General features: G+C 53.8%; 46 protein-coding genes (1 of these 46 running past the window's edge). 44 read left to right on the top strand and 2 right to left on the bottom strand.

Annotation, left to right across the window (positions count from 1 at the left end; genetic code table 11):
- From FHS18_RS12735 to murA, 3 genes are all read left to right on the top strand, one after another.
- Nucleotides 1-645, top strand: partial view of a S8 family peptidase gene (locus FHS18_RS12735; RefSeq protein ID WP_183600450.1) — the 3' portion only. The gene continues 1,776 nt to the left of window position 1, outside the view; the window shows 645 of its 2,421 coding nt (coding positions 1,777-2,421); its start codon lies beyond the left edge, outside the window; the stop codon is at nt 643-645.
- A gap of 164 nt (nt 646-809) precedes the next feature.
- A complete protein-coding gene (locus FHS18_RS12730) occupies nt 810-1,061 on the top strand; it encodes a DUF1146 domain-containing protein (protein ID WP_183600449.1) in 252 nt (83 codons plus the stop codon).
- 214 nt (nt 1,062-1,275) lie between these two features.
- Complete coding sequence (murA, locus tag FHS18_RS12725; protein WP_183600448.1) at nt 1,276-2,718, top strand: UDP-N-acetylglucosamine 1-carboxyvinyltransferase; 1,443 nt, start codon at nt 1,276-1,278, stop codon at nt 2,716-2,718.
- 129 nt (nt 2,719-2,847) lie between these two features.
- On the opposite strand, the gene FHS18_RS12720 is transcribed toward murA, so the two are convergent.
- Nucleotides 2,848-3,264, bottom strand: a complete 417-nt coding sequence (locus FHS18_RS12720) for a VanZ family protein (protein ID WP_183600447.1) — start codon at nt 3,262-3,264, stop codon at nt 2,848-2,850.
- 382 nt (nt 3,265-3,646) lie between these two features.
- Here FHS18_RS12720 and spoIID point away from each other — a divergent pair, with 382 nt between their 5' ends.
- The 7 genes from spoIID to FHS18_RS12685 all read left to right on the top strand — a co-directional run bounded on the left by spoIID (nt 3,647) and on the right by FHS18_RS12685 (nt 9,775).
- The gene (gene spoIID / locus FHS18_RS12715) at nt 3,647-4,855 is read left to right on the top strand and encodes a stage II sporulation protein D (protein WP_246427626.1); all 1,209 of its coding nucleotides are present in this window, start codon (nt 3,647-3,649) and stop codon (nt 4,853-4,855) included.
- A 91-nt stretch (nt 4,856-4,946) separates the two neighbouring features.
- On the top strand, nt 4,947-5,684 hold the full coding sequence (locus FHS18_RS12710) for a M23 family metallopeptidase (RefSeq protein WP_183600445.1): 738 nt from the start codon (nt 4,947-4,949) through the stop codon (nt 5,682-5,684).
- 183 nt (nt 5,685-5,867) lie between these two features.
- Nucleotides 5,868-6,155 carry a sporulation transcriptional regulator SpoIIID gene (spoIIID, locus tag FHS18_RS12705; RefSeq protein ID WP_148929602.1) on the top strand — a complete coding sequence of 96 codons (288 nt, stop codon included), beginning with the start codon at nt 5,868-5,870 and terminating at the stop codon, nt 6,153-6,155.
- 228 nt (nt 6,156-6,383) lie between these two features.
- A complete protein-coding gene (gene mreB / locus FHS18_RS12700; RefSeq protein WP_183600444.1) occupies nt 6,384-7,379 on the top strand; it encodes a rod shape-determining protein in 996 nt (331 codons plus the stop codon).
- 263 nt (nt 7,380-7,642) lie between these two features.
- A complete protein-coding gene (locus FHS18_RS12695; protein WP_183600443.1) occupies nt 7,643-8,497 on the top strand; it encodes a flagellar hook-basal body protein in 855 nt (284 codons plus the stop codon).
- A 100-nt stretch (nt 8,498-8,597) separates the two neighbouring features.
- Nucleotides 8,598-9,419 (top strand): flagellar hook-basal body protein, encoded by an 822-nt coding sequence (locus tag FHS18_RS12690; protein ID WP_183600442.1) that lies wholly within the window; start codon nt 8,598-8,600, stop codon nt 9,417-9,419.
- 20 nt (nt 9,420-9,439) lie between these two features.
- Nucleotides 9,440-9,775 carry a DNA-directed RNA polymerase subunit beta gene (locus tag FHS18_RS12685; RefSeq protein WP_183600441.1) on the top strand — a complete coding sequence of 112 codons (336 nt, stop codon included), beginning with the start codon at nt 9,440-9,442 and terminating at the stop codon, nt 9,773-9,775.
- A 191-nt stretch (nt 9,776-9,966) separates the two neighbouring features.
- Here FHS18_RS12685 and FHS18_RS12680 read toward each other — a convergent pair whose 3' ends face one another.
- Nucleotides 9,967-12,147: an Ig-like domain-containing protein gene (locus FHS18_RS12680; RefSeq protein ID WP_183600440.1), complete on the bottom strand. Its 2,181-nt coding sequence runs from the start codon at nt 12,145-12,147 to the stop codon at nt 9,967-9,969.
- A 293-nt stretch (nt 12,148-12,440) separates the two neighbouring features.
- Between FHS18_RS12680 and FHS18_RS12675 the strand changes: the two genes are divergently transcribed.
- The 34 genes from FHS18_RS12675 to FHS18_RS12510 all read left to right on the top strand — a co-directional run.
- The gene (locus FHS18_RS12675) at nt 12,441-12,992 is read left to right on the top strand and encodes a CDP-alcohol phosphatidyltransferase family protein (RefSeq protein ID WP_183600439.1); all 552 of its coding nucleotides are present in this window, start codon (nt 12,441-12,443) and stop codon (nt 12,990-12,992) included.
- A gap of 181 nt (nt 12,993-13,173) precedes the next feature.
- Nucleotides 13,174-13,611 (top strand): 3-hydroxyacyl-ACP dehydratase FabZ, encoded by a 438-nt coding sequence (gene fabZ, locus FHS18_RS12670; RefSeq protein ID WP_183600438.1) that lies wholly within the window; start codon nt 13,174-13,176, stop codon nt 13,609-13,611.
- Nucleotides 13,612-13,691: 80 nt separating this feature from the next.
- Entirely contained in the window at nt 13,692-15,395 is a 1,704-nt protein-coding gene (locus tag FHS18_RS12665; RefSeq protein WP_183600437.1) for a phospho-sugar mutase, read from the top strand.
- Nucleotides 15,396-15,407: 12 nt separating this feature from the next.
- Complete coding sequence (locus FHS18_RS12660) at nt 15,408-17,513, top strand: DUF5693 family protein (protein ID WP_183600436.1); 2,106 nt, start codon at nt 15,408-15,410, stop codon at nt 17,511-17,513.
- Entirely contained in the window at nt 17,468-18,670 is a 1,203-nt protein-coding gene (gene csaB / locus FHS18_RS12655; protein WP_183600435.1) for a polysaccharide pyruvyl transferase CsaB, read from the top strand. Before FHS18_RS12660 ends, csaB begins: the two co-directional genes overlap by 46 nt.
- Nucleotides 18,671-18,726: 56 nt before the next feature.
- Nucleotides 18,727-19,473 carry a WecB/TagA/CpsF family glycosyltransferase gene (locus FHS18_RS12650; RefSeq protein ID WP_183600803.1) on the top strand — a complete coding sequence of 249 codons (747 nt, stop codon included), beginning with the start codon at nt 18,727-18,729 and terminating at the stop codon, nt 19,471-19,473.
- 218 nt (nt 19,474-19,691) lie between these two features.
- Nucleotides 19,692-20,825 carry a glycosyltransferase family 4 protein gene (locus tag FHS18_RS12645; RefSeq protein WP_183600434.1) on the top strand — a complete coding sequence of 378 codons (1,134 nt, stop codon included), beginning with the start codon at nt 19,692-19,694 and terminating at the stop codon, nt 20,823-20,825.
- Nucleotides 20,826-21,133: 308 nt separating this feature from the next.
- Nucleotides 21,134-25,366, top strand: coding sequence for an S-layer homology domain-containing protein (locus tag FHS18_RS35155; protein WP_183600433.1), 4,233 nt, complete (start codon nt 21,134-21,136; stop codon nt 25,364-25,366).
- A gap of 667 nt (nt 25,367-26,033) precedes the next feature.
- Nucleotides 26,034-28,994, top strand: coding sequence for an S-layer homology domain-containing protein (locus FHS18_RS12635; RefSeq protein WP_183600432.1), 2,961 nt, complete (start codon nt 26,034-26,036; stop codon nt 28,992-28,994).
- A gap of 121 nt (nt 28,995-29,115) precedes the next feature.
- Nucleotides 29,116-31,623 carry a hypothetical protein gene (locus tag FHS18_RS12630; RefSeq protein WP_183600431.1) on the top strand — a complete coding sequence of 836 codons (2,508 nt, stop codon included), beginning with the start codon at nt 29,116-29,118 and terminating at the stop codon, nt 31,621-31,623.
- A 31-nt stretch (nt 31,624-31,654) separates the two neighbouring features.
- A complete protein-coding gene (locus FHS18_RS12625) occupies nt 31,655-32,197 on the top strand; it encodes a hypothetical protein (protein ID WP_183600430.1) in 543 nt (180 codons plus the stop codon).
- 248 nt (nt 32,198-32,445) lie between these two features.
- Nucleotides 32,446-32,733 (top strand): alpha/beta-type small acid-soluble spore protein, encoded by a 288-nt coding sequence (locus FHS18_RS12620; RefSeq protein WP_183600429.1) that lies wholly within the window; start codon nt 32,446-32,448, stop codon nt 32,731-32,733.
- Between the two features lie 297 nt (nt 32,734-33,030).
- Nucleotides 33,031-34,239, top strand: a complete 1,209-nt coding sequence (metK, locus tag FHS18_RS12615) for a methionine adenosyltransferase (protein ID WP_183600428.1) — start codon at nt 33,031-33,033, stop codon at nt 34,237-34,239.
- Between the two features lie 170 nt (nt 34,240-34,409).
- The gene (locus tag FHS18_RS12610; RefSeq protein ID WP_183600427.1) at nt 34,410-38,717 is read left to right on the top strand and encodes an Ig-like domain-containing protein; all 4,308 of its coding nucleotides are present in this window, start codon (nt 34,410-34,412) and stop codon (nt 38,715-38,717) included.
- Between the two features lie 180 nt (nt 38,718-38,897).
- The gene (locus FHS18_RS12605) at nt 38,898-41,585 is read left to right on the top strand and encodes a stalk domain-containing protein (protein ID WP_183600426.1); all 2,688 of its coding nucleotides are present in this window, start codon (nt 38,898-38,900) and stop codon (nt 41,583-41,585) included.
- 72 nt (nt 41,586-41,657) lie between these two features.
- The gene (locus FHS18_RS12600) at nt 41,658-42,815 is read left to right on the top strand and encodes a sensor histidine kinase (protein WP_183600425.1); all 1,158 of its coding nucleotides are present in this window, start codon (nt 41,658-41,660) and stop codon (nt 42,813-42,815) included.
- A gap of 6 nt (nt 42,816-42,821) precedes the next feature.
- Complete coding sequence (locus FHS18_RS12595; RefSeq protein WP_183600802.1) at nt 42,822-43,550, top strand: response regulator; 729 nt, start codon at nt 42,822-42,824, stop codon at nt 43,548-43,550.
- 153 nt (nt 43,551-43,703) lie between these two features.
- Nucleotides 43,704-44,375, top strand: a complete 672-nt coding sequence (locus FHS18_RS12590) for an RNA polymerase sigma factor (RefSeq protein ID WP_246427625.1) — start codon at nt 43,704-43,706, stop codon at nt 44,373-44,375.
- Entirely contained in the window at nt 44,372-44,920 is a 549-nt protein-coding gene (locus tag FHS18_RS12585; RefSeq protein WP_183600424.1) for a zf-HC2 domain-containing protein, read from the top strand. The genes FHS18_RS12590 and FHS18_RS12585 overlap by 4 nt, the downstream gene beginning before the upstream one ends.
- Nucleotides 44,921-44,963: 43 nt before the next feature.
- A complete protein-coding gene (locus tag FHS18_RS12580; protein WP_183600423.1) occupies nt 44,964-46,193 on the top strand; it encodes a hypothetical protein in 1,230 nt (409 codons plus the stop codon).
- Nucleotides 46,190-46,906, top strand: coding sequence for a hypothetical protein (locus FHS18_RS12575; RefSeq protein ID WP_183600422.1), 717 nt, complete (start codon nt 46,190-46,192; stop codon nt 46,904-46,906). The genes FHS18_RS12580 and FHS18_RS12575 overlap by 4 nt, the downstream gene beginning before the upstream one ends.
- A gap of 153 nt (nt 46,907-47,059) precedes the next feature.
- Entirely contained in the window at nt 47,060-47,482 is a 423-nt protein-coding gene (locus FHS18_RS12570; RefSeq protein ID WP_183600421.1) for a FlxA-like family protein, read from the top strand.
- Between the two features lie 225 nt (nt 47,483-47,707).
- Nucleotides 47,708-48,280 (top strand): glycosyltransferase family 2 protein, encoded by a 573-nt coding sequence (locus FHS18_RS12565; RefSeq protein ID WP_183600420.1) that lies wholly within the window; start codon nt 47,708-47,710, stop codon nt 48,278-48,280.
- Between the two features lie 203 nt (nt 48,281-48,483).
- Nucleotides 48,484-50,769 (top strand): helicase-related protein, encoded by a 2,286-nt coding sequence (locus FHS18_RS12560; RefSeq protein WP_246427624.1) that lies wholly within the window; start codon nt 48,484-48,486, stop codon nt 50,767-50,769.
- Nucleotides 50,770-51,005: 236 nt separating this feature from the next.
- A complete protein-coding gene (locus FHS18_RS12555) occupies nt 51,006-51,602 on the top strand; it encodes a ComF family protein (protein WP_221401302.1) in 597 nt (198 codons plus the stop codon).
- Nucleotides 51,603-51,701: 99 nt separating this feature from the next.
- Nucleotides 51,702-52,094 (top strand): TIGR03826 family flagellar region protein, encoded by a 393-nt coding sequence (locus FHS18_RS12550; protein WP_183600418.1) that lies wholly within the window; start codon nt 51,702-51,704, stop codon nt 52,092-52,094.
- Between the two features lie 121 nt (nt 52,095-52,215).
- Nucleotides 52,216-52,482 carry a flagellar biosynthesis anti-sigma factor FlgM gene (gene flgM / locus FHS18_RS12545; RefSeq protein ID WP_183600417.1) on the top strand — a complete coding sequence of 89 codons (267 nt, stop codon included), beginning with the start codon at nt 52,216-52,218 and terminating at the stop codon, nt 52,480-52,482.
- A 46-nt stretch (nt 52,483-52,528) separates the two neighbouring features.
- Nucleotides 52,529-53,032 carry a flagellar protein FlgN gene (locus tag FHS18_RS12540; protein WP_183600416.1) on the top strand — a complete coding sequence of 168 codons (504 nt, stop codon included), beginning with the start codon at nt 52,529-52,531 and terminating at the stop codon, nt 53,030-53,032.
- Nucleotides 53,033-53,048: 16 nt separating this feature from the next.
- The gene (flgK, locus tag FHS18_RS12535; protein ID WP_183600415.1) at nt 53,049-54,605 is read left to right on the top strand and encodes a flagellar hook-associated protein FlgK; all 1,557 of its coding nucleotides are present in this window, start codon (nt 53,049-53,051) and stop codon (nt 54,603-54,605) included.
- 34 nt (nt 54,606-54,639) lie between these two features.
- Nucleotides 54,640-55,617, top strand: coding sequence for a flagellar hook-associated protein FlgL (gene flgL / locus FHS18_RS12530; protein ID WP_183600414.1), 978 nt, complete (start codon nt 54,640-54,642; stop codon nt 55,615-55,617).
- A 12-nt stretch (nt 55,618-55,629) separates the two neighbouring features.
- Nucleotides 55,630-56,196, top strand: a complete 567-nt coding sequence (locus FHS18_RS12525; protein ID WP_183600413.1) for a DUF6470 family protein — start codon at nt 55,630-55,632, stop codon at nt 56,194-56,196.
- Nucleotides 56,197-56,289: 93 nt separating this feature from the next.
- Entirely contained in the window at nt 56,290-56,730 is a 441-nt protein-coding gene (gene fliW, locus FHS18_RS12520; protein ID WP_183600412.1) for a flagellar assembly protein FliW, read from the top strand.
- Between the two features lie 3 nt (nt 56,731-56,733).
- Complete coding sequence (gene csrA / locus FHS18_RS12515) at nt 56,734-56,967, top strand: carbon storage regulator CsrA (protein WP_183600411.1); 234 nt, start codon at nt 56,734-56,736, stop codon at nt 56,965-56,967.
- Nucleotides 56,968-57,198: 231 nt separating this feature from the next.
- Nucleotides 57,199-57,671 (top strand): flagellin N-terminal helical domain-containing protein (locus FHS18_RS12510; RefSeq protein WP_484549398.1); only part of this gene is annotated, 473 nt, incomplete at its 3' end.

Genomic DNA, 57,671 nt, shown 5'->3' with positions numbered 1-57,671 from the left:
GTCCTTTCGCTTACGCTGTCGACGGATTCGGTCCGCATTGACCCGGCGCTCGGAATCGGCAGGCGGGGCGAGATACTGCGCGAGATCGATATCGGCGGCGAAGGAGAGGCCGAAGTCGTCCAGCAGATGGTGGTCACCCCGGGCAGCTACTATATCCGGGTCCATGATGCGATGTCCGCGCAAGCGAGTCCGACTGCCGCCCAATATGTGCTGAAGATGGAATACCGGCAAAAATATAAGGACCCGAATGAGCCGAATAATAAATCCTATGAGGCGACCGTAATTAAACCGGGTCTCTCTTATACGGGCGTAATCGGCGCAAGCGGAGATAACGACTGGTATCAGCTGCGGCTGACCGCGGAGAGCCTGGTGAATCTAACGCTAGCCCAAATCCCGCAAGGGGTTCAGATGAAGCTGGAATTGGTTGATCGGCGGCAGGAGCCCATACTTGCGCTGCAGTCCCGTTCCGGCCAGATGAGCGTCCAAGGCGAGCAGGTGCTGGAAGCGGGGATCTACTATGTCCGAATAACGGCGTCGGCTCCGTTCGACCGCCAGTATTATCTTTTTACCTTGAAGACGGAGCCTGTGGAAGTGGATACTTCGATGGAACGTTCGGATGGGTCTTTGGAAGTGTCCGAAAGCTAGTGTTATCGCAATATAGGTCTATTGTCTCACAGCTCTCGCAAGTGTTCATCAGATCGCTATATATTACAAAACCTTTGTTGTAGCGCATGGCCCATAGTTCTGTTTATAATGAAATGATGAGCGGCGCGAGAGCCGCATGAAGCTATGAAGAAAGGCAGCTGCATATGGATTGGGAACAGTACGCCGCACACGCCGGCATGCAAGGTCTCATGTATATCATTGTGGATCTGGTATGCATTACGATTGCCTGGTTCGTCGTACAGGAGATCCGGCTGGATGCCTTTATGAAGCGGCCTAGGGCGGTTTACACGAAGGTGCTTCAGATTATGGTCGCTGTCATTCTCGGCCACCAATTCGCTCGGTTTATTCTGGATTATTGGCAATGGTCGAACCTGCTACAGGGACTTGTCGAATAACAACCTCGAAACATGCTAACAATGGGTAATATATGACGGACCGAAAGCGAAAACACCTTGCGAATCTTATTAACTGCCGTAATTCGACAGTCAGAAATTTACGCTTGTCGACTCGTGTAGAGCGGTGATAAGATGGAGAATGTGATGCCGGAGACCGGTGCCATATATTTCACGATTAGGTAAAGAAAAACTGCGCGCGGAGGGAAACCTAAAGATGAGCAAAATAATCGTCCGCGGCGGCCAGAGACTCGTCGGCAACGTTAAAGTCAGCGGAGCAAAAAACGCTGTATTACCGATACTCGCGGCCACGTTACTTGCACAAGAGGGAGAAAGCGTCATCGCTGACGTTCCTTTTCTAGACGATGTGAACACCATTCAACAAGTGCTTGGCGCGCTCGGCGCAAGCCTATCATACGAGAACGAAACGATGCGCATCTCCGCGCAGCAGTTGTCGTCATATGAAGCCCCTTACAATTTGGTTCGCAAAATGCGTGCCTCCTTCCTCGTGATGGGTCCGCTCCTAGCTCGTATGGGTTGCGCACGAATTTCGCTCCCAGGCGGATGCGCGATCGGGACTCGTCCGATCGATCAGCATCTGAAGGGCTTCGAAGCGATGGGCGCGGAGATCATGCTCGGCCACGGCTTCATTGAAGCTCGTACGAGCGGCAGATTGAAGGGCGCGAAGATTTATCTGGACGTCGCCAGTGTAGGCGCAACCGAGAACATTATGATGGCTGCCGTGCTGGCTCAAGGCACGACGACGATCGAGAACGCGGCGAAGGAGCCGGAGATCGTCGACCTCGCGAACTATCTGAATGCGATGGGCGCAGTCGTTCGCGGCGCAGGAACAGGCGTTATTCGGATCGAAGGCGTCGATAAGCTGGTTGGCGTTCACCATACGGTAATTCCGGACCGCGTTGAGGCGGGTACTTACATGATTGCAGCTGCCATTACCGGCGGCGATGTCCATGTCGAAGGCGCGATCGCCGATCACTTGGCGCCGGTCATCTCCAAGATGGAGGAGATGGGCGTCGAGATTACGGAGACGGAGACCGGCCTGCGCGTACGCGCAACCAAGCCGCTCAAAGGCGTCGACGTGAAGACGCTGCCTTATCCGGGCTTCCCGACCGACATGCAGTCTCAGATGATGGCGCTGCTTATGGCGTCGGAAGGCACGAGCGTCGTAACCGAGACGGTATTCGAGAACCGCTTCATGCATGTTGAGGAATTCAGCAAGATGAGCGGCCAGATCAAGGTAGAAGGCCGTACGGCGATTATTAGCGGCGGCGTGCCGCTCGTAGGCGCCAAAGTATGTGCAACAGACCTTCGCGCAGGCGCTGCGCTGATCTGCGCGGCATTGATTGCCGATGGAGATACGGAAGTAACCGGCATCCATCATGTGGACCGCGGTTACGTGGACATCACAGGCAAGCTGTCGAGTCTCGGAGCGATTATCGAGCGTCATGAGGCGGTTGAGCAGGCTAGCAGCGACAAGGTTCATGTCCTGGCAACGGGCGTAGAAGCTGCTGTCAGTGCAGCGGTAGGTCAACCGGAAGCGGTTATCGCCGCAGCATCGCTCGAGCCTAGCATCGAGAAGCCGAAGCGTGAGAAGGAAGTCGCTCGTCTGAAGCCACAGCCGACATGGGCGGTAACCTAATAGAAAGACCAAGAGCAAGCGATCTTAAGTTTAAGATCGCTTGCTCTTTTTTTGCGCCGTTTTTTGTACATGCTAAGCGTAGATAACATACCTAGAACCACGGATTCCCGTTTCATCTGATCATGCCCGCTAAGGCCGCATACGGCGCCGGTTGAGGCGTAACCGGCATAGGCCGTACGCGAGGAAGATGCCGGCCGAATCAATGACGACATCGAACAGCCGTCCGTCGCGGCTGAAGAACAGCTGCAGGATTTCGGTCAACAGCGCATACAGCACGGCATAGATCAGCCCCTTCGGCTGTCGCCCGTTGCGGGTCATGAGCAGGGAGAGAATGAAGAAACCGGTGAAATGGCCGATTTTTTGAATAATGAACGTATCGCTGCGCGGGATGATGTCCAGCTTGAACAGTTCGGACCACCGCGGTGAGCTAAGTTGAAAATCAATGGTGAAGTGATGGATGAGCAAGCTTGCGCTTACCGTGCACGTACCGACGAACAGAACGGCACACCAGAGCACGATGGCAGCATATCGCCAAATGAGAACCACAACCTTTAACTAATATCGATCCGATGCACGGTTTAACGGTTCGCGAACGGCAGGACGCTTCTTCATTGAAGCAAGCATGCGCCTAGGCGCTTCCTTATCTATGAATTGTTGACAGATTCGCCGCGCTCCTATACTCCGCTTCGCCGTACTCTAAGGCCGGTTTTACCGCATCTTAATGACCTACTATACCATATTTGGCTATTTTCAGACAATTTGCGGAGGCGCTTCCCCGACAGATCGCTCATTTCTCGCCGCTTCGTGCCCTTCCGGATGTTCTAGCCTATCAGCCCTCCTCATAGACTAAGAGCAGAGATAGGGTAAGCCAAGTCAGTCGAGAGGCAGCATGGTTCAGCTTAAGGAAGGGAGCAGGATGCAGGTGCAGATGAGATGGCAGACGAAGCGCCGGAACAGGCGGCGGGAGCTGGGCAAATGGGGGGCGAGTTTTGCCTCCGGCATATTGGTCATTGTACTAATTAAGAGCCAGCTGCTCGGAGGCGGCCAGGGCGGCTTGCCTCCCGGTCAGGTGGAATCCGCCCCGATCCTACAGGAGTACAATGATAATTCGGGCAAGACGAGCGGTCAGGCAGCTGCTGAACAGCAGCAGGGGAGCAAGGCGGTGCAGGGTAAGGCGGCCCAAGCGAATACGGGCGAGAAGGCGACTAACCCGCCGGCGGGCGGCAGCGGCAAAAGCGTTGGGGCCGGACAAGCTGCGGCGGCGCGGACCTACAGCGACTATGAACGGATGCAGGTCCGCGTCTTCGTCACGGAGGACAAGCGCATCGAGACGCTGCCGATCGAATTCTACGTTAGAGGCGTGCTGGCCGGCGAGATGCCGGTCGATTTTGAACTGGAGGCGCTTAAGGCGCAAGCGATCGCGGCGCGAACGTATATTTACCGTAGGCTGAAGAGCGAGGATACGAGCGGCAATCCTACGGTTGCGGCCGATGTGACCGATACGGTGCAGCATCAGGTATACGTGCCGCTCAAGACGCTCCTCACCCAGTGGAAGGGCGAGGTGAAGGAAGCCAACTTGGCTAAGCTGACCCGGGCGGTTGAGGAGACCAAAGGCATGATCATCACTTACGGCGGCGAACCGATCCAGGCGGCGTTCTTCTCCACCAGCAACGGTTATACCGAGAACTCCGGCGACTACTGGTCGACGGATATTCCGTATTTGCAAAGCGTGACGAGCCCGTGGGATAAAGCGATCTCGCCGCGTTACAAAGCAAGCGTAACGATGAAGCTGAGCGCAGCCGCGAGCAAGCTTGGCGTCAAGAAGAACGCCGTCGCCTCGATGCGCGTGCTGAACCGGACGGAGGGAAAGCGGATCGGGGAGATTGCGGTCGGCGGCAAAACTTTCAGCGGCCGAGAGGTTCGAGAGAAATTGGAGCTGGCTTCCTCGCAATTCGAATGGAAGATAGACGGCGATGATATAGTGTTCACCACGTATGGATTCGGGCATGGCGTCGGCATGAGCCAATGGGGCGCGAACGGTATGGCGCAAGCGGGCTCTACGGCCAAGCAGATTCTCGCCCACTACTACTCCGGCACGGCTGTGGAGCAGGCGATGAAGCTACCGGATCGACTCTAGAAGATTGCAAAGCTTATAATCTTAAAAAACTCGAAAGCCTCACGTATAAACTGCTAGGTTCTGGCAACAATGCTTGATGAGGTGATCGAATATGAATGATCAAAACAAACCGAAACAATCGCAAGAAACTCCCAAAAACGGTCTGGGAGCAAGTGCCGTCAAAACATCTGCTTGGAAGAAGCTGCTTTCGAAGAAATGGGCAGCGCCGGCAGCATTCATGGCAGCGGCGGCAATCATCGTTACCTTAATGTGGATCTATCGGGCGCCGGAAGACACAGCAACGACGACAACACCTGTAGCCGAGACCACGCAAGGTACAGAGACGGGAACCGAGGTTGAACAGACGCCTGTAGAGACAGACGAAGCAGTAGTGGCATCCGAAAGCGAGACGCTGGCATGGCCGACAGCCGAAAAGGTAACGGTCGCCACCAACTTCTATGATGAGAAAGCAACGGCGGAAGAGCGTCAATCCGCAATCTTGCAAGTGAACGATACGTTTACGACAAGCCAAGGCATCAACCTGACGGCAGAAGGCGACAAATCGTTCGACGTCTCCGCAGCGCTCAGCGGTAAAGTAAGCATCGTCATGCAGCATCCGACGAACGGCAATATCATTGAGATCAAGCATGCGGACGGTTTGACGACCGTGTACCAAAGCTTGACCGGCGTATTGGTTCAAGTCGGCGACTCGGTAGAGCAAGGGCAGATCATTGCCAAAGCCGGCCGCAACGAAATCGGCAAGGACCTGGGCAACCACTTGTACTTCGAAGTACGCCAGAACGGAAATGCAGTCAACCCGACGGCGCTGCTTAACCAACAAGCGGAATAGTGAATGGGCTCGATAGGCGGCAAGGGCAGGGAAAATCCCTGCTCTTGACGTCTATTTACCCGTTTAACTCGTACTTTTTTGAAAATATTTGCACAACTTGGCTTGTCATGCTTGGACACAAAGAATATCTACCCGACCCCCTCATATAATGTACCAAACTATCTCGAGTAGGGAGGCGGGAGCGTGCACGATTACATCAAAGAACGGACCATCAAGATCGGCCGTTGCATCGTCGAGACGAAGCATACGGTACGAACGATCGCTAAGGAATTTGGCGTCTCCAAAAGCACGGTGCACAAGGATTTAACCGAGCGTTTGCCGGAGATAAATCCCGATTTGGCGGACCAGGTGAAGCATATCCTGGAGTATCACAAATCGATCCGGCACTTAAGGGGAGGAGAGGCCACGAAAATCAAGTATAAGAAGAGTACAGGACGCAAACGTGAAGTGGTGGCCGCGGCTAAAACGTAAGCGATTTTTTCTACAAAAATAGAGGAATTTCGTTGATTTCAGCGAATACTGTACGATAGCATTTTTGGAAATATAGAACAGTATAAGGCGATGCCTATACGCGTGCCTATATTTCTCCGGATGGAGACTGCTGGCGCTGCCAGGGATGGCCACAGCGGTCTTTCCAGGGATGGCCACAGCGGTCTTTCCAGGGATCGACTACTATTCGCTTTGGGGGACTTAAGACGTATGTTTAGCAAGGATATCGGTATTGATTTAGGGACAGCGAATGTGTCCATTCACGTGAAGGGGAGGGGCGTCGTACTGGATGAGCCTTCGGTCGTTGCGATCGAGAGCGAAACTAAACGAGTGCTCGCCGTAGGCGAGGAAGCGCACCGGATGGTAGGCCGTACGCCAGGCAATATCATCGCCATCCGGCCGCTTCGCGATGGGGTTATTGCGGATTTCGAGATTACGGAGATCATGCTCAAGGCATTCATCGACCGGATCGGTGCGCGTTCCTGGTACAGCCGGCCGCGCATTCTCATCTGCGCGCCTACGAATATTACGTCAGTCGAACAAAAAGCGATTCGCGAAGCGGCAGAACGCAGCGGCGCGAAGGACGTCTTCTTAGAAGAGGAACCTAAAGCGGCAGCAATTGGCGCAGGCATGGACATCTATCAGCCTAGCGGCAATATGGTCGTCGATATCGGCGGCGGCACGACGGATATCGCTGTTCTTTCCATGGGCGATATCGTCACCGCCTCTTCTATTAAAGTCGCGGGGGACAAGTTCGATTCCGCGATCATGCGCTACATCAAGAATAAGTACAAGCTTCTAATCGGCGAACGGACCAGCGAGGATATTAAGATCAAGATTGCGACGGTATACAATACCGGACGCCGGGACGAGATCGATATTCGCGGACGGGATATGGTATCCGGCTTGCCGCTGACGGTAACGATTCATTCGGACGAAGTGCGCGAAGCGCTGTGGGAGCCGGTATCGTCGATCGTGGCGGCAGCCAAGTCGGTGCTGGAGCGGACACCGCCGGAATTGTCGGCGGATATTATCGACCGCGGCGTTATTCTGACGGGCGGCGGCGCCATGTTGGACGGTTTGGATGCACTCCTTGCGGAGGAACTGAAGGTGCCCGTCCTCATTGCCGAGGATCCGATGCATTGCGTCGTGAAAGGGACAGGCCTGCTGCTCGACTATCTCGATCGTTCTCCGCGTAAGATATAGCTTGGATTAAGGTAGGCATTAGCGATCAAGAGAAGGTAAGTTTTAGGCGGATTATAGAGCCGGCAAAGCGGACAAGCTCAGTGTTTGTGCGGGTAGGACGCTTTAGGGGAGCGTGCCGAGGCGCAAGTTAGTCCATTGGATTGGACAAGCTGCTCTTCAACTTTGCGCGGCTCATGCCGATATACAACGTATCGAATGCCTATCCTTAAGCAGCTATGCTTCTTTCCGTATGCGGGAGAAGCGATACGAGGAGGAACGTTAACATGTTAAGAGGTTTGTACACGGCTGCAGCGGGGATGATCGCGCAACAGCACCGTCATGATACAGTCACCAACAACATTGCGAATATTAATACACCGGGTTACAAGCAGACGAATGCGGTAACGCGTTCCTTCCCGGAAATGATGATTGCGCTGAACGAAGGCAAGAACAAGACGTCGGTCGGACGGCTCAATACCGGCGTTCTGGCGGAAGAAAGCATCGCCATGCAGTTGCAGGGCGATCTGATGCAGACGAACCGCTCGTCCGATTTTGCGATTATGTCCGATATTGAAGTACCGGGCGTCGCCTTCGACGATTCCGGCAAATCGGTATCCGAAGACGGGGAAGTGACGTATCAGCCGCAAGCCTTCTTCACCGTTCAGGACCCGTCCGGCGAGATGCGTTATACGCGCGGCGGCCGATTCTCGGTTAATGATCAGGGTTATCTCGTGACCGGCGACGGTTCTACCGTGCTAGGACAGAACGGAGCGCCGATTCAGCTGCCTGCGAACGCCTCAATGGATCAGTATACGGTTACGTCCGACTTCCGGCTTGTGAATCCGGTGACGGGACAGCAAGCGGGGCAGCTGCTCATCTCCCGCGTCGATAATCCGAACAATCTTGTTCGCGTCGGTAACGGCAAGTTCGCGCTTGAGGGCGACGAAGCGGCACAGACGCTGACAGCTGGCGAACGCGTAGAAGTGCGCCAAGGATACTTGGAGCGCTCGAACGTGGACTCGGCTCAATCGATGGTCGATCTGATGTCGGCGGCTCGCGCCTACGAAGCGAACCAGAAGGTCATTCAGTTCTACGATAAGAGCTTGGACAAAGCGGTGAACGAGGTCGGCCGCGTCTAATCGTGACAAGGTATGGCTTAGTATGCGCAACTTCGGCCGGCTTCATGTCGTATAACGGATTAGTCCGCACCAACATATCTTCGCACGGGAGGCAAGCAGCATGAACAGCTCGATGATTAATGCCATGGTGTCCATGAACGGACTGCAGCAGAAATTAGACCTGCTGGCGGATAACATTGCTAACGTAAATACGGTAGGATATAAACGTAAAGAAGCGTCCTTCGAGGATCTGCTGACGACGATGACGCAGCAGCCGGAGGATTTCTCGCAGCCGGGACGCCGTTCGCCGCTTGGCTTCAATCAAGGGTGGGGTTCGCGGCTTGTCTCGATTCAACCGGATCTGTCTCAAGGTCCGCTGCAACAGACCGATCTGCCTTATGACCTGGCGATTAGCGGCAATGCCTTGTTCGAAGTGATTACCGATGACGCAGGCACGACTGCATATACACGTAACGGCGCCTTCCAAGCGACTATGGACGCTAGCGGCGAGACGATCTTGACGACCAAGGAAGGTTATCCCGTGGTAGGCACTGACGGCGACCGGATCATTCTGCCGACGAACGCCAAGTCGGTGCGGATCGATGAAGATGGGTCTATCGTCAGCCAATCGCAAGCGGGAGAGTTCGAGACGATCGGCCAGGTTCGACTGATGCAGGCGCAGAAGCCGGCCATGCTGACGCAAGTAGCCGACAATCTCTATACGATTGCCGATGGTATGAACGTAGGCGATGTGCTGACGGAAGTAGACGCCGGTACGGATAGCGATATTACGATTAGGCAAGGCTATCTAGAACAGTCTAACGTCGACCTGACCGAAGAAATGACGGAATTGACCACCGTGCAACGGGCTTATCAGCTGACGGCCAGAGCGCTGACTTCCAGCGACACGATGATGGGTCTGGCTAATAACCTTCGCGCGTAAGAAATGAGTGGTACAGCATAATGGAAACGAAGAAAGAAACCGTAACGATACTAGAAGGGCTTACCTCGCCAGAGCGGGCGACGCTGCAGGGCATTGCCGGCGGCGGCGGTCAATCCCGCGAGGAGATAGCTGACCAGGAGACTGGCCGCAAGAGCGAAGCGCGTGCCCGCAGGCATCCGGCGCTTCGCGTTTTGCTATGGATCCTGCGCAAGAGCATCGTCCCTATTCTATGTGTCGGCTGTCTTCTGGGCGGTCTCTACATCGGATTCACCGTCGTTGGCAAGGCGCCAGGGGACGAAGTGTTCCAATGGGAGACGTGGAAGCACATGTACGATCTGGTGTTCCAGGACAAGTAACGATAGCATGACGAACAAGAGCACAACCGCCGAGGTAGGCGGAGGTGCTCTTGTTTGCGTTCGGCATGGTAATCAGGGAATCAGCCTCCTGATTCCGCTGCTGCGGGGGGCATAACGAGCATGACAAAAACGCCGTTCTCCTCTTGAAAGCAAGCTTTCAAGGAGGAAAACGGCGTCCGCTTCATAGCGTATTATGGCTTAACGGTAACGCGAACCGTAACGGTTTTACCTTCGAATACCGCTTTAACCGTCGATACCCCTTTGGCAACCGCTGCGATTTGGCCGCTGCTGTTTACCGTGGCGACCGTTTCCTTGGACGAAGTCCAAATCGCGCTTTTCGTCACATCTACGACTTTTCCGGTATCATAAGTTGCCGTTACCTTCATCGTCAGGGCAGACCCTGGCGCGAGGGTTAGCGTTCTGTTCGTAATGGTTAACTTCGTCAGTCTTGGCTGTACCGTCACGACGACCGTGACCGTCTTGTCCTGATAGGTACCGGTTACGACCGTCGTACCTTCGGCGATGCCTTTGATGACATTGTTGCTCATCGAAGCGACCGTCTCGTTGCTGAGCGAGAAGTTGACTTTCGTGCTCAAGTTAACGGAATTGCCGTTCTTGTAGACGCCGGTAACTTTGAACGACTTGGTCTTGCCCGTATTCAACGTCAGCGACGAGGCATCGATGAACAGCTTCGTAACTTCTTCTTCGATCGTGACTTTGAACGTAGTCGTTTTGCCCAGATAAGTGGCTGTCAGCGTGACCGATGACTTGAGAAGTCCCTTCATCTTAGGCGCTTTGATCAGCAAGTTCGGGGAGGACGCTTTCCAAGTTGCCTTGTCCGTTACATCTTCTTCCGTCCCGCTTTCATTAACGACCGTAACGGACGGAAGCGCTACTTCTTTGCCGATAACAAGCGAGATATTCGATGCATCGGTTGTGAGCGCAAGCGGCTTTTCGCTAATCGTGACCGTAACGGAGACGCTCTTGCCTTGGACCGAAGCCGTCAGTACCGCTTCGCCGACTTGTTTGCCGATCCACTTGCCGTCTTTAAGCTCAACGACGGAAGTATTGCTGCTCGTCCAACTAACCAGATTCGAGATATCGAATTTTTCTTCCCAGAGCGTCATAGCCGTTACGCTAGGGAGCTTCACTTGCTCGTCTACGAAGGCGTCGATCTCATCGGATGCCGCCTCCATCGTGTCGATCGTCGGGTAGACGTTGACTACGACCGTCTTCGTCAAGCCTTTATAGCTTGCCGTAATTTTTGTCTGGCCGATTTCCTTCGGCGTTACGCGGCCATTGCTGTCCACGGTCGCGACATAAATATCGCTGGAGGTCCAAGTTGCATTCGTGACCGTTTGCCATTGGTTGTTATCGTTCGGAACGGCGACGGAGAAATCGATCGGGCCGCCCTTGAGCAGAATATGCTGCTCAGCCGAAGGGGTAATGCGCATTGCCTCATGGGCAGGACGCACGACGGCGGTAATCGAATCGCTCACGCCGTGATGAGTGACCGTGATCGTAGCCGTACCTGCGCCGACCGAGGTAACGACGCCTTTGTCTACCTTGACGACGCCGGTGTTGCTCGAAGTCCATTCCGCATCTGCCGTCACGTCGACAGCTGTGCCGTCCGACGATTTTGTGGCGTTAACCTTCAAATTAAACGTATCGTTGCCGGTTTTAAGTTCCAGCAAGCCATCCGGCGAGATTTCGAAACTGCTGTATGGCGAGGAGACGTTCAGTACGACCGTATCTTTTCTTCCTTTATAAGAAGCGGTAATCGTCGTTTCGCCCGCCGCGATCAAGGTGACTTCGCCCTTGTCGCTGACAGTTGCAACCGAAGGCGAGGAGCTTGTCCACGTGGCATCGGCGATGGAATCCGTCGTCGTGCTGCCCTTGACGGCGGACAACGTAAAGCTCGGCTTCTCACCCACTGCAAAATCCATCTTATCCGGCGCTGCGTCGCCGTCGGAATTAATCGTAATGCTGTCATAGCGGTATTCGCTAGTCAGGTCGACCGATATTTTATAAGAGCCGTATTGTGCGCTGATCTTCGCGGTGCCGCTTGTCAGCGGGGTCAGCAGACCGCCGCTTACTTTCACCACGGAGGGGTTGGACGATGTCCAGATCGCACTGCTCGTTACGTCTTTCGTATTGTTGGCGGATGTCGTCGCGATGACATTCAGTTGGATGGTGCTCTCGCTAATATAGATCGTCGTGGATGGCGAAGTCTCGAACGCGATGCTCGTCACGGTTTCTTCGGCGGCCCGTACGATACCATTCATAAAGGTTAGCATCAGGACGAGCGCGAGGACGGAAGCTACGATCGAACGCGGCGCAACCCTTGCATCTCTTCGCATAGTTGTCTTCATCAAACTGTTTTCACCTGCTTTAATTTATTAGGCATCGGCCAATGCTGCATTCCCAATCTTAATACCGGAGACGCAAACCTATGGCCTTGTTACCTTCTATTAATAACGGCAGGGCGGTTGCGAGATTGAAGAGCTAGCGGAAAAAAGGAAGAAAGTTGCGACTTAAGGCTTATGAAAAAAACGATGAAAACGCCGATAGGACAAGGGTTGCGGAGGTTTTATTTTTAGCGCGCGAGAGGTATAATGAGTGAGGAACTTTGAACCGCCCAGAAAAAGGTAAGGGGGCATGAAGGTTGAATTTCCCTACGATGCTAACGATGCTGCGGTTCGCGCTTATTCCGGTCTACATCCTGGTGTTTGCTTCCGGCCATATGAAGTGGGCGCTCGTCGTCGTGCTGGCTGCCGGATTAACCGATATTCTGGATGGGTATTTGGCGCGTCGTAACGGCCAGGTGACCATGATCGGCGCCATGCTGGACCCGCTGGCCGACAAGTCCATGATGATTGCCGTCATCATTTCCCTGCTCGTGACCGGGCATTTACATTGGGGAGCCTGCGTTGCCTTCTTCATACGGGATCTGGGGATGATCGCGGGGTCGGCGTTTTTTCATTTTCGGGGAAAAAAGACCGTACCGGCCAACTGGATGGGGAAATTAACGACGGTGCTGTATTATGCCGCCATCGTCTTCATTTTCTTCGAGCTGCCGTTCGCGCAGGCCTATCTGTGGGGCGTGATTCTGTTCTCGTTCCTGACGTCGGTCATCTATGTCGTGCTGTTCGCTCGGCTGAACCGCTACAAGACGGATGGCGCTCAAGGGTCTGCACGCACCACCCATATTCCGTAATTCCCTGCGTACGATACCCTTCCGCGAACAAAAAAGAAGTCTAACCAAGCGGCGCTTTACGGCCATTCTCGGTCAGACCCCCTTATCTTAACCCTCGTGACTGCAGTCCCACGAAGGATAAGCTTAGTCTTGCACGCAACGAATCAAAATATTACGTATTGACGCGAAAGGAGCTTTTATCATGCTCGATATTCAACAAATTCAGCAAATTATTCCGCATCGTCCGCCGTTCCTGCTGGTGGACCGCATTCTGGAGGTCGAAGAAGGCAAACGCGCCGTGGGCCTTAAGAATGTGACGATGAACGAGCCTTTCTTTACGGGCCATTTTCCCGAATACGCGGTTATGCCCGGGGTATTGATCGTCGAAGCGCTCGCGCAGGTCGGAACGGTCGCTATTCTAATGGTAGAAGCCAATCGCGGGAAGATCGGATTCTTCGCCGGTATCGATAACTTCCGCTTCCGCGGACAAGTGACGCCGGGCGATCAGCTCATCTTGGAAGTCGAGATTACCCGTCTGAAAGGGCCGATCGGCAAAGGACAAGCAACCGCCAAGGTCGGCGACAAGATCGTGGCCGAAGGCGAGATTATGTTCGCGCTGCAGGATCCGAAGAAGGCGTAAATTTTTTTTGACCTCGGTACATACATGAATAACACATAGATAGGAAAGAAAAGAAATAACGGAGAGGAAGGAACTGGACAATGACACAAAATGCAATTGAACGTTACGAGGCTTGGTTGGGGGATGCCCTTATCGATGAAGCGACGAAAGCAGAGCTTTCCTCGATCAGCGGCAATACGAAGGAGATTGAGGACCGGTTCTACCGCGATCTGGAGTTCGGCACAGGCGGCCTTCGCGGCGTCATGGGCGCGGGAACGAATCGGCTGAATCAATATACGGTTGGCAAAGCGACACAAGGACTCGCGAACTGGCTGAGCGAACGCACAGACAAGCCATCGGTTGTGATCGCGCATGATTCCCGCAACAACTCGCCTGAATTCGCGCTCGACTCGGCGCTCGTGCTTGCGGCTAACGGCATTAAGACTTACCTGTTCACTTCGCTGCGTCCTACGCCGCAACTGTCGTTCGCGGTTCGTTCGCTGGGCGCATCGAGCGGTATCGTTATCACGGCGAGCCATAACCCGCCGGAGTATAACGGGTACAAAGTGTACGACGAGAACGGCTGCCAGCTGGTGCCTGCGGATGCGGAGCAAGCGATCGGCCATATTGCGCAAGTGACCGGCTTCGATCAAGTGAAACGGATCAGCCGCGAAGAGGCGGAGTCGCAAGGCTTGCTGGTATGGCTGAGCGAAGAAGAGGACCGCAAGTACGTCGATACGGTTGTCTCCAACAGCCCGAACCTGGAGCTTTTGAAGAATGGCCTGGCGAAGGATGTATCGGTCGTATTCACCGCACTGCACGGTTCGGGCAATCTGCCTGTGCGCGGCGTACTTGCTGCTGCTGGCTTCACGAACGTGCATATCGTGCCTGAGCAAGAGCAGCCGGATGGCTACTTCAGCACGGTCAAATCGCCGAACCCGGAAGAACGCGAAGCGTTCACGCTGGCGATCAAGCTGGCGGGCGAGGTAGGCGCGGACATTATTATCGGCACCGACCCGGATGCTGACCGCGTAGGCGCGGTCGTGCGCAACAATGAAGGCGAGTACGTGGTCCTCTCCGGCAACCAGTCCGGCGCGATCATGGTCAACTACTTGCTCTCGACGCTGCAAGAGCGCGGCCAGCTGCCGGCGAACGGCATTGTCGTCAAGACGATCGTAACGAGCGAGATGGGTGCGGATATCGCGCGCCACTATGGCGCTGACGTTGTGAACACATTGACCGGCTTCAAATATATCGGCGAGAAAATGACGCAGTTCGAGCAGTCCGGCGCCAAAACGTTCCTGTTCGGCTACGAGGAAAGCTACGGCTACCTCGCGGGCACGTATGCGCGCGACAAGGACGCGGTTATCGGCTCCCTGCTGATTGCGGAAGCAGCTGCGTATTACAAAGCGCAAGGCAAGACGCTATACGATGTGCTGCTTGAGCTGTACGAGAAGTTCGGCACGTACCTGGAGCATTTGGAATCCCGCACGCTTAAAGGTCTGGACGGCGTTCAGCAGATCGCCGGCATCATGACCGACTGGCGCACGAACCCGCCGGCCGAAGTGGCAGGCGTGAAGGTATCCCAGGTACTGGACTATGCGCCAGGCTTGGGCGGACTGCCGCCGGAGAACGTATTGAAATTCCTGCTCGAGGACGGCTCGTGGTTCTGCCTGCGTCCATCCGGCACGGAACCGAAGATCAAAGTGTATTTCGCGGTTCGCGGCACATCGAGACAAGAAGCAAGCGCGGCAATCGGCGCCCTGACGCAAGCCGTCATGGAGCGGGTAGATAACAAGGCTTAAGGAGTGGAAGGCGTGCAACAATCGTGGCAGCAGTGGAATCGTAGAGCACGCGCGTTAATGTGGGTGCTGACGCTCGCAGGCGTCCTGGCGGCTTTGCCGCTAGGCGCGGCGCGCTGGCAGATGGAAGATACGGCAGAGAAAGTCGAATTCGTCTTCGATTACCGGGATTTGGTTCAGGTAGCGTCGTACCAGGCGCATCCGAAAGCTTTTATTGAAGAACAGCTGGGCAATATGAAAGAAGCGGGCGTAACGTCGATGGCGGTCTTCGAGACCTCCCTCGAAGAGATGGTCTGGTCGGACCGCTTGGCCGTGTATAACTCCGCGGCTGCGGCAGAGCTTGCGGACAAGCCGGCTCCGCTGGACGAGAACTACACGTACCTGCTCTTTACTGGAGCGGAGGAGGAAGCGGCGCTTCGTCCCATGATCGAGCAAACGTTCGAGGCTTGGGAGATCGCCGTTCGGCCATGGTCTTTTGGCGGCCGCTCGGGGCTTGTGCTGGAAACCCCGGTAGAGAATGCGATGCTCAAGCCGATGAATCCGGACCCGATCGCCCTGCAATCGATTCACGCAGCGGGCTTCAGTATTGTGCCTCGCCTGTCGGATCGAATTCCGTATAATCAACAAATGGTGGACAAGCAGCTCGCGGAATACCAGCAGCTTGGCGTCCGCCGAATCCTGTTCGATGGCGATGCGGTGAAAGGCTACGCGGATAATGCCGAGAAGAAGAGCCTGGAGAGCTTCGCGGCTCTGCTGAACAAATACGACATCGGCGTCTCCGCAATCGAGGCGCCGATCGCCAAAGGGCAAAAAGGCATGAATTCGCTCGCGTATTTGACGCATTATAATCTTGTGAGGTTGTATTCGCTCTCGGACGCCGACGCGTCCGCGATGTCGCCGGAAGCGATTGCAGACCGGTTCCATCTCGCGGCCAAAGACCGCAATATCCGCATGTTCTACCTGAACACGGCGCCGATGCGCAGCAGCGCGAAGTCGGCCGTAGTCAACTCGCTGGATAATCTCTATGATGCGCTGAGCGGCGAAGGCGAAGCGATCAAGAAACTGAATGACCGCGGCTTCGAGATTGGCCAAGCCGAGCAATTCGATTACGAGACGCCGCCAACGTGGCACAAGGCGCTCAAAGCGCTGTTATGTCTGGGAGCGATCGCGTTAATTACGCTGCTCGTCAATGCGTTTATTCCAGCCAGTATCATTCCGGTGTTCGTTCTCGGACTGATCGGCAGCGCAGGCTTGCACGTCTTGTCCAAGTCGACGCTCGAACAAGGGCTCGCGCTCGGTGCTTCGATCAGCGCGCCGACGCTTGCGATTATTTGGGCGATCGGGCGGGTCAAAGCGCATACGACCGGTAATCTTCGCCCTGTCGGCGGCGCTTCGGAAGGCAAAGGAATTGGTGGGCTGAATTGGTTCTTCCCTGGCCTCAGCGCCGGTCGGAGACTGACGATGGCACTGTCCATCTTCGTCATGACGTCGGTTATGTCCTTGCTGGGCATCCCTTATGTCTTCGGACTTCTGAACAACATGACGTACTCGCTCGTGCTTGAGCAGTTCCGCGGCGTAAGCCTGCTACACTTGGCGCCGATCGCGCTGTCCGCTCTGTACGTGTTCCTCTTTACGAGCGGCACGCTGATCGGGAATATCCGCAAGCTGCTTCAGATGCAGATTACGGTATTGTGGGTCGTCGTGGCGGCTGTGCTCGGCGTGGCCGGCATGTACTATCTGTCGCGTACCGGCAATGCCGGAGAAGCCTCGACATTCGAGCTGCTGATGCGCAATGTGCTGGAGACGACTTTCGGCGTCCGCCCTCGGACGAAGGAGTTCATGCTCTCGCATCCTTTATTCTTATTCGGGCTTTTCCTTGCGCTTCGCTATCGCGCGGCGTGGGTATTCTTTATCGTAGGATCGATCGGTCAACTGTCGATGGTTGATACGTTCGCACATATCCATACACCGCTGCACATCTCGCTTATCCGAATCCTACTCGGTCTTGTGCTCGGCGCGATTATCGGTCTTGTCATGATTGGCGTGTGGCAGGTACTGGAAGGGGTTTGGCGGAAATGGCTTCAGCGCTTCGTACCGGCAATCAGACAAAACCTGAAGTAAGGCGCGTTGTTATCTCCGGCTATTACGGCTTCCGGAACAGCGGCGACGAGGCGGTGCTCAAATCGATCCTGTTCGCCTTGGCGGAAGAAGGCAAGGCGCAGGGCGTTACGATCGAGCCGATCGTCCTGTCGATCGATCCGGCCTGGACAACGCAGATGTACGGCGTGAAGGCGGCCCATCGGATGCGTCTACGCGAAGTCATCGGTGCGATCCGCGCAAGCGACGGACTCATCAGCGGCGGCGGCAGCTTGCTGCAGGATGCGACCGGCGCGCTGACGATTCCTTATTACACGGGCGTCATCAAGCTCGCCCAGCTGCTGCGTAAGCCGACGTTCATCTACGCCCAAGGCATTGGGCCGGTGAACCGCCGGTGGATGGATCCGCTCATTCGCGGCGTCATGAAGCGCAGCGCGTATGTGTCGGTGCGTGACGCCGAATCCGCCGCTTTGCTCGGGCGGCTCGGCGTGAGCTCGGACCGGATCGACATTGTGCCCGATCCGGTCATGGGGCTGCCGCTGCCGCAGGATGGCGCGGCAGCGAGCGGTGCCGGAGCCGCCGCAGCTGGTGCGGCTCCGCAGGATGGCGCGCAGGCGCCGGTCGTAGGCGTATCTTTGCGCCATTGGCGCAAAGATGAAGCCGACCTGGCTCGCGCGGCGGACGCGCTTGGCGCGCTGGCCCGCAGCCGGGCGGTGCGGCTGCGGTTCCTTCCGTTCCACACCCCCTCCGACCAAGAGACTTCGAAGTGGGTGATGGAACGGCTGGGCGAGCTCGGCCCGGGCAGCAGCGCCGAGCTCGTGGATGCCGGCGACGACCCCCAGCGAATGCTGCTGGAGGTCAGCAAGTGCGACATGCTCTTCGGGATGAGGCTGCATGCGCTCATCTATGCGGCGAACCAATCGGTGCCGATGCTCGGTCTGTCCTATGACCCGAAGATCGATCAGTTCCTGAAGCGTCTCGGCCTTACGGCGATCGGCACGACCGAAGCGCTCGATCCCGAAGCTTTTTCGAAGGCGGCGGCGGCGTTGATCGACCAACCGGAGACCTGGCTTGCGGCACACCGCGCGGCCATTGAACAACTTAAGCAAGAAGCACGGATACCGGCGAAACAAATTGTCGGCCTGCTTCGTCATACTAATAGAGGTGAACGCCCAAAATGAGCCAGTCCACGACGCTGCGGCCAACAGAAGCTGCAGCAAGCGCCCAATCAGCGCCGATGAATGTGCCTACGGTACGGATTTACGGCATCGAATTCTCTAAGCTGAATATGAAGGATACGATACGCCAGCTGATGCAGCGGATCGAGAAGCGCCAGCTTACGCATATCATCACTGGCAATCCGATCATGGTCATGGCGGCGCTGGAGAGCCCGGTATTCGACCAAGCGATGCGCAGCGCGGAGCTCGTCGTGCCGGATGGAACAGGCGTCGTGTGGGCTGCGTCCCGTGTCGGCCATCCCGTAGCAGAGCGTGTCGCAGGCTACGACCTGATGCATGAGCTGTTCCGGCTCGGCCAGGAACGCGGATGGCGGGTGTTCCTGCTTGGCAGCTCGCAGGATGTTATTGAGGCGACGGCAAAGCGGGTAAGTGAACAATATCCGGGGCTTATCATCGCGGGCTATCGCAATGGCTATTTCGGCGCCGATCAAGATGCGGAGGTTGTGGCTGAGGTCCATGCTGCGCAAGCGGACTTGTTGTTCGTTGCCCGGTCGGTCGACACGCAGGAGCCTTGGATCGCGAAGCATAAGCAAGCGCTTGGCGTTCCGATTATGATGGGCGTCGGCGGCAGTTTCGACGTTATTGCCGGCGTCGTGAAGCGTGCGCCCAAGCTGTTCCAGCGGCTTCGGCTCGAGTGGTTTTACCGGCTCATGAAGCAGCCGACGCGCGCGGCTCGCATGCTTGTATTGCCGAAATTTGCCCTCAAAGTGATGCGCGATAAAGAGAAAGTGCTAAAATACCACTAAGTAGCGCAGAAAATTGCCGAATTCAGCGAAAATTGCTTGAAAATGAGAGTGGAAGTTCTTTTTCAAACAGCGTATAATTCATTCCGGCGATAGTTCTAAGGCGGATACATCAAATCAATCCCGTACTGTCGCAGGTGTGAGTCGGACACGGCCTGTCCTTATTACATAGACCAGGCGGACGGCGCGATTCGATTTACGAACATGAAAGGGAGATGAAGATGGCTGAAGGCTTTCTTTACGGAATTGGATTTATCGTTTCACTTTGTTTGGCATTACTAGTGACGCCGTTAGTCATCAAGCTCGCTTTCAAGATCGGCGCGATTGACAAGCCGAATCACCGCAAGGTTCATACGAGAATTATGCCGCGATTAGGCGGTCTTGGAATATATGCTGCATTCGTCGGAGGATACTTGGCCATCAAGCCGTTTATACCCGATGGGTTGCTGCGGGCTTACGATGAGAACCTGATTAACGCTTTGATTGCCGGCGGAACGATTATCGTGATCATCGGCGCATTGGACGACCGCTTCGAGCTGTCCGCGAAGGTGAAGCTGCTCGGTCAGATCATTGCAGCCGGCGTTGTCGTACTTGGCTTCGATATTAAGATCAATCTGCTGAACATCCCGTTCGGCGAAGCGATGCAGCCGATTGCGGACTGGATCAGTATCCCGCTTACGATTCTATGGATCGTCGGCGTCACGAACGCGATCAACCTGATCGACGGATTGGACGGCCTGGCAGCAGGCGTATCGGCAATCGCGATCGGTACGATTGCGATCATGGCAGCGATCATGGGCTTCGCGCCAGTTATTCTGCTCAGCACGATTCTGCTCGGCGGCATTATCGGTTTCTTGGCGTACAACTTCCACCCCGCGAAGATATTCATGGGGGATACGGGATCACTGTTCCTCGGCTTCGGCCTTGCGACATTGTCCATGCTCGGCTTTAAGCAGGTAACGATCGTATCGTTCGTTACGCCGCTCCTAATCATCGGCGTGCCGCTGTCGGATACGTTCTTCGCAATCGTACGCCGCTGGATTAATAAGCGTCCGATCTTCGCACCGGACAAAGGCCACTTGCACCATTGCCTGCGTGAGCTTGGCTTCAGCCATCGTCGTACCGTTCTTATCATTTATGCGATCGCGGCATTCTTCGGAGCATGCGCGATTCTGCAATCTACGATTGTCGAGTCGACTGCTGCGAACTGGGTAACCTTCGTCGTCATCCTGGTGCTCGTATTCATCTTACAGATCGGCGCGGAGCTTATCGGCATCGTCGATAAGACACGCCGGCCGGTACTCAACTTCCTGCAGCGTGTGCTGATGCGCACCGAACAGCAGCGTTCCAAATAATCGAACCCGACACCCTTTGGCTAGGAACTTCCTTAACGGGAAGCCCTAAACCGAAGGGTGTTTTTGCGTGCGATCGAATCAACTTTTTTGCATGCGAAACGCTCACTTTTACTTGAAAAACAAGCATTCAGCGAATCATGCACGTAAAATCGTGCCATTTCGATTTAGCCTAAACTTTTCAGAGTCTATCGCCGATAGAAAGTATATAACATCTTATGCAGGTTAGGTCATCGGCTGCAGATCCTAGAGGTTTCGACTAGGTATGCCGCATCGGCCATAGATCTGAACGCAAGAGAAGGAGGCAGACTGTGATTAAGAAATTAGGCTTATGGCTGATGCTTGTCAGCCTGTTCGTCCAGTTGGTGCCGGCAGGCACCATCCAGACAGCGACCGCGGCATCAGGCAGCTTCAACTTCCCGGGCGAGAGCGCATCCGCGACTTCGCCGCGTGTCGTCACGACCGAGCGCGTCACACTGACGGGTACGGTGAGCAACGTCGACACATCGACCATTTCGTATAGTGTCTTGCAGATTATTAATAATAAGACCGAGAACTCGCGTGAGGACCTTACGAGTAACATCTACGTAACGGACAATGCGATCACGATCTACAACGTTCAGCTGTTCCCGGGCTTGAACAAAATCACGTTCACGGGCATGCGGAACGGCGGTGAAGTGAGTAACTCGATCTATATCGAATACCGCAACTCGCCAATGCTTTATAACTTGACGGCTAATCTGGACGGCAACAGCTTCCCGATTACCGAAGTAGGTACAACCGTTGTCCAATCGACCGCTTCGAAGGGCAAAACGACGGCGAATATCAGCATTACCGGTAATGCGCCGAATGCGACGGGCGTAACGATCGTCGTCAACGGCAGCAGTAAGACGTATACCGTCAATACCGCGAACAATAACAGTTTTGCCGCTTCACCGATTGTTTTGAATGAAGGTCAGAATACGATTACCTTCAAAATCTCCAACGGTACGCAGGTTTCGACCTCGACCAGAACCGTAGCCTTCTATAATGGTTCCGTTTCTTTTATCGATGTGCGGGTGGAAGAATGGGAAGACGCAAGTGCAGATCGGACGGTTAGTTCTACGGCGACCCCGAGTGACACGGCAGATCTGAGCACGTCTCCTACGCTAGTAGCCAAAGAAACCTCCAAATTCACGGTTTACGGTAAAGTCATCGTGCCTAACAGCTATCATGCCGATGTGGAAGGCGGACAAGCTACGCCGCATCCGGATTTCGCGGCAGCGGGCCTCGAAGGCTTTGAAGTTGCCGTGCGTAATACGACTCAGAAGATCGACCTGAACGGCATCTCCATTCAGGATTCCAATATTCGTGTGACAGGCACGCCGACGGAGAATGCGGCTTTCTTCATTTACGAGTATCGTTTTGAACTTCCGAACGTAGGGAATACGGCGGCATCGAATTTGATCTTCAATAACAAATTCACCGTTCAGCTGACTGCGTTGAATGAAGTGAATGTTTACTTGGGCGCGACGCCTGAGAGCGAGACGAGCACGGATTTATATTTCACCCTGCATGATGCGGATGAAGCTTATGTGAAAGCAGTCAATTATCTGCCAGGCTACTCAGGCGGACTTTCTTACAAAACGATTGGCGGCGTCACGCTGGACGGCGCAAGTTTGTACGGGTTGCCGCTTGCTGTTGAAGTGCTTGTCGGCAATACGACGGAATTCAATAAGGAAGTCGTTGTATCCGAAATCCGGAATGCTTACGGTAGCAAAACAGAGATCAAGGAATCTGATTATACGGTTCTCACCTATGATGATCCTGCCAACGACAGGGTTGTCAATATCGATGGCGTAGAGTATCAGCGCGTTATTCTCGTATTTGACAAAATGCCATATGAAGGAACGCAGACCATTACGCTCAAGATTGATGATGCGGCTTCTTCCACGACTACAGCTACATTTACGATGCTGTACGGCCCGTATGTGCAGTTCGATAGCATTTATGATGGCATGGCGGTCTATGACGATACGACGCAGCTGACAAGCAAGCGTAAAGAGTACATCATTGACACCGTGCTCAAGCAGTTCAAAGGCGAGATGTACAATATTAATGATACGGATGAGATTCGTTACACTTCGAGCAAGACAGAGGGTACGCGTACAATCTTCTTCTACGTGAACAACGTCCTTATCCCGCTTGTACCTTACGACGAGGACGGAAATGATGTGGACCCGCATTCGACGGTGTTCCAGATCGATGCCGACACGAAGATCACTTCGACGGATGCGAATAACAATACCGTAACGACGTATTATACCGATATGGCCTTCGAGTCGTTATTCAGCGGCGAGAATACCATCAAGTTCGTGTTCCAAGGTACGAAGAACTACTATGAAAAATCGGTCAAGTTCAACATCATTCCGACCAACTTACCGGAGATCCCGCTTGCTGGCTCGACGGTATATCCGTTCACGTATTCCACGGATAACGAGAACGACTTTATCGTTCCGAATGCCAACGATACGAACTTTACGCTGACGAACGGTATCTATACGACCAAAGAATCGTTCATGAACATCTATGGTACGTTCGACTTCTTGGACCTTGGCCAATCGAGCACAGGCGACCCGGATGTCATAGACGAGAAGATGGAGAATCTGGAAGACAACGATATTGTCTTCACGGACTATATTCTCAAAGTGACTGGAACGTCTTTGACAAGCGAACTGGAGTGGAATCTGTCCAAACCGTTCCAAATCGTGAATAACGGTTCCTTCGTGCGTAACTATCCGGAAGGTTCGACGATCGACAGCAATCTGATCGTACGTTACGATTTGTCCAATCAAACCTTCTCCTTCATCGTGAAGAAGCAGGAGCTGAATGCGGACGGCAGTTCGAGCGCTTATGTATTTAACGTGTACAACAGCGGTACGTCAGGTCCGAAAGCGAGCTATCGCCTAGAAGTCGATCCGACGGTGCTCCCATACAAGGTTCTCCGTCCATACCTGCCGGCAGAATCTATTGTGAACAAGAACTTCGTTGAAGTCGTTATTAACGCAAAAGGCGCAGACTCGGTCGTCATCAACAAAGTCACGGCAACCAAGTCGGGTTATGACTACAACAACGACGGCGATACAACCGATGATGTAGACTATCCAGGTGCATTCCGTGCGACCATCACAGGACTTAAATCCGGTGCGAACAAAATCACGTACACCATCACGAATGCCAGTGATACGGTTTCTGATTCGTTTACCATTACGTATCAGCCGACCAACATTCCTGGCGCGCAATATATGGAAGAGATGAAGAGCTCGCACAAAGTATTCGATGGCTCGGTCGCGTTGACGTTCCCGAAAGGAACATCGCTCATCCGTAATGATCCGGACGTGCCGGCCAACCTGAAGAACCAAGTATTCTCCGGGCACAAACTGCTCTTCGGCATTGCCAACTCCGAGGACGGGGTAGTAGACCGTCGTGAGTATGACAACGTGCCCGCCGACTTTGACTTGATCTTGCAGAACTACGGAACACGTTTCCGGGTATCGTTCCCGACTCGTTTCGGTAAAGCAAGCCCGGTATATTGGATTGATGCGGGTCTGGCCGATAATCTGACGACGATGGCGTATGATCCAGTAACATCCGGTGTAGATCCTTATCAATACCCGAACAACAAGCTCGGACCGAACGGTACAACCATCCCGACTTATGATGAGCGGTCCGAAGACCTAGAGCTTGTTGCTTCCAAGCGTGGAACATTGACTCTTACGTTTGATCCGAACATTCGTGAGACTGTAGGCACGACAGTCACGGTCTTCCACTATGACGTGAACAACAAGTATTGGGTCAACATGGGTGGTACCGTTGATACGAAGAAGAACACGATAACCGTACCATTCGAGCAATTCGGTTATTATGTTGTCGGCAAAATGACGTATTCCTTCACAGACGCGTCAAATCATCCGTATGCGCGCAACTACCTGGAAGCAATGTTCTCCAAAGGCATTATGAATGCTTCTAGCTACGACGACTTCGGCGTAGATATGTATACGACACGCGGTGAATTCGCCAAGATGATCATCGATGCCATGCAGATCGAACTGAACTACGATCTTGATAACCCGAGCTTCGATGACGTGGCTCCGATTATCAACCCGGATGCCCTGTGGGATTATCGTTATATTGAGACGGCTGCACGTCTAGGTATTATTCGTGGTACGCAGCCGAAGACGTTCGAGCCGAACAACAGCTTGACGCGCGGCGAGGCTACGGTTATTTTAGCCCGTGCGCTTGAATTGAAGCTCGACACGGATGCGACCAAGATTGCTGCAGCGCTTCAGAAGCAGTTCAAGGATTATGCGAATATCAGTTATTATGCAAGAGCCTCTGTACTCGCGATTGCCAAGAAGGGCTATATTCAAGGCTCACCGGTGGATTCCGCTGACCTGACCAAAGGATATGTATTCGAATCGCAGTCCTATCTGCTGCGTTCCGATGCAGCCATTATCACTGGTAAAGTGATGGCGGATCTCAAGAAGCTTCCGAAGTTGAACTAATCCAATACGGCAGAAGCAGCGACGAACGGCAAATTGCCAGTTCCCGCTGCTTCTTTTTTAAAATTGAGGAATTTATAAGTTTCACGATTATAAATCACTCTCAATTTCTCCGGAATGAACCGCGCTACGCCATTCAAAGACGGCGTTAGCCGGTTCACCTTGTTGGCAGAGATGCGAGAGTTGTCCTCTTATGGGAAGTGTTTTGTGATGACGCGGCTCAGGTAAACAAGCTATACTAGGCGATGTGGCGGGGTAAACGAGCAACAACCTAGGGTAAACGAGCACCTTAGATGGACAAGTTCATAGAGATAGAAAAAGTTTTTAAAAGTTTTTTCGCAACACCGCAACTTTTTGAGATAGGCTGCGTTTAATTACATGTGAACACCACGAAACGACAATGAGGCGGTAGCAAGATGAGAGATTTTGGAACGAAGTTTCCTAAAATCTACTTTACCTAGGAATATCGCCATTGTATAATGTTGAGGTGTGTAGTTCCCTAGTAGTTTTACATTTTTCACCTGTTTACTAGTTTCTGCGACAGTCTCCGACATGGATCGGCTGCTTGCTCGTAGACATCATTTTATGGGAAGCAAGGCTTACGTTCTTGAACGGAAGCTGAAGCTCTCGAAACAAAGTGAAAGATATTCGAGGAGGAGACAAAAAGGTTATGAAAAAAAGTTTATCCGCAATCCTAGCAACTTCTATGGCTTTCTCGATGTTCGCATCCGCAGCATTCGCAGCTGACGCAACAACGACGCTTGACACAGAAGGTAAATTCCAAGCAATGAAAACAGCAGGTATCTTCCAAGGCTACCCAGATGGTCAATCCCACCTGGAAGCGAACATGACTCGTGCAGAGTTCGCTAAAGCTCTTGCAGCACTGCTGAACCTGACTGGTAACGCTACTGCAGCAGCTTCTTTCACTGACGTACCAGCTAACCACTGGGCAATCGGCGAAATCGGCGCACTGGCTGAGAAGAAAATTCTCGAAGGTATCGGCGCTGGCAAATTCGGTCCTAAACTGAACGTTACGCTTGAGCAAGTTGCTAAGATCGTTGTAACTGCAATGGGTCTTACTCCTAAAGCTGACGCAACAGTTGAAGGCAAAACAAGCGCATGGGCTACTGGCTATGTAGCAGCAGCTGTTGAAGCTGGTCTGATCCCTGCTTCCGCTGACTACACGAAGCTTGCTACTCGTGGCGACCTCGTTGACGCATCGTTCGTTGTTTACGAGAAAACACAAACTTCCGTGAAGAGCACGAAAGTTGTTGACTCCAAAAACATCGAAGTTACGTTCACTGACGGTGGCGTAGTTAAAAAAGAACTTACGGACGCTCTGCAAGTCGGCGTAGCGACTAAAGTATCCGTTGAATACAAAGGCGTAACTTATGAAGTTGAAGTTAAACTCGAAGCAATCACGGCTACAGCTAAGCTGACTGGCGCTGACAAACTCGAGCTGACTTTCAACCAAGCAGTTGACACAGCTAAAGCTGTAATCACTGTTAAGAACGCTAACGGCAACACTGTTAACCAAACAGCAGCTTTCAACGCTGACAAGAACGTTGCGACTCTTGAGTTCGCTTCTTCCCTGCTTGAAGGTTCGTACACTGTTTCCGTAACAGGTCTGCAAGAAGCTGCGATCACAGCTACTTTCACAGCTGAAGACGAGAAAGTTGCTAAAATCGAGTTCACTTCCGACAAAGCGGTTCTCATTCGTGGTTATGACGAAGACGATGCAACTTACACTGTAGGTTACAAAGTCTTGAACCAATACGGTGAAGATGTTACTTCTGACTACGAAGACCAACTGACATTTACTGTTGGCCGTGGTAGCAACAGCAAAGTCTCTGCTGAAGACGGTGTTCTGACTGTTCCAGAAGCTGGCGTGTTGAACCTCAATGACAAAATTGCTGTATCGGTTCTTGATGTAGAGTCCAGCACATTCGCAAACACAGTTCTGACTGTCGTTTCGCCAGCACGTGTTGCTGAAATCTCCATCGATAAACTGTACAACGAAGATGGCGATACTCTGACAGCTGGCGATGACGCTGCTGAGTACTTCCTGATCGTAACAGCTAAAGACCAATACGGTAACCCAATCAAAGATGCATCTTATGTTAAAGATGACGTAGTTGTATCGGTTTCCAACCAAAACTATGCTAGTGTTGATTATGTAACAGACTCCAACACTAAAGGCGATTTCACAACTGTTGAGATCGACGATGTGGAATATGTTGCACTTGCACTTGCAGGTGACGAAGATGAAGACAATGCGGTTGCTGCTGGTACTTCCAAAGTAACAATCGTATCGACTACAACTGGTAAACTCGCTTCCTTCGACGTAGTTGTTAAAGAAGCGGTTGCAGCTGATTCCGTAACATTCTCTTCCCCAAGCTTCGCAGCAGCAGGTGAAGAGTTCAATGTACCATTCACAGCAGTTGACCAATTCGGCAACGCAATTACTTCTGCTAGCAAACTGAATGCAGCATTCAGCAACATCACTGTTGGTGGTCACGAGCTTGGCGAAGGCGTTGAATTCGTAGCTGACTACGTGAACAACAAAGTGAACCTGACTGTTGACGGTCTCAAAGAAGGTACTTATGTACTGACTGCTGTAACAAAAACAAACAAAGTTATCAACCAAACGATCAAAGTTGGAGAAGCAGCTGTACCAACTGTAATCTCCGGCATTGACTCTGACTTTGCAAAAGTATACGCAGTTGATGCTACAGATACTCTGAGCATCGCTGACGATGTTATCATTCAAGACCAATACGGTCGCACGCTTGATCAAACAGACGACAGCTACCCAGGCTTCGATTGGGCAGATTACACTGTTTCGATCACTGATGGCGGTAACTATGTAAAACGTGATGGCCTCACGTTTGAAGGCGAGAAGAAAGGTAGCCAGAAGTTCACGCTGTCCCTTCTGAATGCTGACCTCACAACTACTGACAAAACAGTTAAAGGCAGCGCATACTCGCTGAATCTTAAAGTTGTTGAGCAAGCTGACATCGCTTCTTACGAAGTAGCTGACCTTGGCAAAATCCTGGCTGTACCAACTGAAGCTGAAACAACTTACGACAAAGACCTTACTGTAAGTGGCGTTCTGGCTGACGGTTCCAAAGTTGCTATTCCTACTTCGTACTATGAAGTTACAACTACTAGCGGCAACGTTGAATTCAATGCAGACGATAGCACAATCGAAGCATTCGGTTATGCAGATGATGCATTCGACGATGGTGATCTGACAGTTAACGTAATCGTTGCTGTTAAGAACACTACTCAAGAGCCGATTACTAAAGCAGTAACAGTATCCGATGACGCTCCTGCACCTGCAACACTTGCGCTTCGTACGCAAGGTGTAGCTACAGAAGAAGGTAGCAACGTTGCTTCCGTTGCTGCAGCTAGCGTTAACAGCGATGCGTTGGTTAAAGCTTTCGCAGCTGACGCTGTTGAAGTAACTGACCAATATGGCGTAGTTATCACGACTTCGCTGAAGAGCGTTGTTTACTCCGGCTTCACTAACGACCACACAATTACAACTGTTGAAGCTGGCGACACATTCAACGTTGTAGCAATCACTTCGAACGGTAAATCCATCACGTTCAAAGTAATCGTAAAATAATAGAGACTAACCTCTCTACGAAACAGGACCGAGAAATCGGTCCTGTTTTTTTTGCCAGTGAAACTTTTTGGGCTACTTTTCGTCTATATCAGTAGAATCTACAAAAAGGACTGATGATGGAATGCGCGTATTGCATCGTGCGGGACTCTCTCTATTAATCGCTTCAACGGCTATCTTGCCATTAACCACGAATCCCTATGAAATTCATGCTGCAACTGCGGTTAAGGCCGCTGCCACTTCGACGACTGTTACGACCTTGAAGGCGTTTAATTTGGGCGGTTCGAGCTCGGCCCGTGTTTCCAACGTTCAGTTTATGTACGGCAGCAATGAGAAAACGGTCTATTTCACCGTTTCGGTCTATAACGGCGGGACCAAGGATCTCGACTTCTCCGACTATTGGCTGGAGCTCTGGACGAAGAGCGGCAGCAAATATACGATCACGATGAATGAGACGGATGCGAAGAAGACGAAAGTTGTCGCGAAGACGACGCAAGAATATCGCTTTACGGCAACCGTGAATGCGAATGTGACCGTAACGGATCTCAAATTCAAGCTGGTGAAGTGGGACTTCAGCCAACCGAACTACACGCGTTCGTTAGGTGAAGTGGCCATCCCGACCAACTACAACCTGACTGTACCGACAGCTACAGGCCGTGTGCTGCGCCTCGATGGCAAGCAGATCAGTACGATCCTGCCACGCGCCCAGTTTGTCGTTATCGGCGGACAATTGGAGAGCTCGCTGACCTACCGCATCACGAACTATAGTAATCAAAGTATTGACCTCTCGACGCTGAATTATTACATTAAGCGCTCGGGCGGCACGATGAACAAGCTTAGCGTCGATTCCGGCAGCGAGACAACCCTTCTGCCAGGCACGAGCAAAGAGCTGCAGCTATATGGTACGCTGCCGATCTCGAAGATTGACCCGAATATGCAGCTGATCGTGACGTCGACGGACGCTACGACGAAGACAGAGATTCCATTCGCCACCTATGCGATGAAACCTGTCGACCAGAACAGTATTTACGTGAAGGCTGGCGCAATCGGCAAACTGACGATTGACGGCATGGCCGTGAATACGAAGATCCGTGATACGTACTACGATCAAGACGGCGATACGCAGTTGGTATCGATGTATCTGAACTATACGAACACGGGCAAATCATCGGTTACGCTGCCAACGTACAGTTACTATGTCATGACGAGCACGGGCGCGCTGTATCCGGCGAAAACTTCGTCGTCTTCGACGGCTGTCGAATTGTCGACGGGCATTGCGAAGGAACAATATCTGCAGTTCGACCTGCCATCGACGGCTAGCACAAGCACGCTGAAGCTGGTGATCCGCAAGACGAGCGAAGAGAACAAGAAGGGTTTCGTAACCGGATTGTTCATGATCCCTGCCAAGTCGGCGAACCAGAATTCGAGCAACACCGCGATTAATTACTACACGAAGCAAGGTATGTTCGAATTTTCGCTTACACGCGGCGAGCGTCTCCCATGGGGCGAGCAGGATTTGATCAATGCGGTGGTTACCGTTCGTAACACGCAGTTAGGTATGAAGTCACTGCCTAACCTGAAAGCGACGCTGCTGCTGAATGGCTATCAGGTGGCCGATGCCAACGTCAAACTGATTAAGACCGATTCGAGCGTCGCGCTGAACGGCGGCGATTACACGAACTATATCATCAGCACGAAAGTGCCTTACACGTATACGTCGAACGATATGACGGTCGTCCTGTCCGAAGTGGATAGCGATGGCGGTACAGGTTCTACGCCGATCGGACGCTTCCAGCTGAGCAGCTCGATGATGGAGCCGCCAACGCTGAAGACAACCGAGACGATGGATATTAAAGAAATCGGTCGCAAGTCGAGCCTCAAGATTAACCAGGTTCATACGTACACGGATGAAGACGAAGATACGAAAGTGCTTTATGCCGAGTTCGATTATTCGAACCTTGAGACACGTCTGGCCAACCTGCCGAATCTTCAAGCTTACTTCAAGACGAAGGACGGCGGTTATATCCAAGGAACATTCCTCAACATCGACGACAAGGTTTCGCCGAGTAAGAAAGGTCTCGTAGCCGTCTCGGCTCAATTCCCGATCGATTACGATCTGACGGATGTAGAATTGTGGATCGGCCAAGGCATTACCGAAGCTGCCTTTACGCCTGCGAAGGGCACGGCTGACGCATTCGTGAATGCGTACAAGTTCACGCTTCCGTTCGAGGATACGACCGTTCAGCAGGAAGCATTCGAGGATCTGGAGATCAACCCGTACACGCTTAGCATGGAGAAATTCTCGCCATCGCTTGAAGATGCCTACAAAATCCGGATCGATTTCGAGTATGATCTCGAAAAATCGACAACTTACGAAAAAGTGGCAGGAACGCATCAGCTTGTTATCGAATTACAGGATGGAGACAACAAGTACGAGCAAGTACTGAATATCGATGGAAGCAATTCGGAGCTGAAGCTTGGCGAAGATATTGACTCTTCGGTCGCATTCGAAGATTCGAAACTGTCGGGAATCATTTTCCGGGCATTCACGATCAATGTATATGATTCCTTTAATGGACATAAAAAACTGCTCGCGACCAAGAAGCTCAATACGGCCATGACGAACGGCTAAACGTACGTTATCGGAGGTGCAGCAGGACGTTTTGAGAACGCAATTCAAAGTAGTGACGATCGCAGGAGTGCTCATTGCAGGAATCCTGTCAGGGGCGATGTTGAGCAATAGGCTGGAGGCCGATGGAGAGACGATTACCCCTGGATCGATCGAAGATCCGGTGGTGACGAAGAGCTATGTCGATCAGAAGCTGGCGGCTTTATCCGGATCAGGGTCAAGCGGCGGTTCTACGGGAGGCAGCAGCTCAGGCGGCCAAACGGATGAAGGCGGCTCAACCGCGTCGCAACAGTTCGAAGTGGTCACCGTACCGGTAGGCAAACGAATAGTTTCGCTGAACAGTGCCGAGTTTGTCATTCGTTCCGGTAAGGCGCTGGTATTCAGTGGCGACACGAGCGGGTTATCGGATCTAACCGATGGCGCTGAGATTAAGCACGGCGGTAAGGTGTCGAATGATCACCTCATGCTATCCGCTCGCGGCGGTCGCGGTATTCAAGTTTCCCCGGAGCAGACGAGCGGCAGCATCGTTGTCCTGGTACGCGGGCAATACGCGATTCAAGATCAACCGTCCTCATAACCTTCATTAAAGACACGACGCAAGAACCCGTGATGGAGCATACTCCATGCGGGTTCTTGTTCGTTTGGACAACGATATGAACAAGGGTGCTGCATTAAGGTTTGCGTCATCCGGAACATACGGAGTACGAATATGCGTATCATGACAGGGGTAGCTATTTTTGCCCGTGCTGACAAGAAGTTAGCGGCTTCGAATTCCTCCTCAGCGCGCACACTAGTCATACAACATTCGAGGAGGTGCTTGAAGAAATGGCTAGACGTCGAAGCAACATCGTGGTTGTACCGGAGTGTAAGGCAGCGCTCAATCAGATGAAGTATGAAATCGCGGCAGAACTGGGATTGACGGCAGGTGCGGTGACCCCGGACCGGCTCGGAATGACGGAGTTCGCAGCCGATGATTTTGGAACGATCGGCGAGTCGAACGACCCGGCCAGCGTGCCATGGTCCCGCCTGGCAACCCGAGATGTTGGATATATTGGCGGCTCCATTACGCGCCGGCTTGTCGAGCAGGCGGAACGAGTATTGAACGGGCTGTGAAGACCCGCCGCAGCCATTGACACAAAGCGACATCTTCGGTATCATACTGTTTTAGAGAGTTGACTAGCGACCTTTTCCAACCGGAAAAGGTTGATTTTTTGAAATATAAGAAAGTTTATATTTCTCCGGAGTGAAGCGCGCTCCGCCACCATTGACGGCTCAGCCGATTCACCTTGGACGCGAAATACTCACCATGAATCATGCATGAGCGAAGAACGTCTCTATTGTAACCTAGCGCCTGCATGAACTATTCTTCATACTTACCTTTATTTTGAGCAGCAGGAGGTTGAGAAACAGATGTCGATTAAAGGACGGCACTTGTTTACTTCGGAATCGGTCACGGAAGGACATCCCGATAAGATATGTGACCAAATCTCGGACGCGGTACTTGATGCGTTCCTCGAGCAAGACCCATACGCGCGCGTAGCTTGTGAAGTATCCGTTGCTACGGGCCTCGTTCTCGTTATTGGCGAGATCAGCAGCCGTGCAGACTACGTGGATATCTCGGCGATCGCTCGCCGCACGATCAAAGAGATCGGTTATACACGTGCGAAATTCGGCTTCGACTCGACAACTTGCGCAGTATTGACTTCGCTTAACGAGCAATCCGCTGACATCGCGCAAGGCGTTAACGCAGCGATCGAATCCCGCGAAGGCAAGAACATCCGCGAAGAGAACGAAGACATCGGCGCTGGCGACCAAGGCCTCATGTTCGGTTTCGCAACGAACGAGACGCCTGAGCTGATGCCGCTGCCAATCGCGCTGTCCCACCGTATCGCACGCCGCCTGTCGGAAGTGCGTAAGAACGAGACGCTTGAATACCTGCGTCCGGACGGTAAGACACAAGTAACGATTGAGTATGTGGACGGCAAGCCAGTTCGTGTCGATACGATCGTCGTATCCACGCAGCATGCTGAAGAAGTATCGCTGGAGCAAATCCAGAAGGACATCATGGAGCATGTTATCAAGCCGGTCGTACCGGCTGAATGGCTCGATGCTGAGACCAAATACTTCATCAACCCTACGGGCCGTTTCGTAATCGGCGGACCACAAGGCGACGCAGGTCTTACAGGCCGTAAGATCATCGTTGACACGTACGGCGGTTATGCACGCCACGGCGGCGGCGCGTTCTCCGGTAAGGATCCAACGAAAGTTGACCGTTCCGCAGCTTATGCAGCTCGTTATGTAGCGAAGAACATCGTTGCAGCGGGTCTTGCAGACAAATGCGAAATCCAGCTTGCTTACGCAATCGGCGTTGCTAACCCGGTATCCATCAACGTGGATACGTATGGCACTGGCAAAGTAAGCGAAGAGACTTTGGTTGAAGTCATCCAGAAGAACTTCGATCTTCGTCCGGCCGGCATCATCAAGATGCTCGACCTTCGCCGTCCGATCTACGGCAAGACAGCAGCATACGGCCACTTCGGCCGCACCGACATCGACCTTCCTTGGGAACGCGTCGACAAGGCTGAGCAGCTGAAAGCAGACGCACAAGTGAACGCATAAGAAGATACGAACAACCGTCTCCGGAAGCTGGGGACGGTTGTTTTGCGTTTAAACCTTCATTTTTGCTCGCGATTGACCGACAATTATACTAGGTGTTTTAACGTAAATGTTTATTTGGGGAGGGAAAGTTGTTGCTTAGGAATCGGAAATGGTTGATGGCAGGGTTAGCGATGCTTATGCTAATCCAATGCGGAATCGGCGCAATCGTGAACACAGGAACGGTTATGGCCGCAACAGGTCCATCAATATTGAGCGTCTCGCCATCGGATAATGCAACGAATGTCGCGGTGGATGCGAACTTCATCATTACGTTTGATAAAACCGTGCGCAAAGGAAGCGGTAGTCCGACGATTACCATTTATAAAGCAAGCGATAATACCGAATACGAAAGCATTGCGGTGAGCAGCTCCCGCGTGTCGATCAACTCGGCAAGCGCGAATGTCGTCACCGTCAATCCGTCGAAAGATCTGGCACTTGGAACCGCGTATTACATTACGCTTGATCCAGGCGCATTCGCGAGTACGGATGACGGGGGAGAATATACGGGCATGATGGGTTCCGCTGCATGGAACTTCACGACAGTCCAATTCGTCGATCAGACGAAACCGACGTTATCTTCGCATGCTCCGGCGCAGAGCGGTACGAATGTGTCGATTAATACGACGCTTACCCTTAATTTCAGCGAGCCGGTGTACTCCGATACCGGAACGATCACCATTCGAGATGTAACGAATAGCAATTATACGCAGACGTTCGCAGTGACGTCCTCCTATGTAACAGGCATTAGTACGAGTTCGATCACGATTACCCCGCCGCAAGGGTTGCAGTCGAATCATACGTATGAGATTCTCGTTCCGAGCACGGCGTTCGTGGATGCGTCGGGCAATCGCTACGACGGCCTTAGCACGAATGACTGGCGTTTCGTAACGGCGGGTCCGCCAATTGGTACCCCAACGTTCTTGCCGGCAGATAACGCTTATGCGGTAAGCGTCGATACGAATCTTTCGCTGACCTTTGCCCAACCGGTCTCCAAAGGCAGCGGCTACTTGTATATTAAAAAAATCGCGGACAACAGCATCGTCCAACAAGTGAGTGTGACGAGCTCGTCCGTCTCGGTCAGTGGTTCGACGGTAACGTGGGACCCAAGCTCGAACCTGACAGCGAACACTGGATACTACATCATGGTGGATGCCGGCGCATTACGGGATGCGACGACGGCTTCGCTGCAGTACGAAGGTATCCTGGACGCCTCCGTATGGAATTTCACGACAGGGGTTACCAGCGATACGACGGCGCCGACTTTGACCGATAAGACGCCTACAGGTACCGTGTCCACGACAAGCGTTACATTGACGCTGACCTTCAGTGAACCGGTTTACCAGAGCACGGGCGATATCGTCATCAAGACAGGCAGCACGACGGCAGCTTCCATCCCGGTTACTTCTTCACAAGTAAGCGGCGGCGGCACGACGACGATTACGGTTAAGCCAAGCGCTGCGCTGAAGCTGGGATCGACTTATTATGTACAGATCGGCTCTCAAGCGTTCCGCGATGCCAATGGTAACTATTATGCAGGCATTACGAGCACCAGCGCATGGACGTTCATGGTGTCCGATGATACGACCAAGCCGACGATTGTGACGCTGTCCCCGGCCAACAATGAGACGGATGTGGCCATCTCGGGCAATACGCTGGAGGTGACCTTCAGCGAGCCGATTACGCTCGTTGGCGACCCGGATACAACGGCCAAAGTCCGCAGGTCCACGACAAGTTATATGAAGGCAACGATTGCAGCGGATTCGACAAACAACCGCCGATTGCTGATCACGCCGGAGAGCGCGCTCACGGCGAATACGAACTATTATATCGAGATCGCGGCCGATGCCGTAACCGATCTGAATGGCAATACGTTCGACGGCATTCTGAATGCCTATCAATGGGCGTTCAAGACCGGCTCGTCTTCCGGTACGCCTTCGGTGACTTCGATTGCTATGGTGGGCACGAGCAAAATCGCCATTACCTACAATCAGTCGCTGGACACGACGTCCGTACCGTCGACGGCGAACTTCTATGTCACCGTCAATAGCGCGAGCCGAGCGGTCACTGGCGTATCCGTCAGCGGCAAGATCGTCTATCTCACCTTAGCAAGTTCCGTCATCTCCGGGCAAAAGGTGAGACTCTCGTACTCGGTCGGTGCGAATCCGATCCGCAACCTTAACGGATCGACGGCGTCGACCATCTCGAACGAGACGGTCGTGAACCAAGCCGATGCGACGCCGCCGACCTTGCTGAGCGGTTCGGTAACCGGCAACTTGATCACGCTGATTTTCAGCGAAGAACTTCAGGACTTAAGCACCTATGCCTATCGCCAATTCAGCGTCAAGGTCGCGAGTTCGACCCGCTCGATCTCGACGGTAACCGGTTCGTCGAACGTGGTGCTCATTACGTTAACCGGCAATGATGTGACGGCCGCGCAGACGGTAACCGTCTCGTATTCCAAAGGATCTTATCCGCTGTATGACCTTTCGGATAATGCGTTGGCTTCGTTCAGCAACTATCAAATCTTGAACGGTATCGACACGACGGCTCCGGTGCTGAAGAACGCATCGCTGGCAGGCGATACGATCACGCTCACCTACAACGAGTCGCTAAGCACGAGCAACAAGCCATCGATTACGGCGTATACCGTGCTCGTCGACGGGGCCTCACGTGCCGTTACGAGTGTAACGATCACGGGCTATGAGGTGAAATTGACGCTGGCATCGGCGGCAAGCACGGGCCAGACGGTGAAAGTCAGCTATACGCGCAAAGATCCGTATCTGACCGACACAGCCGGTAACCCGGCTGAATCGTTCGCCAATGTGGATGCAAGCGGAACAACTTCGTCCACAATAGCGGTGACGGGCGCGATTGCCAAAGGAGAGAAGGTGACGGTTTCCTTCTCCTCGAATCTCGATAGCAGCTATGTACCGCTCGCTTCGCAATTCACGGTGAAAGCGAACAGTTCGGTGCGTCTCGTATCCGCGGTCGAGATTAGCACGTCGAAAGTAACGCTGACGCTGTCGACGCCGATCGCGATCGGCGATACCGTCAGACTGACCTATAACCCGTCGACGATACTGCTTCGTTCCGCAAGCGGCGTCATCGCCGATTCGTTCACGGATCTGGCGGTCGCGAACCAGACGACATGGGCGGACGATCCGACGAGCGATTTTACAGCTAGTCCAACAGGCGAAGGGATTGGCCTGAAAGTGCAGACGGCCTCGACTTCACCCGAGACGTCGCCAGGTGGGAAAACAATCAACCGCTATTCGATCTCTTCCGGTAAGCTGAAAGGCGCATTCGATATGCTCGATTCGCTCGAGAGCGAGCCGAAAGTCTTCTTCGAAGTGCCGGACACGGAGGCGGCGGGCAGCGTAGCAATACCGCTGCAGACGATTAAGGATAAGCTAATCGACGAGCCGGATGCTTCGTTCGCGGTGGTATATGACGATATCTCGTACGAGGTACCGTTCAAGTACGTGGATTTCACCACGATCACTTCGAACATCGCGAGCACCGGATCGCTGCTCATTACGATCGATTCGGGAAACAACGCGCTGACAGCGCCGCTTACGACCGCGATTAGCGCAGCGGGCTCCCAGTTGCTTGCCGGTCCGATGAACTTCGAGACTTACGTGCTGTATAACGGCAAGCAGACGAAGATCGAGAGCTTCACGGGCTATACGACGCGGTCGATCGCGACGGGTTCTACGCTCGATACGCGCCAGACGGCCGTGGTATGGTATGACCCGGTAACCGAGAAGCTGTCTTATGCGCCGACGCATGTGGAGACGACGGATGGCGAGTCCACCGTAACGTTCCAGCGTCAAGGCAACAGCGCTTATGCCGTCATTAAAGGCAATGTCACCTACACGGATTTGGGCACGCACTGGGCGCGGAACGATATTCTGCTGCTGGCGAACAAATATATCGTGGAGGGACGGTCGCTCACGACGTACGCGCCGAAAGCCTCCATCACGCGCGCCGAGTTTGCCGCCTATATTTCCAAAGGCTTAGGTCTGTCGGGGGACAAAACGGCTGCGGCCGTCTTCAAGGACGTAGACACGAACAGTGCAGCCGCCGCTTATATCGGGGCCGCTTCGAAAGCCGGCATTATTAACGGAATGACCGATGGTACCTTTATGCCGAATAGTCCGGTTACGCGCGAACAGATGGCGACGATGATGATTCGGGCGGCAGAAGTAGCGGGCGAGAAATTCGACTTGTCGACCAATGCGTCTTCGCTCTTGAAGCGATTCAGCGATAGCGGGAAGATCGGCTCTTGGGCACAGGTAGATGTGGCCAAAGCCGTGCAGCTCGGAGTCATTAACGGGATGTCGGATGGTACCTTCGGGGCAAAAGCGAATGCGACGCGGGCAGAAGCGGTCTTAATGATCAAGCGTTTGCTCGATACGCTCGGTTTCCTCGATATCTAATCCACTCGCAATGTGCCATACAGGATGTGAAAAGCTATCTTTCCTTCTACGAAGGGGAGATAGCTTTTTCTTATTGATAGCTTGATAGATGATAGAGGGTTTCTATCGACCGTAACTTTTAGGCCATAGTCGGAGTCTATTAACTTGTAGATTTCGCGAGATGGGAGAGTTGCAAGCATCATGAATAGAAAACCTACCCAAAGGGCAACTGTACAGATAGAACAATTTCGCGCAGGCAAGAAGCTGCTCGTTGCAGCGCTTGGAACCGCGCTTCTTATTCAACCTATTACACTCGTTCTTCCGGTCAGCAGCACGTATGCGGCGACTGCAGCCGTAACGCAGCAGCTGGTCAAGCAGAGCGAGGAGATGATTACGTCAGGCGCTAAGCTGATCCATTACCAATGGACCAAGAGTGACGGAGATACGTCCAATGTTCACGTCATTGAAGTCGATCTGACGAACCCTTATGTACAATTGAACGTGATGAATGGCAAGCAGGGCACGGTAACGGGCACCGCCTCCGTCGGCTCGATGGTGAAGAACAGCGGCGCGGTGGCCGGCGTGAATGCCGACTTCTTCAATACAACCAATGGCAAGGGCAACCCGATCGGAGCAGAGGTGATCAGCGGCACGCTCGTATCGAGTACGTCCAAGCTTAGCGGCATGTATGCATTCGCGATTACGGCCGATCGCAAGCCGATCGTCGATCTGTTCACCTTCGACGGGCTGGTTACGGCAGCCGACGGTTCGACGTTCCCGCTCGCTGGCTTGAACAAAGGCGCGTACACGACCGAGCCGGACAATGGTTATAGCCATGCCAATGCAATGTATATCTATACGAGCGCCTGGACGGCATCGCGTCCTGACGCGAAGGATAGCTCCACGACTCCGACGGAAGTGCTGGTAGTAGACGGCGTCGTGCAGCAAATCGCCGAGAACTCGATGATCGCGGGAGTTCCGCCGGTGAACGGCTACATTCTGCGTACGCACGGCAAGGCTGCTCAGTTCGTTCGCGAGCATCTGCAGGTCGGGCAGCCGGTGACGGCCGACTATTCGCTAATTGCGCAATCGACGAACCAGAAGGTGGACCCATCGTCGCTGCAGATGCTCGTCGGAGGGCACACGCTGCTCGTGGACCAAGGGAAGGCTTCTGCGTTCACGCGGGACACAAGCGGCATTAGCGGCGCTTACGAGCGCTCCAGGACCGCTGTAGGCTATTCCCAGGACAACAGCAAGGCCTACCTCATTACCGTGGAAGACGTGGGATCGAGCGATGGCATGACGTTGAAGGAACTGCAGCAAGCGATGGTGAAGATCGGCGTCTGGAAAGGGGTTAATCTGGACGGCGGGGGCTCGACGACCATGATTGCAAGACCACTCGGCGAGACGGAGACGACGCTCGCTCATCCGACGGAGAATAGCTCGCAGCGCGCCGTCGCTAACGGCATCGGCGTGTTCACGACAGCGCCGGCCGGCCAGCTGAGAGGCCTCAAGGCAAGCGGCAGCACGGTGTTGTTCATCGGTCAGCAGGCTTCTTATTCCCTCAAAGGGTATGATACGTACTACAATCCCATCGATACGGCGCAAGTGGCGGCGACCTGGAAGGATGCCACCGGTCTCGGCACGTTCAGCGGGAGTACCTATACAGCGGCCAAGGCGGGCAAAACGACGTTCACCGCGGTATCGGGCAGCGTGAAGGATCAGCTGTCGGTGGAGATTATCGGCAGCGACCAGATTGCCCAGCTGTCGGTCGAAGCGAGTTCGCCTGTTCTTGAGGCAGGCAAAACATTCGCCGTGCCGGTCACGGCGACATTGCTCGACGGCCGCAAATTCACCCTTCCGGCGCAATCGGTCAAGTGGGAGCTAAGCGGATTTACCGGTGCCGTTAAGGATGGCAAACTTACAATTAGCGCCATCGGTGCAGGCAAGACGGAAGGATACGCGATCGCGCGTTACGACGGTTTCTCCGCTCCACTCGTGCTAACGGCAGGGACGAATAAGAAATTTATCGATTTTGATAGTTCGACGTACTCAATTTCGTACTCCGGCACGAATGCTGTAACAGGCAGTGCAGGACTTGTGACGGGGTTGGAAGGATCAAGCACCGGCCAGGCGCTCCAATTGAACTATGATTTCTCCAAAGTGACATCCGGCACCAAAGCGGCCTATGCGGTGATGAACGGCACAGGCGTAGCGATTGAAGGCAAGCCATCGACGATGACGGTCGACGTATACGGCGATGGCAGCGTGAACTGGGTGCGGGCCGAATTTACGGATGCCGCCGGCAAAGCCTACCCGGTAACGCTGGCGGACAAAGTCACCTGGAACGGCTGGAAGCAGCTGAAGGCGGACGTACCGTCCAATGTGACCTACCCGCTTAAGCTGAAGCGTTTGTACGTCGCTTCCTTAGAGGAAGGACAAGACGAGCGGGCGCTGACTGGCCAGCTGTCGTTCGACAACCTGACTTTGCAATATCCGGCTACGGTAACATCCCCGACGAAGAGCAAGATCGTCCTGACGCTCGGTTCCCAAGCCGCGACGGTTGGCGGTCAAGCGATGAAGCTCGACGCGGCTCCGGTTGCGCTGAACGGGACGACGTATCTGCCGCTTCGATTCGTCACGGACGCGATGGGCGCGACCATTGGCTGGGATCAGACAGCGAAGCGCGTATCGGTCCTGCGAGGCGGTCATTTGCTGGAGATGTGGATAGGCCAAAAGTCATTCCTGCTTGACGGCAAACGGCTAAGCTCGGAAATTGCGCCGATCTCGAGAAACGGCAGAACGATGGTGCCGATCCGTCTTGTATCGGAGCAACTGGGACTTACAGTCGGCTGGAATGCAAAAGCCAAAACAATTACTGTCGAATAATAGTCGAAAAGCGCGGCATCTGTGCTATGATAGGAACAATGCGATTATTGGGGAAAGTGAGCCGATGCCAACATGGATTATCGCATTAATGATATCGATCGCGTAATCAAGAACGCGGTTCACGTCATGGAAGAAAGCAAATACCAAGTATATGAAATATGCGAATCCGCACGCAAGGAGCTGTTCACCCTCGGTCAGGAGCTAACGGACGTCCTGGCCGAGACCAGTGAAATTATCGATAAGGTAGACCGTTTGGAGATCGATTACCGACGTGCCCGTATCCGGCTGACCGAGGTTAGCCGGGATTTTGTACGTTATAAGGAAGAAGATATTAAGAGCGCGTATGAGAAGGCCACGCAGCTGCAGCTGGATCTGATGGTGTTCCGCGAGAAGGAGACGTATCTCCGGGCCCGCAGGGACGATCTGCAGAAGCGCGTGCGCAATATTGAACAATCGATCGAACGGGCAGAGACGATCGCCTCCCAGATCAATGTCGTGCTCGAGTACCTGTCCGGGGATCTGAATCATGTGACCCGCATCCTGGAATCGGCCAAGAATCGCCAACTCATCGGCATGAAGATCATTCTGGCCCAGGAAGAAGAACGGAAACGGATCGCGCGCGAGATCCATGACGGCCCGGCCCAGTCGATGGCCAATCTAGTTCTTAGGACGGAAATTGCGGAAAGAATGCTGCACAAGCAGGAATTTCAAATTGTGCAGGAAGAATTAATAGACTTGAAAAAACAAGTACGCTCCGGTTTAGAGGAGATCCGCAAAATTATATTCAATCTGCGTCCGATGGCCTTGGATGATCTGGGACTGGTACCGACGCTTCGCAAATATGTGCAGGATTTTGAGGAGAAAACCAAAATCCGGACCATATTCGACACGGTCGGCAGAGAAATACGGCTGCCTTCCGCGATGGAAGCCGGTATTTATCGAATGGTTCAGGAAGCGTTCAGCAACGCTTTCAAGCATGCCAATCCTTCCTTCGTATCACTGGAAATTACCTACCAGGCGCAGATGGTGAAAATCGTCGTTCGAGATAACGGCGCAGGATTCCATGTCGACAAAGTGGAAGCCCGCAAGGACAGCGCCCATTTCGGACTGATTGGGATGAGAGAGCGGGTGGAACTGGTTGAGGGGAGGCTGGAAATCGAATCGACCATTGACGAGGGGACGAAGATTACGATCCATATCCCCATTAATGCGGAGGAAAGAAAGGAGTAGTGGATGATGGAAGCTCAAGCAGCTAACGGCAAACATAAAATTAAAATATTGATCGCAGACGACCATCAATTGTTCCGCGAAGGTTTGAAGCGGATTCTTAATATGGAGGATGACCTGGAGGTTATCGGCGAGTGCAACGACGGCATTCAGGTGCTGGAGTTCTGCAACCAGCAGAAACCCGAGGTTGTGCTGATGGATATTAACATGCCGATCGAGAACGGCGTGGTGGCCACCGAGCGGCTACGCGATATTTTTCCCGATGTCAAAGTTATTATTCTGTCCATCCATGACGATGAAAGCTACGTCTTCGAGACGCTGCGCAAAGGCGCAACCGGCTATCTGCTGAAGGATATGGAAGCCGAAGTGCTCATCAACGCGATCCGCTCGGTCGTCAGCGGCCATGCCTACATCCATCCGAAGGTGACGGGCAAGCTGATCAACCAGCTTCGCCGCATGACGTACCTCGATGAGATCGGTTCGGTATCCGGTGCCGCAGCGACACGCGAAGCAGGCGTCAAGTTCATTGCCAGCGAAGACAATCCGCTTACGCGCCGCGAGGCCGAAGTGCTGCGTCTCATGGCAGAGGGCAAGAGCAACAAGATGATCGGGGAGTTCCTGTTCATCAGCGAGAAAACGGTCAAGAACCACGTCAGCAGCATCCTGCAGAAGATGGAAGTCGACGACCGTACGCAAGCCGTCATCAACTCCATCAAATTCGGTTGGGTTGAGTTGTAATCACGTAAATAAAGAGCTTCCGCCAGATTCCAGATTGGTGGGGGCTCTTTTTTCATTGCGAGCATGTATAAGATTCGTAAAAGTTGTTCCGATGTGCAGGGGTTCGGCCCTTGGCTGTCGTCTTAATAAGAGAAAGCTTACGAGGATCGGGCATTGGAACGCGCAGGCGGCCTTAGGAAGGGGGAGAGAAGCATTCAGCTGCAGGATGAAGCAATAGTAGAACGAATCGTGCAAGGCGAACAGGAGCTATATCGGCTGCTGGTCGAAAGGCACCGCAATATGCTGTACGGGCTCATATACGGCGTGCTCCGGCATCCGAGAGATGCGGAAGACGCGCTGCAAGAAGCGCTGATGCGAATCTACCTCTCCCTGCCGCAATTCAGAGGACAGAGCTTCAAGGCATGGATCTCGCGAATCGCGGTGAATGGCGCCATCGATCTGAGGCGGAGCCGGGCGCGCAAGCAGGCGCTTGTGACTGTAGGCAGCCATGCGCAGACGGAAGGAATCAGCGGAGCGCTTGCCGGTGGCGACTATGCGGCGCCGACGGCTGGCGGGCGGATGGACGATTGGGTTCATGACGGCACGGGCTGTTCCCCTCCCGCCGAGACCGTGGTGTTGCACCAGGAACGGAAGGAACGCGTGGAGGCGATGGTCGAGGCGATGCCGGAAGGGTACAGCAGCGTCGTCCGCGCCTTTTATCTGGAAGAGAAGAGCCAGCGGGAAATCGCCGAGGCCGAGCAGATTGAGGTCAAAAGCGTCGAATCGAGATTGTATCGGGCGAAGCAGTGGATGCGCAAGCATTGGAAGGAGGACGATCTCACATGAATCATCCGGTCAGAACGCAGTGGCAGCTGTATGCGGCAGACTTGCTGGCAGAAGCTGAACGTGAACAGCTCGAGCACCATTTGGCTATGTGTGAATCCTGCCTGCTCGACTATATGGAAGTGCTAGAAAAGATAGATGATCCGGCTGTGCAGCTTCATGAAGACCGTGCGCTAGCCCTTACCGACGAGGTGATGGCGGCAATAGCGGGACTTGGGATAGGAGCGGTTGGGAAAGAAACTCCGGCGCAAGTGATCACGGGCATCGAAACGTCGGCATCTGCGGGAGAAGCGGGCGATGACCTGGTGAGACGCAAGCAGCGGAGTGCCGCCGAAGCGGGCAGACGAAGGCTGCTCCATTATGTGATCGCCGTCTGTTTTATGCTCTTGATGATGTCGGCAGGGGTCTTCGACCGGCTTGCCGATGGCCCGGCTCACTGGGAGAAGGAGCGCGTGGAGAAGCCGCGTGAATCGCTGACGGAATCCATTATGGCGCGTACCTCGGTCGTTATCAATTCTTTGGTAGAGAAGCCGCGGACGGATCAATAGGAATCAAGAAGCTTGAGTTAAGAAGCGAGAGGAGAGATAAGCAATGGTACGTAATCCGATAGTGACGCTGCTGTTAGGTATCGTCCCCGGCTTGGGCCATTTTTCAGTAGGCCGGAAGGCAAGAGGGTTTATTTATGCGCTGATTATATTCGGGATAACCGCCTTCGGTTTTCTAGTCGGCGTGGCAGAAGGAATGCCGGAGTTCTTCTTTGTAATGTTGTTGATTGCCTTCGGGTTCTGGCTCATCAACATGTTGGATCTGGTCATCTATTTGCTACGGCATAATGGTCAGCCCGCTGCCGGTATGGGAGGGTATCCGGGACATCTGCCCGTCTATGGTCCGCATATGGACGCGAGCGCGGCCGGGTGGGGTGCCGGAGATGTGCCGCCTCCTCCGGGATCGGCCGGAATGGGCCATGGAGGCGAGTTTCATGGCGGTGGCAGTTATGGCGCGGGGCCATATGGCAGCGGCATGCCGCCCTATGGCGTCAAGAAGGACGATGCAGGCGAGCGGTTCTATACGATCCTGCTGTCGTTCGTGCCCGGGTTGGGCCACTTGAGTCTCGGGCTGATGCAGCGCGGCTTGACGCTGCTCATCGGATTTTTCGGCCTGCTGACGATGATCTTGTTCATCACGGCGCTAGCGAATGAGGGCGGGTTCCTGGTGTTCCTCGGCGTGCTGCCGATCGTCTGGTTGTACGGCATGTTCGATGCGATCCGTCAGGTGCAGCGCAAACAGGCCGGCGAGCCGCTGATCGACCGGTCGATCATGGAGGATTGGGATGAGCATCGGGTGACCGGCAAGCGCAGCCGCTGGTTCGCGACCGTCCTGTCGATCATGCCGGGGGCGGGCCATATGTACTTAGGCTTGCAAAAACGCGGCCTCCAGCTGATGGCGGCCTTCCTGCTCTCGATTTATTTGTTGGATGCCCTGTCGTTGTCGCTATTCTTATTCATCGTTCCACTGATCTGGTGCTTTGCCTTCTTCGATTCGCTGCAGCTGCAATCCCGCTATGCGCTCGAAGGTTACGTGCCGGATGTGCCGGTCGTCGATTGGCTGATGTACCGTCAGAAGTGGATCGGTATCGCACTGTTGCTGCTGGGCGTCTACTACTTGTTCGACCGTCTGCTCCTCGACTATCTCGAGCGGATCAGCGTAGAGTGGGGCTGGCAGTTCCGGTATTATTTCAAAACGGGCATGACCGCGCTCGTGCTCATCGGCGTTGGCATCAAGCTTCTGCTGGGAGGTAAGTCCAAGGAGGTGCAGCCGTGAAGGGCAGGCAGTGGCGCGTAGGAACATGGTCGATGGGAGCGGCGCTGACAGGCATGGGCGTGCTGCTCCTCTTGACCCAGTTCGATGGCTCGGCATGGCTCGAGCAGGGACTTGTCTGGTGGCCGACGGTACTGATTCTGCTCGGGCTTGAAGTGCTGATCTATTTGTGGCGCAGTCCGAGCGAGCATCCGATTCTCCGTTATGATGTGTTCAGCATCGTCTTCATCACGATTCTTGGCGCGGGCTGCATGCTGCTGACGACGGCCAGCGCGACCGGCATTGTCGAAGAGGTCCGCGGCGTCGTCGGCTCGCAAGAGGTACGGGTGCCGGCAGCGGATTTCACTTTGCCTGCCGATCCGAAAGTGAAGCGTATCGTGCTTCAGGGCGAGTATAGTTTTGCCGGCGCCGTCATGGTTGATGCGGCGAAGGAGGCTGAGCACGACGTACAGGTGATGGGCGCATGCCGGTATCAGCTGGGGCGGGATGAGCAGGTACCTGCCTCGCTGCAGCTAGCGGAAGCGAGCCGCAGCGGCGATACGCTGTACGTGACGATCACGGCACCGTCCGAGAGCGGTCTGTTGTTTGCGGACAATAACCCGACTTGCCAGGTGACGGTTGTACTGCCGGCGGACAAGCAAGTTGAGGTTGCGGGCAACGCTTATGCATCGCTGCTCGGAGGCGGCGCACCGCCGAAACTGTGGAGAGGCTTATAAGATCAGGTTACCTCTTATGGATGAGGGAGCAGGAACCCGAACGCGAGCCATTTTCTTCTTTCAGCAATCGTTCAGTTTCCTTTCAGGTTACTCTTAGACGCATCCCCTATACTTAAACCAGTAATCATCTTACGTATAAAGTGGGGAGTAATCATGAATATTTCATCCGCGTCCAGAAGTCTGTTGACAAGCGCAAGCACGGCAAGCGCAGTAAAGACGACGGCATCCTCGAGCAGCAGCTCGTCCAGTTCGTCTTCCAGTTCGAGCAGCACGACGTCGAGCACATCGAGCAGCAGCACCGTATCGGATCTGCAGAAGGCGCGCTCCGAGCTGCAGAAAAGCTTGACGGAAGCGATGGCAAGCAAGGAAGACGAGAAGACGAAGGCGCAAAAGGTCCAGCAGATCCAAGCGCAGATCGCGCAGATCGATGCCCAGATCGCCCAGGCCAAAGCCGAGGAAACGAAGAAAGCGGCTGAGCAGGCGCAAGCCAGCAATTCGAAGCCGGCGCAAGCCGCCAATGCGGTGAATGTTGCGGCCGCGGCCGGTGTTGGCGAGAATCTCGATATCCGCGTGTAGCTTCGATCCATGCTGCATGCCCGGTCTTATGACCGTGAGCGTAGAAGCGTTATATAACCATCCCGAAGGGCGTTGTCCTGCAGGGATGGTTATTTGTTTTTGGAAGGCGTGGCATGAAGTAAGTCGGCGTGAGCAGGCGGATTGCTCAATTTACCCCCTTGTCCCGCTGGCGTGGAACCCATGGGCGCACGGAAGCATAAGATATGGCAAAAGGAGGTGGCCGCTTTGATCCAGATTTTATTGTGGGTGCTCGGCTGTTACATCTTGGCCGCCCTTTGCGTTCATATCGCCTTCCGTATATCGGCCAAGAAGAAGCGGGAAGCGCATTACGTACTGGTCGCGGGCAATGAAGAAGAGCGGATGGAATGGTATATGCGCGCACTGCGCCAACATGCATATGTACACGGCAAGGAGCTGCAGGTAACCGTGCTGGACGACGGATCGCGCGATGACACGCTGCGCATTGCGAAGCTGTTCGAGCGGGAAGGCATGAAAGTCACGGTAGCGGGCGGAACGGGATGGCTGGAGGAATCCGGTTCGCACGGGCAAGGTCAGGCACAGCCGATACAAGGGGGAGAGCTGAGCTTGAAGACGGAGGAGAGTCCGTCGAAATGGCAACGCTTACGCGGGCGACGCTTCAAGTCGAAGCAAGCTGTCCGTAAGCAGGAAGGGAAGGCAAGTCCGGAACCGTCCCATCTGATGTGGAGGCTGAAAGCCGAAGGAATCGTAACTGAGCCGGAGCATGCGGTGCTCGTCGATCTCCGCGAACCTTCCGACTGGTCGAAGCTGCCGTTGTGAATGATGCGGCGGCGATAGACCGCGACTAGAGTAGCAAGCTCGGCATGAAGCGTCATTGCGTAACGGAAAGAAGGCGAGGTATAATCGGAAGTAATTGGATGACGGACGAGTGAAGCACACCCGTGAAGCTGCCTATTGGCAGCCTTATGGGTGTGCTTTTTGTGTTTGTGCCCGCCCGTCCGAAGAAGGGAGGCAGGTTAACGATGCTGGCTTATGTATATGTCGTTGTAGAAGAGAACGTGACGCGAAGCGGCTGGACGATTGCGCCCGAGATCGATCTGGCTTGGTGGCTGGATGACACGTTCCGTAAGGCGACTGTCCACGCAGCGGGACAGGAGCGGGCGAGTATGGGGCAGCCAAGCGCGGGTCGGTTCGTGCTGATGTGGGACGAGCCATTGCCGCTTGATGAAGCAATTGAGGCAGCGGCGTCATTGGTGCAAGGGAATGACCGGTTGAAGTCGGAAGAAATCGCAGGGAAGTTAGCTGCCAGCGTGCAGGCGAAGAAATTGAAGCAAACGGATAGCGAGCGGAATGGAAGAGGTCTCGGCAAGCTGATCGGTACAGCCCGGGGGGCGGCTGTGCCGATGGTATTCGGCAATCCTTCGGTACAGCGGCTGGGAACAGGACAGGCTGTAGCGTGGTATGGGGAGGCAAGCAGAGAAGCCGAGAGCTGTCTACTTGATGGCAGACATAAAGGAAAGTCTATCGACTGGCGCAAGTATGCTCCGGCACAGTCTTACGAACAAGCGGTTCGACTTGTGAATCGGGCTTGCATGATCGCGGTCAAGCTGCAAGGCCGAGGGCTGCTTGAAGGAGAGGCAGCCGCCATGCTCGGTGAACCGGATCTTGCCACCGTCCTCGAAGCGCTCCAGCTCGCCGCGCTGCTCGGGCAGCTTCGCCTCGATCGCGCCGTGGCGCCGGCGCCGCAGCCAACAGGCCGGTGGTTCAGCCCCACCGGCCGCCGCGGCAAGGCCCGCGCCTTGCGCTGCGAACGCTGCGGCAGCGGCGAGCCGCAGCTGCTGCGCACGGCTTGCGCCGCCTGCGGGCGCGCGGCCTGCGCCTACTGCGAGGCATGCCTCACCATGGGCCGCACCCGCCAATGCGGGCTGCTCATCCTCGGCATGCCGCAGCAACTGCCGGTGGCGACGCACGGCGCCGTCGCCACGAGTGCTTCCATGGCGGCGACGCTGGCGCCATGGAAGCTAAGCCCCGCTCAGGCGGCCGCTGCCGAGGCCGCCTTGCGCTTCATCGCGGGCGAGCGGCCGCAGACCCGTCCGCCCGCCTGGGCACGGCTGCTGCCGCTGCGCCGCTCGCCCGCCCCTCGCGGAACTGCAAGCGTCGTTCCCGCTCAAGGGCGCTCGAGCACCACCGACGCCGCGCCGCGCTGGCTTCGTCTCCCGTCGCTGCCTCCTTCGGAGCGCAGCGACCATCGGCAGCCTCTCCGCACTTCGCCTACCCCGCCCCTGCGCTTCCTCCTCTGGGCCGTCACCGGCGCGGGCAAGACAGAGATGATCTTCCCGCTCATCGCCGCCGCCCTGGCAAGCGGCGGACGTGCCCTGATCGCCACGCCGCGCCGAGACGTCGTGCTTGAGCTCGATCCGCGCATCCGCCGCGCGTTCCCGAATGAGACGGTCGTGACGCTATACGGCGGCAGCGAGCAGCGCTGGGAGAGCGGCGGCATCACGATCTCGACGACGCACCAACTGCTTCGTTTCCGCGAAGCTTTCGAGCTGGTCGTGATCGACGAGATCGACGCGTTCCCGTACCATAACGACGAGATGCTCAGCTTTGCTGCGGAACGAGTGTGCAAGCAGGGGGGCGTCACCGTGCTGTTGTCCGCGACGCCGCCGGCGCAGCTCCGCTCGGAAGCGAAGCGGGGCCAGCTCCCTTACGTGCAGGTCCCGGTCCGCTTCCACCGGCATCCGCTGCCAGTTCCGCGACTGCTGAACTGCATGCCCGTCAAGCAGCTGATTCAGCGCCGGAAGGCACCGCTGCACCTCATTCGAGCGCTGCGGGAGTCCATTGACCGCGGCGCGCAGCTGTTTGTATTCGTGCAGCAGATTAAGCATGTCGATCCTTTGGTCGAGCAGCTAAGGCGCGCTTTTCCGCGCATTACGGTGGAGGGGACCTCTTCGAAGGATGAGGCGCGAACGGAGAAGGTGCGCCGCTTCCGCAGCTGCGAGATCCGGCTGCTCGTGACGACGACCATTCTGGAGCGCGGCGTCACCGTGCCCAGAAGCGACGTGTTCATTCTCGATGCGGACGGCAGGCTGTTCGATGACGCTTCCCTCATCCAGATGGCGGGCCGGGCAGGACGCTCGAAGGATGACCCTGCGGGTCGGGTCTACTTTTGCTCGCCGTCCCGGAATCAGGCGCAGCAATCCGCAGTCCGCCAGATCAAAGCGATGAACCGTCTGGCCGGCAAGCGGGGATATTTGATGGAGCGTACGGACCGCAGCACCCGGTTCCGCAGGCAAGGGGGCCATTAATTACTATGCCCTCATGGAACGCAATGCGATTAATGTTGGGCCAGGCAATATCCGCCACAGCTGCTTGGCTAGCTTCCTCTGCAGCGGCTTGCATCGTCTGTGGCCGGGCTCACGGCAGTCATGGCGGCGGACAACGAGCCATCACGGGTCTATGCTCCTCCTGCACGAACGCGATTCCTTGGATCACGCGGATCCGCTGCGCTATATGCGGCCGTCCGGAAGCATGCCCGGATTGCATGCGGAGAGATGTGACCTTTTTCACCGCGAGCCGCAGCGCCGTTCGTTACGATGAGACCATCCGGGAATGGCTCGCCCAATACAAATACCGCGGCAACGAGCGGCTCGCCCCGCTGCTGGGCCGCTTTCTCTGCAGCGCCTATGATCGTCTGATCCGCGAGCTGCGGCAGACGTATGGCGATATTCGCTTCGAGGCCGTAATCCCGGTGCCCGTAAGCGCCGAAAGGCGTATGGAGCGGGGATTCAATCAAGCGGAACAGCTCTCGGCGAGCGTTGCCGTGCATGCCGGACTTCCGCTTGTCCACGGGCTGGTCCGGGTCCGGCATAGCGGTAAGCAAAGCTATAAGAGCCGCATCGACCGTATTCAGGATACGAAGACGCTATTTGCGGGCGAGGCTTCCGTTCTGGAGCAGTTTCTACGCTATCGACTTAGCTGCACATCGTCCTCAATACCGCTTCGCCTTCTGTTGGTGGACGACATTTATACGACGGGCAGCACGGTCAATGCCTGTGCCGAAGCCGTGACGACAGCCTTGCGCCGGATCGAGCCTTCTTTGTCGCTTGAACTGTATGTGCTGACCTTGGCGCGTTCCTGAAAGTACCATCGCTAAGGATATATCGAAATATGATGTTTTTTGTCGATATAACTGATAGAATGACATCTATATCAATACCTGCATGGGAGGAGTCTGGACATGAATATTGCCAATTGTCCACGCTGCGGTAAAATATTCTCGAAAAACTTCAGAGATGTTTGTCCAAGCTGTATCAAGGAGATTGACCAAGAGTACGCGCTTTGTGCAGATCATTTGCGCCAGAACAAAGGGATTACGACGCAAGAGCTGTCTGAGGCGACAGGCGTTTCAGTTAGGCAAATTTCGAAATTTATCCGTGAAGGACGCATTTCCATTATTGGCTCACCCAATCTCGGCTACCCTTGCGAAGTATGCTCGACGATGATTCGGGAAGGCAACATGTGCATGGATTGCCGCGGCCGTCTCGTAAAAGACGTTGACCGAATTTCCGAGCAGATGAAGGCCGAAATGCAGAACAAATCCAATCAAGGCGTGTACCGTACGAAGAGTTAGATTATGACAATTGGACATTCCGGGAAAAATCATATAAATTTTTAAGTAAAATTGCCGATAATATCTGTATACAGCAGATAAGTCGGTTTTTTTATTGGGCTTTTACGATGGAGGGATTTCCATGAAAATTAATGATACACGCCGCATTAGCGGAGTTAACCCGTACCAAAAACAAAACGAGGCTAAAGCAGCTGCAACGACTGAACGCAAACGTCAGACGGATGAAGTCAAAATTTCCGCGGAGGCGATGGAGATGCTATCCCACAGCCGCCTGAATGATGCTGACCGTACACAACGGATCCAAGAGCTCAAGAATCAGGTGTCTTCCGGTACGTACAAAGTGGATGCAGATAAACTTGCAGATAAAGTACTGCCGTTTATTCGTTAATAACGCGCAATTCAGTATTCAAACGTAGAGAGGGGCAAGTGCTGACATGCAAGAGGGCGTTGGGCAAATCGTTGCCGTGCTGCAAGAACTGATTCACGTACATCAGCAGCTGGTCGAGCTTGGGAAAGAGAAGCAGGCCGTGATCGCAGCTCGTGATACGAACGGCTTGTCCCTAGTGACAAGCAAAGAAAAGAAGTGCTTGCAGACGCTCGTAGACCTTGAGCAGCAGCGAAGCAATCTTGTCCGGGATTATTTTAAGCAGACGGGTCTAGTTGTCGTAAGAAAGTTCAAGCTAGAACATCTGATTCAAGCTGTATACAGCGCCGAAGAGAAAAAAATGCTGATCGAGACGAGCGAGACATTGCGCCGCTTGGTCGATAAGCTTAAAGATATCAATGATTTTAACCAGCAGCTGATTCGTATGCAGCTCAATTATGTAGATCACTCGCTTGATCTGCTCGTAGGACCTGTCGAAGAAGAAGTGACGTACCACCGCGCGTTACAGGCGAACGGACACCGTCGTTTAAATAAATACGATACGAGAGGTTAAGAGGGGGCGTGCTAAATTGACTTCAACTTTTCATGGGCTGGAGACCGCACGAAGAAGCTTGTTCGCGCAACAAGCGGCACTGAACACCACGGGGCATAATATCGCCAATGCGAATACGGAAGGGTATTCGCGGCAGACGGTTAATCTGAGCGCCTCTAGACCGATGGAGGCCTTCGGCCTTCAACGCTCTACGGCTGCAGGCCAGATCGGAACGGGGGTAGAATATGACTCTATCACCCGGATTCGCGAGAAGTTCCTGGACGATCAATACCGGAATGAAACGAAGACGCTCGGCAGTTATGAGGTACAGCAGGATGTACTGTCGAAGCTGGAGCAAATTATGAATGAGCCATCTGACACGGGTATTCGTACCGTTATGTCTAACTTCTATGATGCCTGGTCGGATTTGAGCAAAAATCCGGAAAGTGCGGATGGACGGAAAATTGTTCGTGAACAGGCGTTAGCGCTCGTCGATACGTTCAATCAGACGGCTAAGCAATTGAATGATTTGAAGAATGACCTGACGGAGAATGTTTCGATTCGGATGGATGAAGCTAACGGAATTCTGAACACCATCGGAGAATTGAACTTGAGTATTCAGAAGATCGAGTCCTTGGGTAATGACGCCAATGATCTACGCGACCAACGCGATCTCTTGACCGATAAGCTGTCCAAAATCATGAATGTGAATGTAGAAAATTTATCGAGCGGTTATCGGATTTCGATGGGGTCGGTTGAGCTTGTCAGCGGTACCACCGTAACGCCTCTAACGTCGGAGACCGTTGCTACCGCTTATGCCGGCGGGGATTTGAACAGCGGTGAAATGTATGGGATGATCGTCTCCCGCGACAATTATGTTGAGGGATACATGAAGGATCTCGATAATCTGGTGAACACGATCGCCAACGGAGACGTACAAGTTACGATTCCGAAAGGTTCGGTTTTGCCTGACGGAACGACGCTGAATGGCGTGACGTACACCGGAGACAGCCGGACGCTTACGAATGACCTATCGGTTACGGTCAAAGGGATCAATGGTCTGCTCCAATTAGGCTATTCCTCTGCGAACGGGGATGTAGGGGTACCGCTTTTCACGAATTTGGATGGTACAACAGAGGGGATTACGGCGTTAAGCATGCACGTTAACCCTGATATAGAGAGCAACGCGAATAGACTGGCTACGTCGATGCGAGTCACGTTTGGTACCGATGGCGAAACCGTAGTAGGCGGCAATAACTCTATGGCGGTACTGATGTCGCAATTGCGCGATGGCCAATTTAATTTTGGTACGGAGACGGATCCCGATCAGAATACAGCGGATGCCTTTCTGCGTTCGGTTGTCGGTCAGCTCGGCGTACAGTCTGAAGAAATTACACGCAAATTGACGAACCAGCAGTCGCTTGTTAATCAGGTGGAATCCAACCGACAGTCTGTCAGCGGTGTTTCCTTGGACGAAGAGATGTCTAATCTGATCAAATACCAGCATGCTTATAATGCCGCAGCACGGAATATGACCATGATTGACGAGATGCTGGACAAAGTCATCAACGGCATGGGACGAGTCGGGCTATAATTCGCATAACGCTTAACTAACAGGGGGAAATCAGATGTCATTGCGCGTAACTCAGTCCATGATGAATTCGCAGCTCCTTAGTAATATAACCTCAAATTTGAATCGTATGAATACGTTGCAGGACCAATTATCGAGCGGGAAAAGAATCAATAAACCGTCCGATGATCCTGTAGGTCTTACTTTTGCCATGCGCTATCGCAGTGAGCTTCAAGCCAATGATCAGTACGAGAAGAACGTCAGCTCGGCGACATCGCTGCTCGAGTATACGGATGCGACAATGGACGAAGCGACGACGGTATTGCAACGTGTGCGAGAGCTTATGGTTGAAGGCTCCTCGGATACGTTAAATCAAGATTCCCGTGATGCTATCAGCATTGAGCTGAAGCAGCTGCACAGCCAACTTGTCGAGATCGGTAACAGCCAGTTTAACGGCAAATTTATGTTTAATGGCGAGCAGACACTGACAGCTCCTTATACGAAAATGACGATCGATGAATCCGCTGCTGTAACGGCTGATCAGTTAGCTGCCGATCCAACGGCCAATTACTTGGCGCAGAATGTATCTGCAGATACAGGGCAAATTAAATACGAACTATCTCCTGGAATGGTCATGGCTGTTAATGTCACCGGAGATGAATTATTCGGTAATGCAGTAACACCAGGCGAAGAGGAAAGCAGCGATAATGCGTTCAACATTCTTAGCCAAGCGGTGAAAGCGCTCGATGCCGGAGACACGTCTTCCCTGCAATCGCTTTTGGGTAAAGTGGATTCCAGGATAAGCACGATGCTGGAGAAGCGCTCGGAGGTTGGAGCGCGTATGAACCGGATTGAGCTGATTACCAATCGTCTTGAGAATAACAACATTAATCTCCAGACTGTACAATCGAAGACAGAAGATGCGGATATGGCGGAGGTTATTACGAACTTGAAGATGGAAGAGAATGTGTATCAAGCCTCTCTGTCTGCGGGTTCTCAGATCATTCGCCCGAGTCTTGTTGATTTTCTGAAATAGAGGTGATTTGACATGCGTATTCCGCAAATTCAGATTCACCAGGATTACGCTGCTATTGGCATACGGACGAAGCCGGCCAAACAGGAGATCGAACAGCCTCAGGCTACGATTGATATGAAACAGACAGCAGCCAAACTAGATATTCAGCAGCCGGAAGGCAAACTGGAGATCGACCAGTCCAAGGCTCGCGATGCGCTCGCGCTTGGCAATAACCTCGAAATGATGAAGCGGATTTATCAGAAATCGGCGGACTTGGCCATAGAGGGCATTGCCCGAACGGTCGAAAAAGGGAATCAGATGGCTGCTATCGAAAAAGGCGGAAACCCGATCGCCGAGCAGGCGAAAGATTGGCGGAAGACATTCCCGGAATTCGCCTTCGAAGGGCAGGCTTCGATGGATAACGTGGATGTGAGTTATACGGCGAACAAACCGAAGATTAATGTCGAGAAGGGCGGCGTTGACTACAACGTTACTCCGAACCGTGCCGTTCACCGCTATACGCCGGGCACGACTGAGATTTATATGCGTCAGCGCAACAGCGTCGAAATTACGCCGCCTAGGCTGGATACGACATTGTAGATTAGCGAAAGAACTATAGACAGCGAAGCAGAAGAATCTGCATCACTCGCTGCCTATGGTTCTTTGTTTTATGAACGATAGGAGGAGCGATCAATGCAGGTAGAAGTGAAACGCTTGGGTAATGTAAAGGTGACAGGATCGCAGCAGATCGTGTTCGAACAAGGCCTTCCGGGGTTTGAGCAGCAGAAGGAGTTTACCCTGCTGGAGCTGGAGATTGATCTTCCGGTCAAGCTGCTTCAATCTGTAGAGATGCCGGAAATTACGCTGCTTGTTGGCGACCCGTTCCGTTTCTACCCGGACTACGATTGGGAACTCACAGAACATGCCCAGCTGGAGCTTTGTATTACGGATTCCTCACAGGTCGAAGTGCTGTCAGTCATCATTCTGCCGTCCAATGCGGCTGAAGCGACGATTAATTTGCTTGCACCGATTGTCATTAATAAAGAAAAGCAAATCGCAAAGCAACTAATTCTACATAATACACCTTACAGCAACCGGCATCCGCTTATACGCGCTGCAGGGCAGGGGGAATAAAGCATGCTCGTTCTAGCGCGGAAGATTGGAGAATCGATTATGATTAACAATAATATCGAGGTGGTTGTCGTCAGTGTCGATGGCGAGAACGTCAAGCTAGGCATTCGAGCGCCGAAGGAAGTCGAGATTTTCCGCAAGGAAATCTACATGAATATCCAAGCTTCTAATAAAGAAGCGGCGCAGGGTGAATCATCACTCCAGCAGCTAGCTGACCTGCTGCGCGGCGGCGGCCAATAACATACACGCTACTGCATAAAGAAGCCTTCTGGTTTGAGCCAGAAGGCTTTTTTGTGCATGTTTTTCCACCTGATTGAGCGAAGAAAAACGTAGTTTGCTATAAACAAATCGAATCTAGCACCGATATATATAGTAGCAAGGGTGAGGCGGTAGAAACGAGCCGAAGAGCCTAAGCAACATAACAAAGAACCGCAAGGATGCGGGCTCTCAAATTCAAGGAGGAAATTAATCATGCGTATTAACCACAACATTGCGTCCCTGAACACGTACCGTCAGCTGAGCACCAACTCGGCGAACACGAACAAATCGATCGAGAAATTGTCTTCCGGTCTTCGTATTAACCGTGCAGGCGATGACGCCGCAGGCCTTGCTATTTCCGAGAAAATGCGCGGCCAGATTCGTGGTCTGGACATGGCTTCGAAGAACGCGCAAGACGGCATCTCGATGATTCAGACGGCAGAAGGCGCATTGAACGAAACACACAGCATTCTGCAGCGTATGCGTGAGTTGGCGGTCCAATCGTCCAACGATACGAATACAACGGAAGACCGCGGCCAGCTGCAAGAAGAGATGAACCAGCTGACATCCGAGATCAACCGGATCGGTAACACGACAGAATTCAATACAAAGAAATTGCTTAACGGCGATCTCTCCGCAACAAAAGCAACAGGTGAAACAACAATTACGGCAACATCGGCTACATT

The organism is Paenibacillus phyllosphaerae, assembly GCF_014192105.1.
GTDB lineage: Bacteria > Bacillota > Bacilli > Paenibacillales > Paenibacillaceae > Paenibacillus_Z > Paenibacillus_Z phyllosphaerae.
This window is presented reverse-complemented; position numbering and strand designations above follow the sequence as displayed.

Coding starts and splice junctions, on each gene's coding strand:
- FHS18_RS12710 (WP_183600445.1), top strand. CDS start 4,947: ATGAATGATCAAAACAAACCGAAACAATCGCAAGAAACTCCCAAAAAC.
- FHS18_RS12650 (WP_183600803.1), top strand. CDS start 18,727: ATGAATGTGCCTACGGTACGGATTTACGGCATCGAATTCTCTAAGCTG.
- FHS18_RS12695 (WP_183600443.1), top strand. CDS start 7,643: ATGTTAAGAGGTTTGTACACGGCTGCAGCGGGGATGATCGCGCAACAG.
- csaB (WP_183600435.1), top strand. CDS start 17,468: ATGGCTTCAGCGCTTCGTACCGGCAATCAGACAAAACCTGAAGTAAGG.
- FHS18_RS12690 (WP_183600442.1), top strand. CDS start 8,598: ATGAACAGCTCGATGATTAATGCCATGGTGTCCATGAACGGACTGCAG.
- FHS18_RS12605 (WP_183600426.1), top strand. CDS start 38,898: ATGAATAGAAAACCTACCCAAAGGGCAACTGTACAGATAGAACAATTT.
- FHS18_RS12560 (WP_246427624.1), top strand. CDS start 48,484: ATGCTGGCTTATGTATATGTCGTTGTAGAAGAGAACGTGACGCGAAGC.
- flgL (WP_183600414.1), top strand. CDS start 54,640: ATGTCATTGCGCGTAACTCAGTCCATGATGAATTCGCAGCTCCTTAGT.
- FHS18_RS12555 (WP_221401302.1), top strand. CDS start 51,006: ATGCGGAGAGATGTGACCTTTTTCACCGCGAGCCGCAGCGCCGTTCGT.
- FHS18_RS12665 (WP_183600437.1), top strand. CDS start 13,692: ATGACACAAAATGCAATTGAACGTTACGAGGCTTGGTTGGGGGATGCC.
- FHS18_RS12540 (WP_183600416.1), top strand. CDS start 52,529: ATGCAAGAGGGCGTTGGGCAAATCGTTGCCGTGCTGCAAGAACTGATT.
- mreB (WP_183600444.1), top strand. CDS start 6,384: ATGTTTAGCAAGGATATCGGTATTGATTTAGGGACAGCGAATGTGTCC.
- FHS18_RS12550 (WP_183600418.1), top strand. CDS start 51,702: ATGAATATTGCCAATTGTCCACGCTGCGGTAAAATATTCTCGAAAAAC.
- FHS18_RS12585 (WP_183600424.1), top strand. CDS start 44,372: ATGAATCATCCGGTCAGAACGCAGTGGCAGCTGTATGCGGCAGACTTG.
- FHS18_RS12645 (WP_183600434.1), top strand. CDS start 19,692: ATGGCTGAAGGCTTTCTTTACGGAATTGGATTTATCGTTTCACTTTGT.
- fliW (WP_183600412.1), top strand. CDS start 56,290: ATGCAGGTAGAAGTGAAACGCTTGGGTAATGTAAAGGTGACAGGATCG.
- csrA (WP_183600411.1), top strand. CDS start 56,734: ATGCTCGTTCTAGCGCGGAAGATTGGAGAATCGATTATGATTAACAAT.
- FHS18_RS12730 (WP_183600449.1), top strand. CDS start 810: ATGGATTGGGAACAGTACGCCGCACACGCCGGCATGCAAGGTCTCATG.
- fabZ (WP_183600438.1), top strand. CDS start 13,174: ATGCTCGATATTCAACAAATTCAGCAAATTATTCCGCATCGTCCGCCG.
- FHS18_RS12595 (WP_183600802.1), top strand. CDS start 42,822: ATGGAAGCTCAAGCAGCTAACGGCAAACATAAAATTAAAATATTGATC.
- FHS18_RS12620 (WP_183600429.1), top strand. CDS start 32,446: ATGGCTAGACGTCGAAGCAACATCGTGGTTGTACCGGAGTGTAAGGCA.
- FHS18_RS12635 (WP_183600432.1), top strand. CDS start 26,034: ATGAAAAAAAGTTTATCCGCAATCCTAGCAACTTCTATGGCTTTCTCG.
- FHS18_RS12685 (WP_183600441.1), top strand. CDS start 9,440: ATGGAAACGAAGAAAGAAACCGTAACGATACTAGAAGGGCTTACCTCG.
- metK (WP_183600428.1), top strand. CDS start 33,031: ATGTCGATTAAAGGACGGCACTTGTTTACTTCGGAATCGGTCACGGAA.
- murA (WP_183600448.1), top strand. CDS start 1,276: ATGAGCAAAATAATCGTCCGCGGCGGCCAGAGACTCGTCGGCAACGTT.
- FHS18_RS12680 (WP_183600440.1), bottom strand. CDS start 12,147: ATGAAGACAACTATGCGAAGAGATGCAAGGGTTGCGCCGCGTTCGATC.
- FHS18_RS12525 (WP_183600413.1), top strand. CDS start 55,630: ATGCGTATTCCGCAAATTCAGATTCACCAGGATTACGCTGCTATTGGC.
- FHS18_RS12580 (WP_183600423.1), top strand. CDS start 44,964: ATGGTACGTAATCCGATAGTGACGCTGCTGTTAGGTATCGTCCCCGGC.
- FHS18_RS12630 (WP_183600431.1), top strand. CDS start 29,116: ATGCGCGTATTGCATCGTGCGGGACTCTCTCTATTAATCGCTTCAACG.
- flgM (WP_183600417.1), top strand. CDS start 52,216: ATGAAAATTAATGATACACGCCGCATTAGCGGAGTTAACCCGTACCAA.
- FHS18_RS12600 (WP_183600425.1), top strand. CDS start 41,658: ATGGATTATCGCATTAATGATATCGATCGCGTAATCAAGAACGCGGTT.
- FHS18_RS12610 (WP_183600427.1), top strand. CDS start 34,410: ATGCTTATGCTAATCCAATGCGGAATCGGCGCAATCGTGAACACAGGA.
- FHS18_RS12570 (WP_183600421.1), top strand. CDS start 47,060: ATGAATATTTCATCCGCGTCCAGAAGTCTGTTGACAAGCGCAAGCACG.
- spoIID (WP_246427626.1), top strand. CDS start 3,647: ATGAGATGGCAGACGAAGCGCCGGAACAGGCGGCGGGAGCTGGGCAAA.